Below are 56,753 nucleotides of genomic sequence, written 5' to 3'. Positions count from 1 at the left end.
CACGCACTCCCCCGGCGAGGCGGCGTACCCGCTCGGCGAGCCGTTGTAGTCGATCTGCGCGCCGCTCTGCTCGGCGCCGGTGTGGGTGGTGAAGCGGTACGTGGCCAGCGCCCCCGACAGCCCCACCTTGATCCGGTCGTGCACGGCGAGCGGGGTGGTCGAGCCGAGCCCCGTGGCGAAGCCCTGCACCGTGGGGTCGTCGCCGAACGAACCGCCGCCGCGGACCGCGTCACGCAGCCGGTCGTCGAACGTGCCGATGCCGGTGCCGGCCATGTTGACCTGGGTGGCCTGGGCGAAGCGGGCGTCGTACGCGACCTCGCCGAAGTTCCAGCCCTCGCCGTACAGGTAGATGTCGCGGCCGCCGTCGAGGTGGTCGAGCGTCACCCGGGTCTCGAGGATGTTGGCGCGCGGGTGGTGGCCCATGAGGTCGAAGCGGAAGCCGTCCACCCGGTAGTGCCGCGCCCAGGTGACGACGGAGTCGACGACGAGCCGGCCCATCATCATGTGCTCGGGCGCGGTGTTGGAGCAGCACGTCGACTCGGCGACCGTGCCGTCGTCGAGCATCCGGTGGTAGTAGCCGGGCACGACCCGGTCGAGCACGCTGAACGGCGCCAGCCCGTCGGCCATCGTGTGGTTGTAGACCACGTCCATGATCACGCGGAGCCCGGCGGCGTGCAGGCCGGCGACCATGCGGCGGAACTCGAGGACGCGCGCGCTCCCGCACGGGTCGGTCGAATAGCTGCCGTCGGGGGCGGTGTAGTGCAGCGGGTCGTAGCCCCAGTTGAAGCCGTCCTCGTCGGCGACGGCCATGACGGCGCGCTGCTGCTCGGGTGAGTCGGGCGGGAAGGACGCGAGCTCGCACCGCGGCAGGGCCTGGTCGGCGCGCCGGTCCGGCACGGTGGCGAAGTCGAACGCGGGCAGCAGGTGCACGTGGGTCAGCCCGGCGTCGGCGAGCATCCGCAGGTGCCGCATGCCGGCCGTGTCCTCGGCGGCGAAAGCGAGGTAGGTGCCGCGGTGCTCGGGCGGCACGGTCTCGTCGGCGATGGAGAAGTCGCGGACGTGCACCTCGGCGATCTGCATGCGGGCCGGCGGGACGGCTGCCGGGCGCGCGAGCGTGTCCCAACCGGGCGGCTTCAGCTCGGGGTCGTCGAGATCGACGATCTGACTGTGGGTCGAGTCGGCCGACAGCGACAGCGAATAGGGATCGGTGACGCTGGTGGTCACGACGCGCTGCGCGGCGGGATGCCACACCTCGACACGGTAACGGTAGTAGCGCCCGATCCATTTGCGCTTGCCCGCGATGTTCCAGACACCGGTCACCGGGTCCCGGTCCATCGGCAGGATCTTGGGCTCGTCGTCGCCCGGCGTGCGCGACAGCTCCAGCGACACGGCCCGCGCCGTCGGCGCCCACACCGCGAGCGCCGGCCTCTCCTCGTCCATGATCACGCCGAGCTCGACGTCGGCGGCGTCCGCGTACAGGTCGTCGAGCACGCCCGGCAGCTGCACGGCCGTGACCACCGCGACGTGCCCGGCGTGGTCGCGGCCGACCAGCAGCAGCTGCCCGCGCAGCAGGTGCCCCAGCGCCGCGTCGCCCAGCTCCGGCACGGCGAACGCGCGGTAGGCCCGCAGGTGCGGGAAGCGCCGGCTCTGCGCCTGGAAGAGGCCGCCGGGCCGCGCGGTCAGCGGCAGCGTGGTGCGCTCGCCGGCCAGCTCGTCACCGTCGCGGCGCAGCCCGCCGTCCGGCGCGCCGACCAGCGCGAACGACCCGGCCAGGTCGGCCAGCCGGCCGGGAAGGGCGATGGTGGTGCGGTCGACGAAGACCGCCAGCGCCCGCGCCGGGTCCAGCTCCGGACCCAAAGACCGAAGATCCGGATGTACGGGCGCAGTGTTACCGGAAATGATCCACACTTCGCGGGCCCACGTGAGATCGAGGCGCTGATCCTCGGGCAGGTCCTTGTGGTCGCCGTGGTGGATCACGAAGCGCACGCCCGCGGCGTCGGGCCGGACGGGAACCCGGAACACGGCGCCGAACGAGTCCCACGCCGCCGGAAGCAGAGGCGTACCCCACTGCGGTTTGTGCGGGGTGCCCTCCCAGGCGTGCATGCCCCACCCGCTGTAGTCACCGCCGGGTCGGTGGTAGTGGATGACGGCATGGCCGTCGTCCACGGCCACCGGCTCGGGCAAGCCCGCGGCCTCGGCCGACGGGTAGATCTCGGTGTCGCCGGGCCGCAGCCAGACCTCGGGGGTGAGCGCGGGGTCGACGTGCCGGTCCTCGGCCACGTCCTTGACGCCGGCGCAGTCGACGACGAGGAAGCCGACCCGGCGCGCGGAGCCGTCGAGCCGGACCCAGGCGAAGCGCCCGTACGCATCCTCGCCGGCGAACGGGTGACCGCCGGGGAAGCCCCGCTCGGCGGACGGATCGATGTCACCCCACGCGTGCAGGAACCAGTCGTCGTAGCGGCTGTCGTCGCGCCGGTAGTGCACCACGAGCCACTGCGGCCGGCACAGCGTGGTCGGGGCCTCGGCAGGCCGGGTGATCTCGATCGTGCTCACCTGGACACTATGGCACCGGGGTGCGTCAATTTCCGGGCGTGGCGATCACCGTGGTGATCCGCGGGCCCTCCGCGTCGGCCCGGATCAGGTAGCGGTAGCGCTCGCCCGGGACGGCGTTGCCGCAGCTGTCGAGGTATTCCCACTCGACGGCGACCATGGCGAGCACCTCGCTGAGCCGCTGCACGTCGCGGATCTGCGCGTGGGCGGCCACGATCTGCTGCTCCCGGTACGCCGGCGCGGCCCCGAGGAACGACAACGCGACGGCCGCGGGCGAGGCGAACGTGAAGCTGTACGAGTCGGCGACCACCATGCCCGGCAACGCGTAGCAGCCGGCCACTCCCGCCACGTCGCCCCTGGTCAGCGCGGAGCCGTAGCGGTCGAAGAAGTCGGTGAGGTTCTCGAGGTCCGTGGGCGCCTTCACGGGACGCAGCGTTCCCGGCGCTCCCCGTTCGTAAACCTCGCCCCGGCTTGCACGCTATAGCAAGACGGACGTACGGTTTACGGAAGACGCGGACCGTGGGTTAGGTGTGCCTAACCGACGGGTGGCCGTCGCCGGTGCGACAGACTGCTGAGGACTACTCACGGTCGCTGGGTGTGAAGGAGATGACGTGGCCAGCCTCGACACCTTTGGTGCGAAGAGCGAGCTGCGCGTCGATGACGCGAGCTACGAGATTTTCACGATCGACAAGGTGGAGGGGCACGAGCGGCTCCCCTACAGCCTGAAGATCCTCCTGGAGAACCTGCTCCGCACGGAGGACGGCGCGAACATCACCGCCGACCACATCCGCGCCCTCGGCGGCTGGGACCCCACCGCCGACCCGAGCGTGGAGATCCAGTTCACCCCGGCCCGGGTCCTCATGCAGGACTTCACCGGTGTGCCCTGCGTGGTCGACCTGGCCACCATGCGCGAGGCCGTCAACGACCTCGGCGGCGACCCGACGAAGGTCAACCCGCTCGCCCCGGCCGAGCTGGTCATCGACCACTCGGTCATCGCCGACCTGTTCGGCCGCGAGGACGCCTTCGCCCGCAACGTCGAGCTGGAGTACCAGCGCAACCGCGAGCGCTACCAGTTCCTGCGCTGGGGCCAGACCGCGTTCAACGAGTTCAAGGTCGTCCCGCCCGGCACCGGCATCGTGCACCAGGTCAACATCGAGTACCTGGCCCGTACGATCATGGAGCGCAACGGGCAGGCGTACCCGGACACCGTCGTCGGCACCGACTCGCACACCACGATGGTCAACGGCCTGGGCGTGCTCGGCTGGGGCGTCGGCGGCATCGAGGCCGAGGCGGCCATGCTCGGCCAGCCGGTCAGCATGCTGATCCCGCGCGTCGTCGGCTTCAAGCTCTCCGGCGAGATGCCGGCCGGCACCACCGCCACCGACCTCGTCCTCACGATCACCGAGATGCTCCGCGAGCACGGCGTGGTCAGCAAGTTCGTCGAGTTCTACGGCCCCGGCGTCAGCGCCGTGCCGCTGGCCAACCGCGCCACCATCGGCAACATGTCGCCGGAGTACGGCTCGACCGTCGCGATCTTCCCGATCGACGACGAGACCATCAAGTACCTCAAGCTCACCGGCCGCTCCGAGGCGCAGGTCAAGCTCGTCGAGGCGTACGCGAAGCGCCAGGGCCTCTGGCTCGACCCGAACGCGGAGCCCGACTACTCCGAGCGCCTCGAGCTGGACCTGTCCACGATCGTCCCGTCGCTCGCCGGCCCGAAGCGCCCGCAGGACCGCGTGCCGCTGAACGCCGCCAAGACGATGTTCCGCGAGGCGCTCACCAACTACGTGCAGGCCGAGGGCCACGCCGACGAGGCCAGCGCCGAGTCGTTCCCGGCCAGCGACCCGCCGGCGAACGCGGTCGAGGACGAGGCGGACAAGCCGCACATCTTCAGCGCGGCGACCGGCGCGAACGGCCGCCCGTCGAAGCCCACCCGGGTGGTCGGCGAGGACGGCACGGAGTTCGAGCTGGACCACGGCTTCGTCGGCATCGCGGCCATCACGTCCTGCACCAACACCTCGAACCCGCAGGTCATGATCGGCGCGGCGCTGCTGGCCAAGAACGCCGTCGAGCGCGGCCTCACCCGCAAGCCGTGGGTCAAGACCACGCTGGCGCCGGGCTCCAAGGTCGTCATGGACTACTACGACCGGGCCGGCCTCACGCCGTACCTGGACAAGATCGGCTTCAACCTGGTCGGCTACGGCTGCACCACCTGCATCGGCAACTCCGGCCCGCTGCCCGAGGCGGTCTCCGCCGCGGTCAACGAGGCCGACCTCACCGCCGTCTCGGTGCTCTCCGGCAACCGCAACTTCGAGGGCCGGATCAACCCCGACATCAAGATGAACTACCTGGCCTCCCCGCCGCTCGTCGTCGCGTACGCGCTGGCCGGCACGATGGACCTGGACATCACGACCGAGCCGCTCGGCACCGGCTCGGACGGCAAGCCGGTCTACCTCGCCGACATCTGGCCGAGCGCCAAGGAGATCGACGACGTCATCGCCTCCGCGATCGGCGCCGAGGGCTTCAGCGCGGCGTACGCGGACGTCTTCGCCGGCGACGAGCAGTGGCAGTCGCTGCCGACCCCGACCGGAGACACGTTCGCCTGGGCCGAGGAGTCGACCTACGTGCGCAAGCCCCCGTACTTCGAGGGCATGGCGGCCACCCCGGCGCCGGTCGTGGACATCACCGGCGCGCGGGTGCTGGCGAAGCTCGGCGACTCGGTCACCACCGACCACATCTCGCCGGCCAGCTCCATCAAGCCGGACTCCCCCGCCGGCAAGTACCTCGCCGAGCACGGCGTCCCCCGGCACGAGTTCAACTCGTACGGCTCGCGCCGCGGCAACCACGAGGTCATGATCCGCGGCACGTTCGCCAACATCCGGCTGCGCAACCAGCTCGTGCCGGGCGTCGAGGGCGGCTTCACGGTCAACCACCTCACCGGCGAGCAGACCACGATCTACGACGCGTCGGAGGCCTACAAGGAGGCCGGCGTCCCGCTGGTCATCCTGGCCGGCAAGGAGTACGGCTCCGGCTCGTCCCGCGACTGGGCGGCCAAGGGCACGATGCTCCTCGGCGTCCGCGCGGTCATCGCCGAGTCGTACGAGCGCATCCACCGCTCCAACCTCATCGGCATGGGCGTCCTCCCGCTGCAGTTCCCGGCGAAGACCAACGCGGAGTCGCTCGGCCTGACCGGCACGGAGACCTTCACCATCACGGGCGTCACGGCGCTCAACGAGGGCGGCATCCCGTCCACGGTCAAGGTCCGCACGGACACGGGCGTGGAGTTCGACGCGGACGTCCGCATCGACACCCCCGGCGAGGCGGACTACTACCGCCACGGCGGCATCCTCCAGTACGTCCTGCGCAAGATGCTCAACAGCTGACGGTACGCAGCCCGCGAACGCCCCGTCGTCCCGTAAGGGCGGCGGGGCGTCCGTCTGTCCAGCCACCGCCCGCGAGCAGCGGCGAACCGCTGCATCCGGCTGCCCGGCCACCGCCCGCGAGCAGCGGCGAGGCGTCCGGTGTCAGACCACGGAGAAGCCGGGCGCCAGGCTCGCCCGCCCGGTCAGTGCCCGCAGCACCAGCGTGACGTCCCCGCCGAGGGCCGCGACCCCGGCCGCCTGGATCGTCGCCGCGGCGACCACCTCCGTCGCGTACTCGACCGGGACGCCGGCCGCGGCGGCGACGTCGAGACCGTGGACGACCAGCTCGAAGGTGCGGGTGGGAATCCAGTCGCGGACCCGCATCCCGCCGACCGGCGTCGCGATCACGTCGGCGTCCCCCACAGCCGACAACGCGCGCGTCGCCTGCCTCGCGTGCTCCGTCACCGTCTCGGCCGGGTGTTCGCCGAGCGCGGTGCCGGCGCTCCGGGCATCCTCGGTGGACGCGACCCGGGCCGCCGCGACGAGCTCGGGCGGCGCGGACCGGGCGAAGGCCCAGTAGCCCTCCGGCGAGTCGACGGTCACCCCGGCGCCCGGGCTGCCGAGCACCGCCGGCACCTGCCGCAGCGCCGAGCTCGTCACGTGCCCCACCAGGTCGCGCAGGGACCACTCCCCCAGCCCCGGACCGTCCCAGCCGTCGGCCGGCAGCCGATGGACCAGATCGGAGAACACGGCGGCGGCCGACTTGTACGCCCAGCGGAAGTCCATGCCCGAGCTTCCCATCCCCGGGTCATCGCCAGTGAGCCAGCTCCTCCTCGAACTCCTCGTCATCGTCGTCGGGTGGCAACGGCCCCGTACGCCACATGTCGAAGAGGAACTGCTCCTCGCCCCACGCGCGCTCGGCGGCCGCGTCGTCCAAGCCGATCTCGACCGCTTCGCGGCCCCGCCATGACGCGCGGAGCCCGTAGACTCCCGGCTCGCCGAGGTCGATGACCTCCGGGCTGCCGCCGGTGATCTCGTCGGCGACCATCTCGCCGGTCGGGCAGTGCAGCTCCATCTCGTGGGCGCCGTCCCAACCGGCTTCGTGCGGGGGCGGCCCGGGCCAGAGCCGGACGGTGAGCCGGGCACGGCGCGAGAGGGCCTGCGCCGCGACGCGGTAGGTGGACGCTCCCACCACGGTCCGCAGGGACGCCGTGATGGACTCGCCACCGTCGTCCGCGTCGCACCAGCGGTCGCGGAATCCGAACATGCCGTAGAAGATCCAGACGAGAAGGTCGTTGCGGGCGAGGGGTTCGGCCATGACCGGGATCCTGCCGCGGGGGTACGACGCTTCCGCCGCCGGCCGGCCAAGCGGAGGAGCCCGCCCCGCTACACCGCCCGAGGCTAGGCTCGGCGCATGAATGACAAAGAGGTGCTGGGCCGGATCAGCGGCCTGGTCGACGAGGAGCACGAGCTGCGCCAGCAGCTGAGCCGGGGAAAGCTCACCGCCGAGGAGGAGCACACCCGCCTGAAGGAGGTCGAGGAGGCCCTCGACCAGTGCTGGGACCTGCTGCGCCGGCGCCGGGCCGCGCGGGAATCCGGCAACGACCCGGACGCGGAGCAGGCTCACAGCACCAGCGAGGTCGAGAACTACCTGCAGTGAGACGGACCGGGCCCGGGCGCGCTGAGCGGGTCCGGGCCCGGCCTCCTCAGCGCAGCCCGGCTTCGTACGAGAGCCGTTCGATCAGGTCGTCGGCGTTCACGGTGAGCCCGCGGGAGGTGAACCAGGCGGCGACGTTGCGGACGTCGCGCGCGAGGAACTCCGCGCCCCGGGGGTTGGCGATCACGTCCACGACCTGCGGCAGGTCGATGAGCACCAGCCGGCCGTCGTGCACCAGCGTGTTGTACGGCGACAGGTCGCCGTGCGCGAGCTGGGCCCGGGCCAGCACGCTGAGCGCGTCCACCATCTGCCGCCACAGGTCCTCGAGGTCCTCGCGGCCGGGCCGCACCTGGGCGAGCCGGGGCGCCGCCTCGCCGGTCTCCCAGTCGCCGATGAACTCGAGCATGAGCTCGGTGCCGATGAGCTGCGCCGGGTACGGCACCGAGATCGTGCCGCCCTCCTGCCCGACCTGCCAGAGCCGGGTGAGCGCGCCGAACTCGGCCGCCGCCCACTGCCCGGCGATGAGTTCCTTGCCGAACGAGGTGCGGTTGGTCATCGCCCGCATCTCGCGGGACCGGCGGACCCGGCGTCCCTCGAGGTAGCCGGCGTCGCGGTGGAAGAGGCGGTGGTCGCCGTCGCGGTAACGCTTGGCCGCGAGCAGGCTGACCTCGCCGGTGTCCGGTACGGACCGGCGGACGAGGTGGACGTCGGCTTCCTTGCCGGTCTTGAGCATGCCCAGCTCGACGTCCACGGCACGGTGTTCGGTGCGGACCCAGCCGGGACGGGGTTCGGGTCCGTGCAGGGCGCCGTCCCAGGTGGACCAGCGGTCGCCGGTCTCGGGCAGGTCGGGGTCCTCGGACAGCTGCGGCTCGAGGCGGCCGCGTTTTACGAAGTCGGGTTCGTCGTCGTCGAACTTGCGACGGCCGCGGCGCATGGTTGCGGGGCCGGAAGAGTCGTGCTCGCGCACTGGAGGGTCTCCTCGGAGAAGGAAGGGAGTTTCTGAACCTGGGCACGGCGAAGAACAGCGACAGCCATGAGGTCCACCCCCTTCTCTCGAGAAACCTGCGGAGCACGTACGGGTGCACTCTTCCGGAGGATCCCCGGAGCGCGCAACCTATTTTCCGGTCGCCATGATGGCCGACAGGCCTTGGATGACGTTGCCGACGACGCGGGTGGGCGCGAACCGGTTGTCGAGCCACTCCCGGCCCCGGTGCAGCCACACGCTCGGTAGCCCCATGGCCGCAGCGCCGCCGATGTCGGCCTCGGGGCTGTCGCCGACGATCCAGGCGCCGGCGAGGCGCATCCGGACCCGCTGGGCGGCGAGCGCGAAGATGCGCGGGTTGGGCTTGCTGACCCCGGCCTGCTCGGAGATCACCCAGTCGGCGATGTAGCGGTCCAGGCCCGTACGCCGGATCCGGGTCTCCTGCTGCTCGTGCGGCCCGTTGGTGACCACGACGGGCACCCACCCGGCGTCGCCGGCGATCTGCAGCGCGCAGGCGACGAGCGGGTCGAGCCGCTCGTACGCGAGCGGCCCCTCGAGCAGCTCCTCACGCAGGTCGATCGACGGCACGTCGAGCTGGTAGCGGTCGCGGATGAGATCGGCGAGGTCCCACCGGGACGTCAGGCCGTCGGCATCGACGGAGAGTAACCAGTCGAGATCTTCCTGTGGTGCCTCGATCTCGTCGAGGAAGCCCTTCGCCCACAACTTGAACGCACCGCTGCGGTCGAGCAGGGTGTCGTCCAGGGCGAGGAAGACAAGAGGCACCCGGGCACTGTACGTGAGTGAATACGGGAGCCAACAGCCCAACAGTGTTAACAACGGTCGGCCCCGGAGCCGAACCCTGCCAAGCCGTACGTACGGATTGCAAGCGCCGGAACGGTCATGACACCATCGTGGCGTGCCCAGGGTAAGCCAGGACCAGCTAGAGGCCCGCCGCCACGAGATCCTCGGGGCCGCGCGCGGCTGCTTCGCGCGGTACGGCTACGAGGGCGCCACCGTCCGCCGCCTCGAGGAGGCGACCGGATTGTCGCGAGGCGCGATTTTCCATCATTTTCGCGACAAGGACTCCCTCTTCCTCGCCGTGGCCGAGGACGACGCCGCCGCCATGGTCGAGACGGTCGCCCGCAACGGCCTGGTCCAGGTGATGCGCGATCTGCTCGAGCGCGCCGGCGGCAGCGGTGACACGGCCGGGTGGCTCGGCAGCCAGCTGGAGGTGTCCCGGCGGCTGCGTACCGACCCCGAGTTCGCCAAGCGCTGGGCGGAACGCTCCGCCGCGATCGCCTCGGCCACCCGCGACCGGCTGCAGCGCCAGCGCGACGCCGGGGTGCTGCGCGACGACGTACCCGTTGACGTGCTGACCCAGTTCCTGGAGCTCGCGTACGACGGCCTGGTGCTGCACCTGGCGACCGGTCGGCCGGCCGGCGAGCTGAGCCGGGTGCTCGACGTGGTCGAGGGAGCCGTTCGGCGGTCGTGACGGCGTTGCGCCTACCTGCACAATGAGGCCAGCAACCCTGCTATCACGGGAGGTCACATGGCTATCGCGGCCCAAGGCGACACCTGGGGCATCCCCGGCATGACCTTCCTCGGTCTCTACCTCGCCGCGCTGGCGACGGTGGCGGTGGTGGCCGCCGTCCACCGCAGCATCCTGTTCGCCGGGACGCGCGGCGCCCACGTCGACAAGCTGGGCCCCCAGCAGATCGCTTACCTCAACGGCGGTGACCGGCTCGCCGTCTACGCCGCGCTCGGCGGGCTGCGCGGCGCCGGCGCGATCAGCAGCGCCCCGGACAAGACCCTGTGCCAGAGCGGCCCGATGCCCAGCGGCGTCACCCCGCTGGACACGGCGGTCTACAACGCCGCCGGCAAGCGCATCCGGGCCCGCGAGGTCCTCACCGACGCCTGGGTCCGCTCCGCCCTCGACCAACTGCGCGCCGGTCTGGAAGCGAACGGCCTCGCGGTGACTCCGGCCGCACGTCGCACCGCGCGGCTGTGGGCCTTCGCCGGCCTCGCGCTGCTCGTCGTCGGCCTCGCGCGGCTGTTCGCCGGTCTCGCCGGCGGCAAGCCGGTGCTGTTCCTCTTCTTCGCGCTCGCCGTCACCGGCATCGTCACCCTCAAGCTGAGCCAGGGTGCGCAGCACGCGACGAACGCGGCCCGCAAGAGCATGGCCCAAGTACGCCGCCAGTACGACTACCTGTCCCCGCGCCAGTCCCCGTCGTACGCGACATACGGCGCGACCGGCGCGGCGATGGGCGTGGCTCTGTTCGGCGCGGCATCGCTGTACTCGATGGACCCGGCCTTCGCCGCGGAGGCGGAGATCCACCGCGGGACCAGCGGGATGAGCAGCTTCGACAGCGGCAGCAGCTCGAGCTGCGGCAGCAGCAGCTCCTGCTCCGGCGGCAGTTCGTGCGGTGGCGGCGGGGGTTGCGGCGGCGGAGGCGGGTGCGGCGGATGACCACCGGCGCCGGCCCGACCGACCACGCCGCCGGCAAGCCGGCCGGCCGGACCAACGACGGCCCGCCCGGCAGGACCGCCGGCGGCCCGGCACCGGCGTCCTACGGCGTCGGCATCGGCTGGCGCCCCGAGATCTCCGGCTTCGTCACCGGGCTGCCGGGGCTGCGCTTCGCCGAGGTGGTCGCCGAGTCGGTGCACGCCCACGGCGACCTGCCGCTGGGCCTCACCCAGCTGCGCGAACGCGGCGTCGCCGTGGTGCCGCACGGCGTGAAGCTCTCCCTGGGCGGCGCCGAGCCCGTCGATCCGGCCCGGGTGACGCACCTGGCCACGGTCGCGCAACGCCTCGGCGCGCCGATGGTCAGCGAGCACATCGCGTTCGTCCGGGCGGGCGGCGTCGAGGCCGGGCACCTGCTGCCCGTCCCGCGCAGCCGGGAGGCGGTGGACGCGGTCGTCGCGAACGTGCGGCGTACGCAGGCCGAGCTGGACGTGCCCATCGCCCTCGAGCCCATCGCCGCGCTGTTCGACTGGCCCGGCGACGAGCTCGACGAGGGCGCGTTCCTCACCGAGATCCTGGAGCGTACGGACGCCCTCCTCCTGCTGGACGTGGCCAACGTGTACGCCAACGCCGTCAACCGCGGCACCGACCCGGCGGCGCTGTTCGACCGGGTGCCGCTGGAGCGGATCGCGTACTGCCACGTGGCCGGCGGCTCGGCGCACGACGGCGTCTACCACGACACGCACACCGACGCGGTGCCGCCGGAGGTGCTGAAGCTGGTCGCCGAGCTGTGCGCCCGGCACCGGCCTCCCGCGCTCATGCTGGAGCGCGACGGCGACTATCCGCCCGCCGGCGAGCTGCGCGCCGAACTGGACGCGATCGCCGCGGCCTCCGGCTATCCCGCGGTCACATGAGCTCGCTGGGCGAGCGGCAGGCGGCTCTCGTGGCGGCGTTGACGTCCGGGGCCCCCGTACCGCCGGGTTTCGACGACCGTCTGGTCGGGATCGCGCGGGTCGCGCTGCTGCGCAAGCGTGCCGGGGAGGTCGCGCGGCAGTGGCCCGGCCTGGCGGCCGCGTTCGGCACGCGATGGCTGGCGGAATGGTCCGCGTGGGCGGCGTCGCGGCCCACGCAGGGCTCGCTGCGCGACGGCTGGGACCTGGCACGCGAGCTGGCCGCCCGGGACGCCCTGCCGCGCGCGGCCGGCGCGGAGCTGGCCGCCCGGGAGGCGACGATGCGCTACGACGGCCGGTCCGCGCCGCGTCCCCGCCGGCTTCCCGCGATGGGTACGGCGGCCGGATCGGTCGCGGTCCAGGCCGGAGGACGGGTACGCATCCTGCGCCGCGGCTGACGGCCGGCTCATCCAGCCGTGGAGAGCCCGTCCCGGAGCACCTCGTCGTTGATGACGATGTCGTCGTCGATCCCGGCGGCCTGGATCCGCTCGTCGCGGCGCACGAGCGCGGCGATCTCGGCGGTCGCGCCCATCTCCCGCAGCAGCCGCGTCGCCGCCGTCACCCGGCTGCCACGATCGATCGCGCCGAGCACCACCGGCACGAGCTCCGCGGCCGGCACCCCGAGCCGCCACAGCGCGCCGACCGCCTCGACATCGGCGCGCGGGTCGTCCAGCAGTGCCCGCAGCTCGGGCTCCCAGGTGACGAGCTCGCCGCGGAGGCGGACGGCCGACCCCTGCTCGACGAGTTCGGCGACCACGCTCGCCGCGAGGGCCGCCCGGGAGCCGCCGGTGCGCAGGATCGCCAGAACGGTCCGCAGCGCGGCCGTCGTGTCGCCGGTCGCGGCCATCACGACCTGCGCCGCCAGCAACTGGCCGGCGCACTGCGGCTGGGTCGCCGCGGCCTCACCGGTGAGCAGCAGCTCGAAGCCGGGCACGACCGGCTGGGCGAGCGGGCCGAGCACGCTCACGATGCCGGCCGGGATCGGCGGGCGGGCGCCGAGCAGGGCCCGCAACGCCGGCGCGGGATCGCCGGTGAGCCGGAACAACGCCGCCGCGGCGGGCAGGCCACCGGGCTCGGCGGCGAGCGTACGCAGGCCCGCGGTCATCTCGCCGCCCAGGTGGCCGGTCGCGAGCAGGGCCCGGGTGACCGCGGCCGGCGCATCCGGCAACGCGGCGAGCAGCTCGGGCACGGCGTCGGCGGCAGCGCCCTCCCAGCGGGCGAGCACGGCGCAGAGGGCCTCCACCGCCGGGCGGGCACCGGGATCCCCGGTCAGATCGCGCAGGGCCCGGCGGACCGCCTCGAGGACCGGCGGCGGGCAGGACACCGGCATGCGGCCGTGGACCCGCGGCGGGTGCCCGTCGCGGGCGGCCCGCACCACCGGCCCCACCCAGCGCGGGTCGCCGATCAGCATCAGCGTCTCGACGGCCTGCAACTCGACGGTGATCGACCGGCTCCCGGCGCTGCCCGGGTAGCCGGCCGCGATCTCGGCGAGCACGTCGGCGAAGGTCGCGGCGGCGCGTCCGCAGCGGCGCAGCGCCCCGACCGCGGCGTCCCGGGTCCGCGGGTCGTCCAGCAGCGGCTTGAGCAGCGGAACCAGCCCCACAGGCGCCGACCGGCTGTCCTGGCAGCGCAGCGTGAGCCCCCACGCCGCGGCGACGCGTACGTCCGTGGACGGCGAGCCGAGCAGGCGGGTGAGCAAGGCGGTGCCGGGGGCCGCGCGAACCACCACGTCCAGCCATTCGCCCGCCCCGGCGTGCAACCAGGACACCTCGACGCCGGCCTCGGCCGCGGTCGCCACGGCCTCGACGACCGCCGGGTCCTGCGGAAACGCCGTGCCGCCTCGGGCCAGAGCAACCGCAGCTGCCGCCCGTACGGCCGGAGAAGCGTCGGTGATCGCCTCCGTGAGCCGCAGGGCCAGCACCAGCGACGCACGCACCCGGGCGTCCTGTTCCCGCGGCCAGCGGGCCCGCAGCAGCGCGTCCTCGGTGCCGAGCTGGGCGAGCGCATAGGCGGCCGCCGCCCGCACCTCGGGGTCGGAATGCGCGAGCAGCGGCGCCAGCCGATCCCGCTCGGCCACCACGGCGGCACGCACGAGCGCGGTCTCGCCGTCGGCCTCCCCGGGATCGGCGAGCGCGCCGACCATCCAGACGAAATCCGCCCGCCCCTCGGCGGCCAGCTCGACGAGGAACGGCACTGCCGCGGCGGTCGCGGTGTAGACGGTCCCCTGGTGAAAGATGCGCCCGTAGAGGTCGGACAGCGCCGCCTCGCGCAGCAGCTCGGGCACGTCGTGCGCAGGGCCGTACGCGTGCGTCAGCGCAGCCCAGTCCACCTCGTCGAGTCCGTCCAGCACCGGGGCACCCTACCGGGCCGCACGCGGGTACGGCCGCCGCCGCTACGGCGCCGCGAAGGTGTCGTCCGGCACGGCGACGCCGGTCTCCACCTCGACGAACCCGAGAAGGAGCCGGTCGTCCAGGGAAGGCCGGCGCCTGATCATGCCGGCGCCCGGTCGATGAAGCCCAGCACCGTCCGGATCCGCCCGTCGGCGTCGCGCTCCACCACGTCGAAGCCGACCACCACCGGCTCGGCCTGCGCCGGGCCGAGGTGCCATGTGAAGCGGCCCTGGTCGTGGTGGGCGTCCGCCGGGCCGCCCGGCGTGAACACCAGGCCCGAAAACTGCTGCTGGGCCGCGCCGATCAGCGCGTCGAGGGCCTCTCGTCCCTGTACGGAGGCGATCGGGTCGACGTAGCGGACGTCGGCGCTGAAGACCTCCTCGATCGTGGCGCGGCGTACGGCGGGGTCGGTCTCGTTCCAGGCGGCCAGGTAACGCTCCACCACGGTGTCGAAGTCGCTCATGTCTGTTCCTTTCCGTCGGCGATGCGCCCACTCTCGCCCCACGCCGGTAAGCGGGTCGATTACCTCGGAGGTCATGGGAGGCCCGCGCCGGCCTCCCTACGATCGGCGCATGGGTGACGTGGGGACGCTGCTGCGGCAGTGGCGCGGGGACCGCCGGTTGAGCCAGCTGCAACTGTCGAGCCGGGCGGGCGTCTCCGCGCGGCATCTGTCCTTCGTGGAGACCGGGCGGGCCCGGCCGACCCGGGAGATGATCCTGCGGCTGGCCGAGGAGCTGGCCGTACCGTTGCGGGCGCGGAACGCGTTGCTGCTGGCCGGCGGTTTCGCACCGGCCTTCTCCGAGACCGACCTCGGCAGCCCCGACCTGGCGGCCGTGCTGGCCTCGCTCCGCGACGTCCTGGCCGGGCACGAGCCGTATCCGGCGGTCCTGGTGGACCGGCACTGGACGATGGTCGACGCCAACGCGGCGATCGAGGTGTTCACCGCCGGCGCGGCGGCGGAGCTGCTGGAGCCGCCGGTGAACGTGCTGCGGTTGTCCCTGCACCCGGACGGCATGGCGCCGCGCATCCGGAACCTGGCGCAGTGGCGTACGCATGTCCTGCATCGCCTGGACCACCAGGCCCTCGCCTCCGGCGACCCGGCGCTGCGCGACCTGCACGAGGAGCTGCGCGCCCTGCCCGGGCCGCTCGACGACCGGGAGCCCGGCGGTCTGGTCGTGCCGTTGCGATACGACGCCGGCGGGACCGAGCTGTCGTTCTTCAGCGTCACGTCCGTGCTCGGCACGCCCCGCGACGTCACCCTGTCGGAGCTCGCCGTCGAGGCGTTCCTGCCGGCGGACGAGCAGACCGCGCGGCACCTGCGCCGCGGATAGGATCGGCGGCATGGATCTGGGCCTCGCCGACCGCGTGTACGTCCTCACCGGCGCCTCCCGCGGCCTCGGCTTCGCCACCGCGCAGGCCCTCGTCGCCGACGGCGCGAAAGTGGTCGTCTCCTCGCGTTCGCAGGCCGGTGTCGACGACGCCGTCCGCCGCCTCGGCGAGTCCGCCACCGGCGTCGCCGCCGACCTCGCCGACGCCGGCTCGCCCGGGCTGCTCGTGCGGACCGCGACCGAGCGGTTCGGCCGCTTCGACGGCGCGCTGATCTCGGTCGGCGGCCCGGGGCACGGCACGGCCGCCGCGCAGACCGACGAGCAGTGGCGCGAGGCCTTCGAGACGGTGTTCCTCGGATCCGTACGGGCCGCCCGCACGTTCGCCGGCGCCCTCGGCGACGACGGCGTGATCGGCTTCGTGCTGTCCACCTCGGCCCGCACGCCGATCCCGGGGCTGGGCCTGTCCAACGGCCTGCGGCCCGGTCTCGCCGGGGTCGCCAAGGACATGGCCGACGAGTACGGGCCCCGCGGCGTGCGCGTGCTCAGCCTGCTCCCGGGCCGGGTGCTGACCGACCGCAACCGCGAGCTGTTCGCGGCCACGGGCGACCCCGAGCGGGCGGAGGCGCAGGCCACGGCGTCCGTACCGCTCGGCCGCCTCGGCGAGCCGGAGGAGTTCGGCCGGGTCGCCGCGTTCCTGCTCTCCCCGGCGGCGAGCTACCTGACCGGGATCGCGGTGCCGGTGGACGGCGGGGCCTCGCGCACCCTCTGAGCGAGCTCGGACAGGCCCAGGCTGTTCGACGCCTTCACCAGCACGATGTCGCCGGGCCGCAGCAGGTCCCGCAGAACCTCCTCGGCGCTGTCCCTGTCGGGTGCGTACGTGCCGCCGTAACCGGCCGCGTCCCGGTTCCCCACCGCGACCACCACGTCGACACCGAGGCGTACGGCGGCCCGCCCCACCTCCGCGTGCGCGGCCGCCGACGTGTCGCCCAGCTCGTTCATCTGCCCGAGCACCGCGACCGTCCGGCGGCGTCCGCCCGCCATCGCGGTCAACGTCCGCAGCCCGGCGACCATCGACTCCGGGTTGGCGTTGTACGCGTCGTCCAGCACGGTCACCCCGCCGGGGTGCTCGGTCACCCGCATCCGCCCCGCGGACCGGGGCGTGGCGCTGCTCAGCGCGTCCGCGACCAGCCCGACGTCCCGGGTGTGGTCGAGGGCCACGGCCGCCGCGGCCAGGGCGGCCGTCACGAAATGCTCGCCGTGCAGCCGCAGCGCCACGTCCGCCGTACCGTCCGGGGTCCGCAACCGGAACCGGGCGCGCGCCGCACCGTCCAGCTCCACCTGCTCGGCGCGGATCCCGGCGAAGGGATGCCGGCCGAACGTGACCACGCGCGCCGGCGTCCGCCCCGCCATCGCCGCCACCACCGGGTCGTCGGCGTTGAGGACCGCCAGCCCGGCCGGAGGCAGCGCCTCGACCAGCTCAGCCTTGGCCCGTGCGATCGCCTCGCGGCCGCCGAATTCGCCGATGTGCGCGGTGCCGACGCCGAGCACAACCCCGGTGTGCGGACGGACGACCGGCATCAGCGCGGCGATGTCGCCGACGTGCCGCGCGCCCAGCTCGGTCACCAGGAACCGGGTCTCCGCCGTCGTCAGCAGCACGGTTTCCGGGACGCCGATCTCGTTGTTGCGGTTGCCCGGCGGCGCGACGGTCGGCCCGAGCCGGCCGAGCACCTGCCCGAGCAAGTCCTTCGCGGACGTCTTGCCGGACGAGCCGGTCACCCCGATCCGGTGGACGTGCGGCAGGCGGGTGAGGACCTCCGCGGCGAGCCTCTGGTACGCGACCCGCACGTCCTCGACGACCACGGCGGGGACGCCGACCGGCCGCGACGCCAGCACCGCGGCGGCACCGGCGGCGACGACCTGACCGGCGAAGTCGTGACCGTCGCGGCGGGTCCCGGCGAAGGCGGCGAACATCCCGCCGGGCTCCACGCGGGAGGTCTCGTAGCGGACCGGGGCGGTCACGGTCGTCGCCGGGTCACCGTCACAGACGGTTCCGCGTACGACCTCAGCGATGTCCGCGAGCGACATGGGAATCATGGCCGGGCACGATAACGAGTGGCTACAACGGCCCGTACCTGGTGTGCGCGACGCCCGTGGTGAGCGCCCAGTAACGGTCCCCGTACGACCAGTGCCACCACTCGGTCGGGTAGTTCACCAGCCCCACGGCGGTCAGCGCGTCGATCAGCACCCGCCGGTTCTCCCCCGCCGCCGCGCTGATGTTGCGGGCCCCGGTGAAGCAGGCGTCGTCACTCTCGACCGGGGTCGCGTCGACCGCCGTACCCATGTCCAGCTCGATGCCCTCGGGCGTGCACAGCGTCAGGTCGACGGCGCCGCCGGTGCTGTGCGGCGCGACCTCCACCGGGGACACGAACTTGCTCGCCTCCACGCGCAGCCGCGCCTCGCCCCACGTGGGGTGCAGCCGGCGCAACTCCTCCTGGTAACGCGTGAAGATCGCCTGCTGCGCCGCGTACGGCCGGTAACCCTCGACCACCAGCAGCCGTACCCCGTCCGGCAGCTTGCTCTGCGCATCGACCAGCCGCACCGCGACCTCCGAGCGCAACCGGGCGTAGGCGCCGGCGGCGTCGGCGGCCCGGCCGTCGAGCCGCAGCTCGGGGATGTCGCGTACGTCGACGAGGGGATCGCCGTCGTCACGGCTGGGCACGGCGGCGACCCGTGGATCGGAGAGCAGGATCATCGTCCCGTCCCTCCTTCCCCGCCCGTCATGCCGCCGCACCCCAGCGTGCCCTGTCCCGCCGCCCGCCGCCGGGTACGCCCGCCGGACCACCCACTTGATGGACCCATGCCGCGCTCCTCCTGATCTTCGAAGGGCCCGAGTGTCACAGCGGCCGTCCACGTGCGGCCTCGGCGCGGGGCCGGGTTCCGCGCGCCGGGCTCTGCGCCTTCGGCGCGGATAGGCTCGGAACATGTCGTCCCGGCCCGGCCCCGATCTGCCCCTGCGTACCGGGACATCGGCCCCTTCGTCCCCCGCAGCCCTTCCCCGGCGCCCCACGCCGGCTGAGGTGACCGCGGCGGCCGGCCGGACGATCCCGGATCTGGTCGGGCCGGGTCTGCGGGTGCTCTTCTCGGGAATCAACCCGAGCCTGTACTCGGCGGCGACCGGCCATCACTTCGCCCGCCCGGGCAACCGCTTCTGGCCGGCCCTGCACCGTTCCGGCTTCACCGACAGCCGGCTGCACCCCTCGGAGCAGTGGTCGCTCCCCGAAGCGGGGCTGGGGATCACGAACGTGGTGGCCCGCGCGACGGCCCGGGCCGACGAGCTCTCCCCCGCCGAGCTCGTCGCCGGCGGCGAGATCCTCGCGGCGCTGGTGGACCGGTGGCGGCCGCGGTTCCTGGCGGTGCTCGGCGTCACGGCGTACCGGACGGCTTTCGCCCGCCCGAAGGCGGCGATGGGCCGGCAACCGGACCGGATCGCGGACGTCCCGGTCTGGGTGCTGCCCAACCCGAGCGGCCTGAACGCGCACTACACCGTGGACACGCTCGCCGCGGCGTTCGCGGAGCTGCGCGAGGCTGCCGATGCCGGATCGAGACCTTCAGGGACAGCGGTCGATCGGCCCGGTTGTTAGCGTCCTCGCCGTGACGCAGCAGCCCCTTCCCCAGCCGTACGCCTCCCAGCCCGGCCCGTACACCGCACAGCCCTTCCCGCCCGCCCCGGGCTTCGCGCCCCCGCCGCAGCAGGCCCACCCCGGCACGAACGGCTTCGCCATCGCCTCGCTGATCTTCGGCATCCTCGGCGGCGTCCTGTTCGCCACGGTCTTCGGCATCGTCGGGCTCGTCCAGACCCGGCGGCGCCGCCAGCGCGGCAAGGGCCTGGCGATCACCGGCCTCGTGCTCGCGGGTTGCTGGGTGACGGCCATCATCGTGGGAGTCGCCATTGCCGTCGCCACCGACGACACCTCTGCCGACGCCTCCGGGCGCGCCGGGTTCACCGGCGGCGTGGCCGATGCCTTCAACCGCAAGTCGTTCACCGACCTGCAGGTCGGCGACTGTCTCGGCAGCCTGGAAGGCCGCAGCAGCGTGCCGGTGGTGTCCTGCGGCAGGCCACACAAGGGCGAGGTGTACGCGACCTTCGACCTGCCGCGCGGCGCCTATCCGGGCGAGAAGGCGGTCGAGAAGCAGGCCAACGATCGCTGCACCGAGGAACTCGACCGGTATGCCCCCGACGGGGCTGACACCCTCGACGTCTACTACCAGTACCCGGACGAGAACTCCTGGTTCCTCGACCGGGGCGTCCGGTGCATCGCGAGCGACCCGAAGGGCCCGGTGACGGGTTCCCTGCGCGACTGACTCCGGTGGCACGGGCATGGCACGGGATGGCACGCCCCCAAGGTGAACCCGGGCGACGGGGACGGCGAGGTCCCGGCCCGGCACACCGAGGGAAGGGATCCGTTCCATGGGTCGCATGTTCCGTACCATCCTGGGCGCAGCCGCCGCCGCGATGCTGATGGCGGGCCTGTCCGTGGGCGCCGGCGCGTCCCCGGCCGCCGCCGCCCAGCCCGTCTCACCGAAGATCGGCGGCAGCTTCACCTTCATCAGGAACGTCGGCAACAACCTGTGCCTGGAGCCGGCCGGCCTGTCGACCGCCGAGTTCGCGGCCATCGTGCAGAACCCCTGCGTCACCACCGGGCTCGAGAGCATCGCGCAGGGATGGGAGTCCGAGAAGGTCGGCACAAACCACTACAAGTTCCGCAACCAGCTGAGCGGCTTCTGCTTCGACGCCTTCGACGGCGCGTTCAACGGCGCGCGGCTGCTGCAGGGCACCTGCGTACCGATCAGCAACGAGGAGTTCAACACGGGCGCGTCGCTGCCCAACGTGGTGAAGATCGAGTCGCGGGTGCACTTCACCGACACGGGCTTCTGCGTCGACGTGCCGGGCGCCACCGCGCAGCCCAACACGGCCATGCAGATCTTCCGCTGCAACGGGACCCTGGCGCAGCGCTGGGTGGTCGGCTTCTGATCGAACCGTACGGCGATGCCGGTCCGGGCGCTCGGAGGGGCGTGCGGGCCGGCGTCGCCGCGTACGGTTTCAGTGGTCCGACAGCAGGGTGCCCGGCTGCATGGCCGGCTGCGTGACCGTCGTGGCCCAGCCCACCGCCCACAGCCGTCCGCCGTCCGGGGCGGCGGCGATCCCGCTCAGCGCCGAAGCGAGGTGGTCGTCGCCCGTCGGGCCGGCGGCGTCGGTGTCCGGCTGCAGGCCCGCCCCGCTCCAGTGTTCGATGTTCACGGTCTCCTCGGTGAAGGGAACCCGGTACCCGGCGAGCACGACGTCGTCGGGCGCGACGACGGCCACGTCGCTGAACTGGGTGGCCGACGGTTGCGTCGAGCGCAGCTCCTGCCAGCCCGCCGGCGTACGGCGCAGCGCCACCGCCCGCGGCCGCTCCGCCGGTCCGGTGCGTCCGGCCGCCCAGATCTCGCCCGGGCCACCCGCCGCCACCCCGAGCAGCGTGGTCCCGTCCGGGCTCGGCGCGGGACCGGCGACCCGGCTCCACGAAACGCCGTCCCAGTGCAGGACCAGGGCCTCGTCGACAGCCGGGGCGCTCGTGTCCCGGACCTGCCCGACGGCCCAGGCGTCGCCGGGCCCGACGGCCGTGACGGCGGTCAAGCCGCTGCTCAGCGTGCCGGGGCTCGGGCTGGGTACGCGCGTCCACCCGGCGCCGTCCCAGTGCGCGATCATCGTCCTCACGGGTTGACCCGGGATGGACGGCGCGGTCCGGCCGACCGCCCATCCGTCCGTGGCGGACTCGAGGTCGATGCCCTGCCAGGAGCCCGGGACAGCGGGCTCCGGCCCCGGCATCGCCTCGCCCGGTCCTCCGGCCGCCGGGTAGCGCTCGATGCGCGGCACGGTGACGCCGGCCGACCGCTCCGAGCCGACGGCGATGGCGTCGCCACCCGGCACGACGTCCACATCGGAGAGTTGCAGCTCGGTTCCCGCCGGAGCAGGGGTCGGCACGGCCTGCCAGCTCGTCCCGTTCCAGTGCTCGGCCAGGCCGGCGGTCGCCCCGGTGTCGGGATGGGTCGTCCACCCCACCGCCCACCCGTCGGCCGCCGACCGGACAGCCACCGCGTGCAGCAGCCCGGTTCCCTTCACCGGAGGCACCGCGACGAACCGCCACTGCCGGGCACCGCCGGTCAGGGCCTGCGCCGACGCCGCCCCGGGAAGAGCAGGCACGACCGCGGCCACCAGGACGGTGACGAGGAGGGCCGGCGTCATCCGCCCGCGGTGGATCCGGTCTCGGACATCGATCATCGGGTGCTCCCTCGGGGTGGAAGGGTTCTCGCGTGGTCGGCCAGCGCCGTACGGTCGGCGAGGCCGGTCTTGGCCAGCAGCCGCGTCACATGGGTCTCCACCGTGCGCGCGGACACGAACAGCCGATCGCCGATCTGCTGATTGGTCAGCCGGTCGACCAGCAGGGCCAGGACCTCGTACTCGCGGACGGTGACACCGGCCTGCCGGAGCGAGGCGGGGATCCGGTCCACGCCCCGGCGTCGCTGCGGCGCGCGTTCCCCCGCCCGGCGCAGCAACGCGCGGCAGGCATCGGCCACACTCGGCACTCCTGCCGAATGGAAGTACTGCTCGGCGAGCCGAAGCCACGGCGCGGGCCGCCCCCAGCCGTCCGCCACGGCCGCCTCCGCCGCCAGCCGCAGCCCGAGATGCCGGCCGAGCGGGTAGCGGGCGGCGATCTCGTCGAAGTCGCCCATCAGCCGGGCCGCCAGGTCGCGGTCGCCCTCGCGGCCGGCCAGCACAGCCCCTGCGACGTACATGAAGAGCCGGTTCCAGCCGGCCTGGCCGCGCGCCGACAGGGCCAGCAAGTCGTACTGCGCCCATCCGGCCTCCCCGGCGAGGACGGTCAGGAGCAGGTGCAGGCCGTGATTGAGCGACAGGTACTCCGGGGGACGATGCGACTCCAGCGCGACGGCTTCGGCGATCTCCGCGCCGGCGCGGTCGCGGTCCTCCTCCAGCAACGAGCACACGGCCAGGCCGAATCCGGTGAGCGCCGGCGTGAAGTCGCACAGCCGGCCACCCGACCGGTCGTACGCCGCCAGCAACTCCGTGACCTCGTCCCGCCGGCCCCGGTGCGCCGCCACGCAGACGCGCAGCCCCAGCGCGATGAGGCGGAGCTCGTCGAGACCGAGCCGGTGGGCGGCCTGCTCACACCGTACGGCGCCACGGGCGGCTGCTTCGTACTCGCCGCGGCACGTCTGCAGGACGGCCAGCTCCGCGTCACCGTCCAGGGCGGTGATCACGGCCCCGGCGTCCGACGCGGCGTCGCGGGCCTCGATGAGTCCGCCCGGGTCGGCGCGGCGGATCGCGGCGTGGGCGCCGAGATGGAACAGGAAGCGGATGCGCCAGAGGGTCAGGCCGTACTGCTCGGCCAGGGCCAGACCACGGGTGAACAGCGCGTCGGCCCGGTCGAGATCGTGCACGCGGGCGCAGGCGCCCAGCACGGCCAGCGCCTCGCAGGCCAGATCCGGCAGCGCGCCGGCGCCGGCCACCCGCAGCGCCCGGTCCGCGAGGTGCTCCGCCCGGTGCAGCCGGTACGCGTCGTCGTCCGCGACGGCGAGCTGGGCGGCCACCACATCGGTTCCGGCCGCCAGCGCCGAGGTGGCGTCCCTGCCGGTCAGGCTGTGCACCTTGGCGAGCTCGCGCCGGCCGGCGTCCCACCGCCCGGCCGCGACCGCGGCGCGGGCCACCCGCAGGTGGACGGCCGCGCGCTGCGCCGCGGTGGCATGCCGGTCCACCTGCACGGAAAGCTGCGCGACACGCGACACGTCCCCGGCGGCGACGAGCATCTCCAGCAGGGCCTCGACGATCCCCGCGATGCCGGGACGGTCGGTGGGACCGCCGGCTGCCAGCCGCAGGCTGCGCTCCAGCAGCTCCACGGCGGTACGCACCGCGCCCTGATCGGCCGCGCGCCGGCCGGCCCGGTGGAACAGCGCCGCCGCCCGGGACGGGTCGCCGGCGTCCTCCCACAACCGTCCCGCGAGGACGCACCATTCCTGCGGCAGCCCCGTGCAGGTCCGCTCGATGGCCTCCGCCGCCGCGCGGGACGCCGCCGTCAGGTCCTCCGGGAGGGCCGCGGCGCGCAACGCATCGGCGACCAGCGCGTGCCGGAACTGGTATCGGCCGGTACGCCCGTCCACGACCAGCAGATCGGCGTCGACCACCGCCTGCAGGGCCGTCCGCAGACCGGCCGCGTCGAGACCCGCCGCGGCACCGAGCACCGGGCCCGGACACGCTTGGCCGCAGACGGCGGCCGTCATCAGCATGCGCTGCGCGGCCGGGCTCAACCGCCGGGCACGCGCCACGACCCCGGCCCGCACCCCCGCCGGTACGGGTGACGCCGCACCGTCCGAGACGCGCCACCCGCTGTCTCCCCGGACGAGCACCGCGTCCGCGACCATGGCGGTGAGCAACTCCTCGACGAAGAACGGGACGCCGCCGCTCAACCGGAGCACCCGCTCGAACGCCTCCGGAGGCACGCCGGCCGGGGCGACACCCAGGCAGCCGGCGCTCATCTCCCGGATCGACGGCGGGTCCAGGGCGGACAGGCCCAGCACGACCGCGCTGTGCCGCTGTTCGGCGGCGTACGCCAGGTCGGCGGCACCGGGCCCGGGCCGCATCGTCCCCAGCAGCAGGACGGGCTGGTCGCCGATGTTGTCGGCGAGATAGTCGACGATCATGAGGGTGTCGGTGTCGGCGTCGTGGAGGTCTTCCAGGACCAGCAGGCACCCGCTGTCGCCGGCGACGCTGATGAGCAGCCGCAGGACCGCCTCGGCGAGCAGGACCGGGTGGCCGTCGATGTCCGGTGACCGCGGCAGCCCCCACTCCCCGACCAGCCTCGACAGCGCGAACCGGTACGGCGCCAGCTCCGCGGCGTCCGGCCCCGTCCCGCGCCGTACGGCACCGAGGAGCGCCTCGGTGAGCGGCCGGAACTGCACCGACGGCACGGCTCTTCCCCGCAGGACCACCATGCCGAGGTCGTTCGCCTGGCGCTGCGCGGCGAGAGCGAGGCGGGTCTTGCCCATTCCGGCGGATCCGGTCAGGAACACCGTCCCGCCCGTTCCTCGCCGCGCCGCCGGCACGAGGCGGCCCAGAACGTCCATCTCGGAGGCCCGCCCGACCACGGTCGGGCACAGAAGTCGCATCGGTCTCTCCCGGGCAGGGCGCGGAGCTGACGAGGTCCAAACGCTACGGAGAGGGCCCGGCCGGGCACGTCAGGTACGCAACAGCCGGAGCGACGCATATCCGACCGCCGCCCGCGTCGGCGCTGCGTGCGGCCCACCCCCGAGAGGCGGGGAAAAAGTACGGGCCGCGCCCGGATGCGCACCCCCGCCCGCCACGGGCACGGTGGCTGAGCCCATCCGGGGGTGTGGCCGAAGGAGGATCAGATGGGACAGTCGGCAGGAACGTTCACCGCGGCGGCTTTCCAGGAGGCCGTGGGGCGGATCGTCGCTCTCGTGGCCCAGGAATACGGCATTCCCCTCGGCGCCGGAGAAGCGAAGACCGCCACATGTACGCATGAAGGCGTGAGCTGGCGGGTCACCCTCGGAGAACGCAGCGCGGTGGTCCGGGAGAGCGTCGGGATGCTGCACCTCGCTGTGCTCCTGGCGAACCCCGGCGTCGAGGTCCGCGCGGTCGAGCTGGTCGCGGGCGTGGCGGGCCTCGACGGCGCGGGCCGGGATCCGGTCGCCCAGCCGATCCTCGACCGCACCGCGGTGCAGCGCTACCGGCAGCGCCTCACCGAGCTCACCAGGGAGATCGAGGACGCCGAGGCGGGCGGTCACCGGGCACGGGCGGCGCGAGCCCGCCGGGAGCGGGAGTGGCTCGTCACCCAGCTCGGCGCGGGCACCGGCCTCGGCGGCCGGGCCCGGCACTTCCCGGACGGCGCGGAGAACGCACGCATCGCGGTCGGCAAGGCCATCCGGCGGGCGATCGCGCGGGTCGCCCAGGCGGACCGGCTCGTCGGCGATCACCTGCGCCGCACGGTACGCACCGGCGTGCGATGCGTCTACATCGTGCAGTGAACACGCGGTCAGAATGTGGCGATCGGGTTGACCGGGCTGCCGGACGTACCGGCGAACCGGACCGGCGCGACGGCGAGCTGGAAGTCCCACTGACCCAGCTCGGCAGCCGTCGTCGCGCACCCCTCCAGATCGCAGTTGTCGAGCAGCCACAACCCCATCGCGACAAGGCCCACGGCATGAACCGGCATCAACACGTCGTCGTATCCCGACGGCTGAACGTCCTGAGGGGTGTCGGCGCCGATCAACGCGACGCCCCGCTCGTGCAGCCACGGCAGGCAGGACGCATGCCAGCCGGCCTGCGTGAAACCGCTCCCCGCACCGCCCTCACGCCGGACGCGGCCATGACCCGTACGCAGCAGCACGGCATCGCCGGATCGCACCCGCACACCCTGTCGACGCTCGGCCTCCTCGAGATCGTCGGGGAACACCGCCTCCCCCGGCTCCAGCCACGGCACCTCGCGGACCCCCGCGACGTCCAGCAGGACCCCACGCGTGACGATCCCGTGCGCCGCCGCCGTGACGGCCCCCCACGCCGATCCCGTCGCGGCGTCGACCAGCGTGTGCGACCGCCCGTTGTACATCGCGCCGTCCCAGAAGATGTGGCACGGCGAGTCGACGTGCGTGACGGTGTTCCCGTGGAACGAGAGCCCGAGCCGCTCGGACGAGAAGCCCCACCGCCGGTCGGCGTGAAAAGCGGCCACCGGCATGTTCTCGGCGCCCGGCATGTCGGCGGCACAAGGGCAGATCGTCGTCGACCGCTCCATCTCGTCCGGTACGGCAACCTCCCACGCACAGGACACGCTCCTGCCGTGCCGCACGGCCCGCGCCGCCGCCAGCCGCACGTCGTCGGTGATGTGGTTCAACGTGCCGAGCTCGTCGTCGTCGCCCCACCGCCCCCAGTTCGACAGCGTGCGGAAATACCCGAGCACGTCGTCCTGCGTGGGCATCGGTCGCCCTGCGGTCATCCCAGCATCGACTCCTCCGGTCACGCGGTCCGGCCCACCGCGGGCAGGGTATCCCGCCCCGGCAGCCCGACCCTCCATCGCTCCGGGCGGCCCCACCGGGGACCGCCGCCTCCGGCAGCGACACCTTTCACCGCTGCGGGTGGCCCGACGGGGACCGCCGCGGTCAGGGCTCGACAGGGGTCGGGACCGGCACGATCACCGGCTCCGGGTCCGACGGCACCAGCGGCGCGCTGTCGGCGAACTGGGTCCGGTACAGCTCCGCGTACAGCCCGCCCGCCGCGACCAGGTCCAGGTGGCGGCCGCGCTCGACGATGCGGCCCTCGTCGAGGACCAGGATCTGGTCGGCCTCGCGGACCGTCGACAGGCGGTGGGCGATCACCAGCGCCGTACGGCCCTCCAGCGCCGCGGTCAGCGCCCGCTGCACGGCCGCCTCGGACTCGCTGTCGAGGTGGGCGGTCGCCTCGTCGAGGATGACGATCGACGGGTGCTTGAGCAGAAGCCGCGCGATGGCGATGCGCTGCTTCTCGCCACCGGAGAACCGGTAGCCGCGCTCCCCCACCACGGTCTCCAGGCCGTCGGGCAGCGACCGTACGAGATCAGCGACCTGAGCCCCGCGCAGCGCCTCCCACATCTCCTCCTCGGTGGCGCCGGGCCGCGCGTAGCGCAGATTCTCGGCGATGGTCTCGTGGAACAGGTGCGAGTCCTGGGTGACGACGCCGATGGTGTCGCGCAGGGAGTCCAGCGTCGCGTCGCGCACGTCGACACCGCCGACGAGCACCGCCCCCTCGGTCACGTCGTACACGCGGGAGACCAGCATGGACGTCGTCGACTTGCCGGCGCCGGACGGCCCGACGAGCGCGACCATCTGGCCCGGCTCGACGGTGAAGTCGACGCCGCGCAGCACGGGAGCGTTCTCCGTGCGGTCCAGCGCCGCCACGTCCTCCAGCGTCGCCAGCGACACCTCGTCGGCGCTGGGGTAGCGGAAGTGCACGTCGCGGAACTCGAGGCGACCCGCACCGGCCGGGATGGCAACCGCGTCGGGCTTCTCCTCGATGCCGGGCCGCAGGTCGAGCACCTCGAACACCCGGTCGAAAGAGACCAGTGCGCTCATCACGTCGACGCGGACGTTGCTCAGCGCGGTGAGCGGGCCGTACAGCCGGGTGAGCAGCAGCGCCAGGGTCACCACGGTGCCGGCGGTGACGCTGCCCGTGACGGCGAGCCAGCCGCCCAGCCCGTACGTCAATGCCTGGGCGAGCGACGCGACCAGCAGCATCGCGACGAAGAAGGTGCGCGAGAACATGGCCTGCTGCACGCCGATGTCGCGGACCCGCTGCGCGCGCTCGCCGAAGCGGGCGGCCTCGGCTTCCGGCCGGCCGAAGAGCTTGACCAGGAGCGCGCCGGACACGTTGAACCGCTCGGTCATCGTCGCGTTCATCTTGGCGTCGAGGTTGTACGACTCACGCGTGATCTCGGCGAGCCGCTTGCCCACCCGGCGAGCCGGGATCACGAAGATCGGCAGCAGGATCAGCGACAGGACGGTGATCTGCCAGGAGAGGCTGAACATCACGGCGGCGGTCAGCACGAGCTGGATCACGTTGCTGACGACCCCGGACAGCGTGGAGGTGAACGCCCGCTGGGCGCCGGTGACGTCGTTGTTGAGGCGGCTGACGAGCGCGCCGGTCTGCGTACGCGTGAAGAACTGCAGCGGCATCCGCTGGACGTGGTCGTACACCCGGGTGCGCAGGTCGAGGATGATGCCCTCGCCGATGCGGGCCGAATACCACCGCTGGGCGAGGGACAGGAAGGCGTCGGCCACGGCGAGCCCGGCGATGGTCAGGGCCAGCTTGACGACCGTCGACGCGGCCTCGGACCCGCCGGTGGTGATCGCGTTGACGACGTGGCCGGCGAGCACCGGGGTGGCGACGCCGATGCCCGCGGCGAACACCACGGTGACGAGGAACACCGCGATGTCCCGCCGGTACGGCCGGGCGAACCGCAGGATGCGCCGGGTCGTGCCGCGGCTGAGTCGGTGCTGGGTGACGCGCTCGGAATTCTGGATCGAGCGCAGCATGGTCCAGCTGGAGCCGCCGGACATGGGTCCCATGCGTCACCTCCGGGCGTCGGTACGTTCGGCAGGCACAGTCTGCCCGCTGGGTACGACAACCTCGCAGGTAACCGGGATGTTCCGATCCGCTCCTTACTCCAGGCCGGCCATGTCGCGCAGGCGCCGGGTCTGGGCCTCCCGCTCGGCACGGTCTTGTTCCTCGTACGACCGCAGCTGCGCGCCCGCCAGCAGCCCCTTGATCTCCGCGACCGCGCCCGCGTCGGCCGCGAGCACCGCCGCGGCGAGATCGCTCACCGCCGCGTCCAGCTGATCCCGGGGCACCACCGCTGTCGCCAGGCCGATCCGCTCAGCCTCGTCGGCCGCCAGCCGACGGCCGGTGATGCAGATCTCCAGGGCCCGCGACGGCCCGACCAGCTCGGTGAGCCGTTTGGTGCCGCCAAGATCGGGTACGAGTCCGAGCGTCACCTCGGCCATCGAGAACCGGGCGTCGTCGGCGAGCACACGCATGTCGCAGTTGAGAGCGAGCTGAAAACCGGCTCCGATGGCGTGGCCCTGCACCGCCGCGATGGTGACCAGGGACGGGCGCCGCAACCATGTGAACGCTTCCTGGAACCCGGCAATCCGTTCCGCGCACTCGGATGGTGACAACCGCGCGAGGACGGGCAGCGAAGAATCGCCGTCTCCGCGCGCGACCGACAAGTCGAGTCCGGCGGAAAAAGCACGCCCTTCACCGCGGACAATGACGACTCGCACGTCCCCCGGCATTTTCCGGGAAATGTCGCCGAGTTCCGACCACATGGCCGGCGTCTGCGCATTGAGCACATCGGGCCGGCACAACGTCACCGTTGCGACCGGCCCGTCCTGCGCGTAGCGGACGCCGGCCTCGGAACCGGAGCCTGCGCTGGTCGTCACGCCTTCTTGCGACGGCGGGCGCCGCCCCGCTGACGCAGCTGCACGCCGGACTCGGTGAGCACGCGGTGCACGAATCCGTACGACCGTCCGGTGGATGCGGCCAGCGCCCGAATGCTCTCTCCGGAGGTGTAGCGCTTCACCAGGTCCTTCGCGAGCGTCTGGCGCTCGCTACCCACGATTCGACGACCCTTCTCAGTGCTGGTGGCTGTGCCCGTGGCTGCCATGTTGAATCCTCACGTCCCAGACTGTGCGGTTCGATACGGTCCCACCTATTAGACCGCCTCCAACGATCATGCGCTAGGTATCTCGGCTTAGCCAGCGTGCCCATTTATCACTGTCAGGAACCCGACGATGACCACCGGCATCAATGTCAGACACTTGCCTGACGGACGACGCCGGCCACGCGCCACGCGCTGGTGAAACGTTTTGCCGGAGCCGCCGCGGCACTCCCGGACGGCGGATCGACCCCCCGATCAAGGGCCGATGAGCTGCGCAAACATCATCTAGCCTGGGACCGGACAACGATGTCACTGTGTGTCTACCCGCCGTTCACCCTGGGACGTGATCCACAGGGCCCGCGGGCGCGTGGGCAGGCATCGGAGGCAGCGGGAGAGGCCGGTGGGAGCACCGCTGAATCCTCAGATGTCGCACTGTCTGTGTGGGCACCAGTTGACAACCGACGATGCCCTTGATCCTCGATCTAGCCCACCGGGCCGGCACGCGGGTCGAACCCGGCCCGCAGCCCGCCGGTCACCGCCGCCCGCCGCCGGCCCCGCGGGTCACCCCCCGCCCGGCGGCCCCGCGGGTCACCCCCCGCCCGGCGGCCCCGCGAGTCACCGCCGCCCGGCCCGGCCCGGCGCCCGCCCGGAGCAGGACCACCCCCGGCGGATCAGGCCAGCTCGACCAGCTCCAGCAGGTCGTCGCTCCAGGCGTCCTCGTCCCCGTCCGGCAGCAGGATCGCCCGGTCCGGCTTGAGCGCCTGCACGGCCCCCGCATCGTGGGTGACCAGCACGATCGCGCCCGGGTAGTTGGCGATGGCGTCGAGCACCTGCTCGCGGCTCACCGGGTCGAGGTTGTTGGTCGGCTCGTCGAGCAGCAGCACGTTCGCGCCCGAGCAGACCAGCGTGGCCAGCGCCAGCCGGGTCTTCTCGCCACCGGAGAGCACCCCGGCCGGCTTCTCGACGTCGTCGCCGGAGAACAGGAACGCGCCCAGGATCTTCCGCAGCTCCGTGTCGGTCTGCTCTGCGGCGGCGCTGCGCATGTGCTCGAGGATCGTGCGGTCCACGTCCAGGGTCTCGTGCTCCTGGGCGTAGTAGCCGAGCCGCAGGCCGTGCCCCGGGCGCACCTCTCCGGTGTCGGGCGTCAGCAGACCGCCCAGAATGCGCAGCAGCGTGGTCTTGCCCGCGCCGTTGAGGCCGAGGATCGCCACCCGGGAGCCGCGGTCAACCGCCACGTCCACGTCGGTGAAGATCTCGAGGGAGCCGTACGACTTCGACAGCCCCGACGCGGTCAGCGGGGTCTTGCCGCAGGGCGCCGGGCTCGGGAACCGCACCTTCGCGACCTTGTCGGAGACGCGTACCTCTTCGAGGCCGCCGAGCAGCTTCTCCGCGCGGCGGGCCATGTTCTGCGCGGCGACGGTCTTCGTCGCCTTGGCCCGCATCTTGTCGGCCTGCGCCATCAGGGCGCCGGCCTTCTTCTCCGCGTTGGCGCGCTCGCGGCGGCGCCGGCGCTCGTCGGTCTCGCGCTGTTCGAGGTAGGTCTTCCAGCCCACGTTGTAGACGTCGGCGACGGCCCGGTTGGCGTCGAGGTACCAGACCTTGTTGACGGCCGCCTCGAGCAGCGACACGTCGTGGCTGATCACGACGAGGCCGCCCTTGTGCTGGGCCATGTACCCGCGCAGCCACGCGATCGAGTCGGCGTCGAGGTGGTTGGTCGGCTCGTCGAGGAGCAGGATGCCCTTGCCGTTCTGCCCGGAGTTGGCGAACAGGATGCGGGCCAGCTCGATCCGGCGGCGCTGACCGCCGGAGAGCGTGCCGATCGTCTGGGCGAGCGCCCGGTCGGGCAGCCCCAGGTTGGCGCAGATCCGGGCGGCCTCAGCCTCGGCCGCGTACCCGCCGAGGCTGGCGAACTGGTCCTCCAGCTGGCCGTACCGGCGGATGAGCTTCTCGTCGGAGCTCTCCTCGAGCTTGACCTCGAGCTTCTGCATCTCGGCGAGGATCGTGTCGAGCCCGCGGGCGGAGAGCACCCGGTCGCGCGCGGTGACGTTCAGGTCGCCCGTCCGGGGATCCTGGGGCAGATAGCCGACCTCACTCGTCCGGCTGACCTCACCCGCATACGGCTGGCCCTCGCCGGCCAGAACCTTGAGCGTCGTGGTCTTCCCCGCGCCGTTACGGCCGACCAGGCCGATCCGGTCGCCGGGCTGCACGCGCAGCGTGGTCGGGGACAGCAGGATCCGGGCGCCGGCGCGAAGTTCGAGTCCGGTGGCGGTGATCATGAAGAAGCTCGCTCTCGGGAAGAAGGCTGGCTCAGGGCACACGGAAGCGCCGGCCGGTGAGTGACGCGGTCGGCGCGGGGCAGGTCAGCCTTCGCAGAGCAGCACCGGGCAAGTGTACCGGGCGCCCCGGGCGGGTTCCCAACCCGATTAAGGCGCAAGATCATCGGGTACACGGGCGGCACGCCGAGCGCGCGGGCCTCGGGCCGGGAGGACGAGAATGGAACTCAACGAGAACGCCAGGATCGACACGAGCCAGATCGACGACCAGCGTTCCGCAGGTGGCGGCGGTGGCGGCATCGGAGGCCTCCCCATCGGCGGCGGCGGCCTGACCGGCATCATCGTGACCGTGCTGATCGCTTTGGTGGGCGGCTACTTCGGCATCAACAACCTCAGCGGCGGTGGCGGCGAACCGCAGGCCGGCGACAACACGAAGCTGCGGCAGGAATGCTCGCAGTCCGACGCGATCAAGCAACTGGACTGCCGCAACGCGCTGTTCGTCAACTCGATCCAGGACTACTGGGCCGACGCGTTCCCGCAGAACTTCGGCGACCCGTACAAACCGTCGAAGACGGTCTTCTTCTCCAACCGGGTCCGCACCGGCTGCGGCGCCGCGGACTCCGGCACCGGCCCGTTCTACTGCCCGGCCGACGACCGCGTCTACATCGACCTCACGTTCTACCGCCTGCTGGCCGACCAGCTCGGCGCCCCGGGCGAGTTCGCCCAGCCGTACGTGCTCGCGCACGAATACGGCCACCACATCCAGGACCTGGCGGGCACCGAAGCCGCGATGCGCCGCGAGCAGGAACGCAACCCGTCCGACGCGAACAAGCTGTCGGTCAAGCTGGAACTGCAGGCCGACTGCTACGCGGGCGTCTGGGCCAAGAACGCCACCGGCACCGACGCCGGCGGCGTGAAGCTGATCAAGAGCATCACCGACCAGGACATCCAGGAGGGCCTCGACACCGCCAGCAAGATCGGCGACGACACCCTCCAGCAGCGCAGCGGCGGCTCGGTCAACCCGGCCGAATTCACCCACGGCACGAGCGCGCAGCGCCAGCAATGGTTCCGCCAGGGCTACGAGAGCGGCTCGCCGAAGGACTGCGACACGTTCGCCGCCGGCGCGGTTTCCTAGATCACGATCAAAAGCCGTCTGTCGTATCTCGGTGGGTGGTGCTGACCGCAACTCCCGTCGAGGCCGGGGCCGGGGCCCAGCATGCGCCGGCCCTGGCCCCTTCATTCTGCGTGAGTGGAAAAACCCGTTGTCCACTGTCGCGGCCGGGCCCACCATGAGCGCGTGACTGCCGCGAAGCTGCCGAAGACCCCTGCCGCCGCCGCGCCCACCCGGGCCGCGCGACAGCAGCGTGTCCCCGGCGGCCGGGCGGTCCCCACACCCGCGTCATGAGCGCCCTCCCGGCCGGCCGGGTACGGCGTCGCCGTGCCGATGTCGTGAGCCCCTTCCCGCCCGGCGTGATCGCCGGTTCGGGCGTCGCGTCACTCGGGCCGACGCCGCTCGGGCCGACGCCGCTCGGGCCGACGCCGCTCGGGCCGACGCCGCTCGGGCCGAAGCCGCTCGGGCCGAACGCGCTCAAGCGGACCGCGGCACTCGAGCCAAACCGGATGCTCAGGCCAACCGCAGCGCTCAGCCCAGACCGGGCGCTGGGGCCAGACCGGGCGCTGGGGCCAGACCGGGCGCTCAAGTCAGAGCGGCCACTCGGGACAGACCGGGCGCTGGGGCCAGACCGGGCGCTCAAGTCAGAGCGGCCACTCGGGACAGACGAGGCGCTCGAACCCAACGCGGCACCCCGCCCCAACGCGGCCCTCCACCGCAACGCGGCCCTCCACCCCAACGCGGCGCTGGAACCCAACGCAGCCCTTCGCCCGAACGCGGGGCTCGGACCAAACGCGGCGCTCGGGTCATGAGCGCCTTCCTGGCCGGCGTGATCGCCGGTTATGGCGTCGCCGTGCCCGTCGGTGCGATCGCGGTGCTCATCGCGGGCCTCAGCGCCCGCGCCTCGCTGCGGGTCGGCGCCGCGGCCGGCCTGGGCGCGGCCACCGCCGACGGCATCTACGCCTCGGTCGCGGTCCTCGGCGGCGCCGCCCTCACCGGCGCGATCACCCCGATAGCCACCCCCCTCCGCTGGGCCGCAGCCGCCGTCCTTCTGCTGTTGGCGGCCCATACCACCTGGTCGGCGCTGACGAGACCGGCCACCACCCGCGAAACGGACCGCACCACACCGGCGGCGGCGTACCTCGGCATCCTCGGCCTCACCCTCCTCAACCCGGCCACGGTCGTGTACTTCGCCGCCCTGGTCCTGGGCCGCGGCGGACAGGGTGGTGGAGCCTGGTTCGTCGCGGGCGCGTTCCTGGCGTCGGCCAGCTGGCAACTGCTGATCGCGGGAAGCGGATCGCTGATCGGCCGCTTCCTGACGAGCGACCGCTCCAGACTGATCACGGCCCTGGTGTCCAGCGCGGTGATCGCGGCCCTGGCCGTCGCCCTGCTGGTGTGAGCCGGCCGCCTTGCTCCCGCGTCCCGCCCCGTACCCGTCCGGGCAGATCGGCCCGAGGCCGGCGCAGGTCGTCCGCCGGCCGAATCCAGGTCCGGCCTGGTCGCCCGTGGAATCGTTCCTCGGTTTATGGTGGTCGGCGCTTCACAGCGCCTCGCCCCGCCTGACGACGATCCGGTCCCCCTCCGGGACGGACCGGTCAGGCGGGGAGGTGGTCGACGGCGTTGTAGCGGTCGAGGACGAGCCGGCCGGAGGTGCCCTCGAAGCGGGTGATCGAGGCGTTCAGGACGCGGCCCTCGCGCTCGACCGCGGCCAGGGCGTCCCAGTCGAGGCCCTCGATCACGTATCGCATCATCAGCACGACCGCGTCGTGGGCCACCACCGCCACCCGCAGGCCGGCGTGGTCGCGGTTGAGGTCGGTGAGGAATGCGTCGAGGCGCTCCGCGATGTCGCCGAACGACTCGCCGTTCGGCGGCCGGTAGTGGTAAGCGCCGGCCTGCTCGGAACGGCCGTGCTCGTCCGGATAGCGTTCCGTGATCGCGGTCCGGGTCATCATCTCCAGGTCGCCCATGAGCCGGTCCACCAGCCGGTCGTCGGTGGCCGGTTCGGGCAGGCCCAGCCCGGAGACTTCCGCCGCGATCCGCCACGTCTGCCGCGCCCGCCTGTACGGCGATGTGACGACCACCTCGGGCACCCGGCCGGGGGAAAGAGCGGCGAGCCACCCGCCGACCGCCTCGGCCTGTTTGACGCCCAGGTCGGTCAGCTCGACGTCCGCGTCGCGCCCGGTGAGACCCGAGTCGGCTCGGCCTGCGGCGTCGGCCTCGGGGAAGGCCACATTCGAGGTGCTCTGCCCGTGCCGGATGAGGATCAGCTCCGCAACGATGTCCACGCCAGAACCCTATCCGCGGGTTCGGAGGGCTCCCCGACTTATCCACAGGAGCGGCGTCCGGGTGACGCGCCGCTGGTCAGCCCGCCGCGGGCGCCGGGTCCCGCACGAGGATGCGTACGGCCCGGGCCAGCGCGACCGCCTCGTCGAGCACGGCGCGACGCGGCTCGGGCACGTCGAGGAAACGCTCGTGGCGCAGCGGCGCCAGCACGGCCAGCCGAGGGGCCGCGAGGATCGCGTCCACCGCCGTACGGTCGCCACCGGTGACCAGGGCCGCCAGCGCCCGCACCTCCGGGAGGAGGAGGCGCTCGACGATGGCCGCGCCGTCCGCGGCGGCCGCCTTGGCCTGGTTGTCCCGCCGCCGCGCGAAGCGCTGCTGGGACCAACCACCCGCGGCGGTACGGCCCTGCACATAGTGAGTGTCCACCTTGGACGTCACCACCTCGGGGCCCTCGGCGACCCCTACCGCCACGGCTCCCTTGCGGGCGAGCAGCAACCCGAGACGGCGCGGCTGCTGCACGGCCTGCCGCAGGCCGGCCAGGTCCGTGACCGGCGGCGCGCCCGGAGGCGGGGACAACTCGGCCGTGGCCCCGTCCGTACCGGTCAGCGTCAGCCCTTCGGAGACGCAGCCGCCGTGCCGGGAGGCGAAGTTCTCCAGCCAACGCTCGAGCCGCTCCGGGGGCACGTCGACCCACCGTCCTCCCCCGGCTGCCGGTCGTGCGCTCATGACGCATCAGCGTACGGCGACCGGCCTCGACGCGCGGGCAACCACCCCGAGACCGAAGGGCGAGGCGTTCACGTCGGCATTTCGTCGTACGGCGATGGCATGATCCCGGGCATGAGCGGACCGCTGGCCGACGAGGTGATGGACCGGCTGGTCCCGCTGTACGAGGGCGCCCGCGATCCTGAACGGGCCGTGCAGGCCGCCGCGTACATGCGGAACCAATTCTCGTTCCTCGGCTTCCCGGCGCCCACCCAGCGTGCGCTCGCCCGAACCGTGGTGGCCGGGCTGCCGAAGCCGGGTGAGGACGACCTCCGGGCGGTGGCGCTGGCGTGCTGGGACCGGGACGAACGGGAGTACCAGTACTTCGCCTGCGACTGGCTGCGCGCCAACGTGCGCGTTCCCGGCCCCGGGTTTCTGGACACGGCCAGGACGCTGATCACGACGAAGTCCTGGTGGGACACCGTGGACCCGCTCGCCACCCGCTTCGTGGGCGGCCTGGTCCGGCGGCATCCGCAGCTCGGCGCGGAGATGGACGCTTGGGCGGAGGATGACAACCTCTGGCTCGTCCGTACGGCGTTGCTCCATCAGTTGCACTACGGCGGGGAGACGGACACCGAGCGGCTGTTCGGGTATTGCGCACGGCAGGCAGAGCATCCCGACTTCTTCGTCCGGAAGGCCATCGGCTGGGCGCTGCGTCACTACGCCCGCACCGATCCGGACGCGGTGCGCGAGTTCGTGTCGGGCAATCGCGGCATTTTGTCGCCCTTGTCCGTGCGGGAGGCCACCAAGCACCTGTGACGGTCCGGGATTCCCGCGACGAGCGCCTTCCGCCCATCGCGGCGACGGTGTGGACGACAAGCCGGCCCGCCGCAGCAACAGCCGGACGACAGGCCAGGTCGCGGCGACGGCCCGAACGGCGGGCTCGCTCAGGGCGACCGCGGCAGTGACCGCACGGGGACGGTGAAACCGCTCCGGACGATCACGCCGCGAGACCGCGCCCGGCCACCGCCGGACCGCGCCGGACCACCGCTCCCGCAGGATCGCGCCGGACCACCGCTCCTTGAGGATCGCGCCGGATTATCGGCCCTGCAGGATCGCGCCGGATTATCGGCGGCCGGGACCATCGTGTTGAGCATCTGGGCCCCGGCAAGGCCGGGCCGGAACCACTGCGGCGGCCTGGACGGCCGGCTTCGGGTCGTCGGAGCGAGGTTCGGTCAGGCGTTGTCGATCCACGACAGCAGCTCGTCGACCGCCGTACGGTCGCCCGCGATCGTCGCCGACTCCGGGCCGATCCGCTTGAACAGCACGAGCAGCAGGTCGCTGGCCGACGCCTGGACGGTGGCCACCGGGTCACCGCTGGGGGCGGGGTCGGCCGTGGCGCCCTGCGGGGTGAGGTCGAGGAGCCAGGTGGGGCCCTCCACCGCCGAGAAGGCGATCCGGGCGGGGCGGTTCGGCCACGGGCCGAGGCTGCCGAGGCTGACCTCGAGGAATTCCGGCACCGCGTCGACGGCGATGGCGGCCGGGAGGGGCTCGGGCCTGCCGGCGGCCTCCTGGGCGTCGTACGCGTGGACCGCCGCCTCCTGGACCTGGTGCCGCGCCACCGCCTTGACCGTCATCGGCGCGTCCGAGGCGCCCCACCAGGTCCAGCAGCCCTCGTCCGGGTCGGCGGCGCGGAGGGCGTCCAGCAGCATCCGGGCCGACTCCGCGGACCAGGTGAGCAGGTCGCCCTGGGGTGTCCGGTCGCCGATCGTCTCGGCGGACGGTGGGTCGTCGGACGGACCCGCCGCGACCGTCGCCGCCCAGAAGCGGTGCACCTCGCCAAGGTGGGCGACCAGGTCACGGACGGTCCAGTCGGGGCAGCCCGGCACCCGGGTTCCGAGGTCGGTCACGGCGACGGCCTCGCGGAAGGCGGTCGCCCGCTCGTCGATGAGCTCCAGCAGGTCGGCGTACGGCAGCGTCCGTGTCATGCCCGTTGTCTACCACCCGGCCCCGACAGGAACGGCCCGAAGTGGCCGGGCGGGACGCGAAAGCCGCCAGGTCCGGGACCCGGCGGCTTTCGGCACGTACGGTGATCAGACGTTGAAGCCCAGCGCCCGCAGCTGCTCGCGGCCGTCGTCGGTGATCTTGTCCGGGCCCCACGGCGGGAGCCAGACCCAGTTGATCCGGAAGTCCTTGACCAGGCCGCCGCCCGGGCCGGTGGTCAGGGCCTGGCGGGTCTGGTCCTCGATCACGTCGGTCAGCGGGCAGGCCGCCGAGGTGAGCGTCATGTCGAGGGTGGCCACGTTGTCGTCGTCGACGTGGGTGTCGTAGACGAGACCGAGGTCGACCACGTTGATGCCGAGCTCGGGGTCGACGACGTCCTTCATCGCCTCCTCGACGTCGGCGACGCTCGCCTTGGAGACAGCGCCACCGGTCGGGGCCGGGGCTGCGTCGGTCGCCGCCTCCGGCGCCGCGACGGCGGAGGATTCCGGCGACGTCGCGTCGTCGGGACCGGCCGTATCGGCCGCGTCCGAAGCGATCTCTTCGATGGTCCTGTCGGTCATGCTCGTCCCTCCTTGGGCATGCCCTCCCGGCCCTCACCGTCACGGCCGTCGGCCGCATACGGCGGACGCGGTTCGGTGCAGTCGGTCATGCCTTCACCTCCGGGCTGACGCCCACACCCGCGCGAGCCGCGGCGTCCTTGAATGCCATCCAGGGCAGCAGTGCGCACTTCACCCGTGCCGGGTACTTGGCCACGCCCGCGAACGCGATGCCGTCGCCGAGCACGTCCTCGTCCGGTTCGACCTGGCCGCGGCCCTGCATGAGCTCGAGGAAGGCCTCGTGGATGCGGAAGGCCTCCGGGGCCGGACGGCCCTTGAGGAGCTCGTGCAGCACCGACGCCGACGCCTGGCTGATGGAGCAGCCGATCCCGTCGTACGAGATGTCGGAGAGGTCCGAGGTCACCCGGACGGTGATCTCGTCGCCGCAGGTCGGGTTGACGTGGTGGGCCTCGCCCTGGAACGGGTCGCGCAGGCCACGGCCGTGCGGGTGCTTGTAGTGGTCCAGGATGATGTCCTGGTAGAGCTGGTCGATCATCAGGCGAAGACCCTCCGCACGTGCTCCAGGCCGCGCGCCAGCGCGTCGATCTCGTCGGTGGTCGTGTAGAGGTAGAACGAGGCGCGGGTCATCGCCGGCACCCCGAAGCGGGTGCAGACCGGGCGCGCGCAGTGGTGTCCCACGCGTACCTCAACACCGAGGTCGTCGAGGATCTGCCCGACGTCGTGCGGGTGCACCCCCTCGACCTCGAACGACACCGTGCCGCCGCGGCCTTCCGGCGTGGCGGGGCCGAAGATGCGCACGCCGGGCACGTCCGCGAGGGCCTTCAACGCGTACGCGGTGAGCTCCTGCTCGTGCCGGTGGACGTTCTCCATGCCCAGCGCGGTCAGGTAGTCGACCGCGGCGCCGAGCCCGATCGCCTCGGTGATCGGCGGGGTGCCGCCCTCGAAGCGCGCGGGCGGCGGGGCGAACGTGGTGCCACCCATCGTGACCGTCTCGATGGTCGAGCCGCCCGCCAGGAACGGCGGCATCGTCTCGAGGACGGACATGCGGCCCCACAGGACGCCGATGCCGGTCGGGCCGAGCATCTTGTGGCCGGTGAACGCGATGAAGTCCGCGCCGAGCGCCGCGACGTCGACCGGCAGGTGCGGCACCGACTGGGAGCAGTCGAGCAGCACCAGCGCGCCGACCTCGTGGGCCCGGGCGACGATCCGCGACGGGTCGTTGATCGTGCCGAGGATGTTGGACATGTGCACGATCGACACGAGCTTGGTGCGCTCGTTGACCAGCTCGGCGAGCGACGACTCGTCGAGGCGGCCCTCGTCGGTCACGCCGAACCAGCGCAGCGTCGCCCCGGTGCGCTGACACAGCAGCTGCCAGGGCACCAGGTTGGAGTGGTGCTCCATCTCGGAGACGACGATCTCGTCGCCGGGGCCCAGCGAGAGGAACTCGCCGGCCGTCCACGCCACGAGGTTGATGGCCTCGGTGGAGTTCTTCGTGAACACCACCTCGTCCGGCGTGGCCGCCCCGATGAAGGCGGCGACCTTCGCGCGGGCGGCCTCGTACGCGGTCGTGGACTCGGTGCCCAGGGTGTGCACCGAGCGCGACACGTTGCCGTTGTGCCGTTCCTGGTGGTCACGCATGGCGTCGATCACCTGGCGCGGCTTCTGCGAGGTGTTGGCGCTGTCCAGGTAGACCAGCGGGTGCCCGTTGATCTCCCGGCCCAGGATCGGGAAGTCGGCTCGAACCCGGGCCACGTCGAAGGTCATCTCGGTCTCCAAGAAGGGTCAGGCGCGGGCGCCGGCCACGTACCGCTCGTAGCCCTCGGCCTCGAGCTGCTCGGCGAGCTCCGGGCCACCCTCCTGAACGATCTTGCCGGCCACGAAGACGTGCACGAAGTCCGGCTTGATGTAGCGCAGGATACGGGTGTAGTGGGTGATCAGCAGCAGGCCAGTGTCGCCGGTCTCGCGGACCCGGTTGACGCCCTCGCTGACGATGCGTAGCGCGTCGATGTCGAGGCCGGAGTCGGTCTCGTCGAGGATCGCCACCTTCGGCTTGAGCAGCTCCAGCTGCATGATCTCGTGGCGCTTCTTCTCCCCGCCGGAGAAGCCCTCGTTCACGTTGCGCTGGGCGAACGACGGGTCCATCTGCAGCTTCTCCATGGCGCCGCGCAGCTCGCCGGCCCAGGTGCGCAGCTTCGGCGCCTCGCCGTCGATCGCGGTCTTCGCCGTACGCAGGAAGTTGGCCACGGACACGCCGGGCACCTCGACCGGGTACTGCATGGCGAGGAAGAGGCCGGCACGGGCGCGCTCGTCGACGCTCATCGCGAGGACGTCCTCGCCGTCGAGCAGGACCTGGCCGCCGGTGATCTCGTACTTCGGGTGGCCCGCGATGGAGTACGCCAGCGTGGACTTGCCGGAGCCGTTGGGGCCCATGATGGCGTGGGTCTCGCCCGCTTTCACGGTGAGGTCGACCCCGGCCAGGATCGGCTTCAGCTCGCCATCGGGCAGCTTGACCGACACCTGCAGGTCGCGGATCTCCAGGGTGCTCACGGCTCTACTCCATTACTCGGTGTCGTCGAAACGTAGATGTCGCCGTCGCGGATCTCGACGGGGAAGGTCGCCACCGGTTCGGTGGCGGGCAGGCCGGTTGGTTCACCGGTACGCAGGTCGAAGCGGGAACCGTGCAGCCAGCACTCGAGCGTGCAGCCCTCGACCTCGCCCTCGGAGAGCGCGACCGACTGGTGGCTGCACTCGTCGCGTACGGCGTAGTAGTTGTCGTCGTCCGCGTGCACGACCGCGACGTCGATCCCGTCGACCTCCACGGAGATCACGGTGCCCTTCGCCACGTCGGCGGCGGACCCGACAAGCTCGAAGCCCATGGGTCAGGACCCCGCCTTCGCCAGCCGGGTCTCGATCGCGGCGCCGAGCCGCTCGCGCAGCTCCTCGACCGGGATCTTGTTGATCAGCTCGGCGAAGAAGCCGCGGACGACCAGCTTGCGGGCCTCGAACTCGGGGATGCCGCGGGCCATCAGGTAGAACAGCTGCTCGTCGTCGAAGCGGCCGGTGGCGCTGGCGTGCCCGGCGCCGGCGACCTCGCCGGTCTCGATCTCCAGGTTGGGCACGGAGTCGGCCCGGGCGCCGTCGGTGAGCACCAGGTTGCGGTTGATCTCGTACGTCTCCGTGCCGGTCGCCGCCGCGCGGATGAGCACGTCGCCGACCCACACGGTGTGCGCGGAGGCGCCCTGCAGCGCGCCGCGGTAGCCGACGTAGCTGCGGCAGTCCGGCACGCTGTGGTCGACGAGCTGGCGGTGCTCGAGGTGCTGGCCGGCGTCGGCGAAGTACAGGCCCCAGAGCTCGGCGTCGCCGCCACGGCCCGCGTACTCGACGGAAGTGAACTGCCGGACCACGTCGCCGCCGAGGGCGACCTGGACGTGCTGCACCCGGGAGTCCTTGCCGATCTTGAACTTGACGTGCTGGGCCTGCACCGAGCCCGCGTCCCACTCGGCGAGCGTGACGAAGGTGAGCTGGGCGCTGTCGCCGAGGACGACCTCGACGTTGTCGGCGAGAGTCGCCGTGCCGGTCTGCTCCAGGATGATCGTGACCTTGGCGAAGTTGCCGACCCGGACGTACGTGCGCGCCGCGGCGGCCTCGCTGCCCTGCCCGACGACCCGGATGACGGCCGCGGTGTCCGAGACCGTCTCCGGTGCGACGTCGATGAGCGTGACACCGGCCGCGGAGCCGTACGCCAGCGCGCTGATCCGGTCGAACGGCGTCAGCACCGGCTCGGCCTTGCCCGCGTCGACCTGCGCCACCGAGATGCCGGCCGGCAGATCGCCGGGGGCGTAGCCGGGCGCGGCGCCGGTGAGGGCGGTCGCCGTGATCAGCGAGCCGAGCCGCTTGATCGGGGTGAAGCGCCACTCCTCCTCCAGGCCGTTCACGGCCGGGAAGTCGGTCACGTCGAAGGAACGCAGCACCTGCGACTTGGTGCTCGGCGGTGCCATGGCCTCGGTAGTCATCTCGTCCTAGTTCTCAGTCGTTGCGAGGGCCGGAAAAGGGGGTGGCGCCGGCGGTCAGCCGACGGCCCCTTCCATCTGGAGTTCGATGAGGCGGTTCAGCTCGAGGGCGTACTCCATCGGGAGCTCCTTGGCGATCGGCTCGATGAAGCCGCGCACGATCATCGCCATCGCCTCGTCCTCGGTCAGGCCCCGGCTCATCAGGTAGAAGAGCTGGTCCTCGCTGACCTTGGAGACGGTCGCCTCGTGGCCCATGTTGACGTCGTCCTCGCGGATGTCGACGTACGGGTACGTGTCCGAGCGCGAGATCGTGTCGACCAGCAGCGCGTCGCACTTGACCGTGCTGGCGCTGTGGTGCGAGCCGTCGAGCACCTGCACGAGGCCGCGGTACGAGGTCCGGCCGCCACCGCGCGCGATGGACTTGCTGACGATCGTGCTGGACGTGTACGGCGCCGCGTGCACCATCTTCGCGCCGGCGTCCTGGTGCTGGCCCTCGCCGGCCATCGCGACGCTCAGAACCTCGCCCTTGGCGTGCGGGCCGGTCATGTAGACGGCCGGGTACTTCATCGTCACCTTGGAGCCGATGTTGCCGTCGATCCACTCCATGGTCGCGCCCTCCTCGCAGGTGGCGCGCTTGGTGACCAGGTTGTAGACGTTGTTCGACCAGTTCTGGATGGTCGTGTACCGGCAGCGGGCGTTCTTCTTGACGATGATCTCGACGACCGCACTGTGCAGCGAGTCGGACGAGTAGATCGGCGCGGTGCAGCCCTCGACGTAGTGCACGTACGCGCCCTCGTCGACGATGATCAGGGTCCGCTCGAACTGGCCCATGTTCTCGGTGTTGATCCGGAAGTACGCCTGCAGCGGGATCTCCACGTGCACGCCCTTCGGCACGTAGATGAACGAGCCGCCGGACCACACGGAGGTGTTCAGCGCGGCGAACTTGTTGTCGCCGACCGGGATCACCGTGCCGAAGTACTCCTTGAAGATGTCCTCGTGCTCCTTGAGGGCCGTGTCGGTGTCGAGGAAGACGACGCCCTGCTCCTCGAGGTCCTCACGGATCTTGTGGTACACGACCTCGGACTCGTACTGCGCCGCGACGCCGGCGACGAGGCGCTGCTTCTCCGCCTCGGGGATGCCCAGCCGGTCGTACGTCGCCTTGATGTCCTCGGGCAGGTCCTCCCAGCTGGCGGCCTGCTTCTCGGTGGAGCGCACGAAGTACTTGATGTTCTGGAAGTCGATGCCGGTGAGGTCGGCGCCCCAGTTCGGCATGGGCTTGCGGTCGAACAGGCGCAGGCCCTTGAGACGCAGGTCGAGCATCCACTGCGGCTCGTTCTTCTTCGCGGAGATGTCACGCACCACGGCCTCGGACAGACCGCGCTGGGCGGCGGCGCCCGCGACGTCGGCGTCGGCCCAGCCGTACTCGTACTTGCCAAGAGCGGCCAGGTGCTCTTCCTGAGTGACGATCTGGTCGGTCATTATCCGTTCCTAACCGTGGTCGGCATCTGCGGTGAGGGGACGCACTGCGGGGCGGGGATGTGCGTGGTGCACACCCCGTCGCCGTGCGCGATGGTGGCGAGGCGCTGCACGTGGGTGCCGACGAGCCGCGAGATGACCGCGGTCTCGGCGTCGCACAGCTGGGGGAACTCGGCGGCCACGTGGGCCACCGGGCAGTGGTGCTGGCACAGCTGCCCGCCGGACGCGATCGTGGTCGCGTTGGCAGCGTAGCCCTCGGCGGTCAGGGCCTCGGCGAGCGCCTCCGCCCGGGCCACCGGATCGTCGCCGGCCTCGAGCAGAGCGGCGTGGCAGCGCTCCTCGAGCGCCGAGACCTGGGCGGTGGCGAACGCGTCGACGGCCTGCGGGCCGCCGTGCTCGGCGATCCAGCGCAGGGCCGCGGTGGCGATGCCGTCGTAGAAGTGCGGGAAGCTCTCGCGGGCGGCGGCGGTGAGCACGAACGCCTTGGCGGGCCGGCCGCGGCCGCGCGGGCCGCGCCGCGGGGTCTCGCGGACCTCGACGAGCCGGTCGGCGAGCATCGCGTCCAGGTGCTTGCGGATCGCCGCGGGGCTGAGCCCGAGCTGGGCGCCGAGCTCCGCGGCGGTGGCGGCGCCCCGCTCGAGCAGGAGCTGGGCGACGCGGTCGCGGGTGCGCCCGTCGGAGGCCGAGGTGGCGGCGCGCGACCCGGCGGCCGCACCGGCCACCTGGCTGCTCCGCGTCAGCACCTCGTTTTTCACTACGCCAACGTTACGTATTTCGTTTCGACCCTGCAAACCGGCCCCCCGGTGATCCAGGACACCACCGCGTGGAGGGGTCCGGATCCAAGATCGATTTCGGGCGTACGATGACCGAGGTGAGCAAGCCCACCCTGGTCCGGCATCTGGCCCTCGCCTCGCTGATCGCCAACATCGCCCTGGTCGTGACCGGCGCGGCGGTCCGCCTGACCGGCTCCGGCCTGGGGTGCCCGACGTGGCCGCGGTGCACCGACCAGTCGTACACGACCACCCAGGAGATGGGCGTCCACGGCGTCATCGAGTTCGGCAACCGGCTGCTCGGCATCGCGCTCGGCCTGATCGCGCTCGCGACCTTCGTGGCGGCCCTGCTGCACAAGCCGCGCCGCCGGTCACTGATCCTGCTGTCGCTGGCCGCCGGGCTCGGCATCCCGGGCCAGGGCGTGATCGGCGGCATCACGGTGCTGACGGACCTCAACCCGTGGGTGGTGGGGCTGCACTTCCTGCTCTCGATGGCGCTCATCGCCGTCACGTACGCGCTCTGGCAGCGGACCAAGGAGGGCGACGCGCCCACCCGCCCGCTGGTCGCCGGGCCGCTGCGTCACCTCGCCGCGCTCATGACGGTGGTCAGCGCCGCCGTGATCGTGGTCGGCGTGATCGTGACCGGCAGCGGCCCGCACGCCGGCGACGAGGACGCCAAGCGCACAGGATTGGACCCCGCCGAGATCTCGCAGGCCCACGCGGACCTCGTCTTCTTGCTGATCGGCCTCTCGGTGGCCCTCTGGTTCGCCCTGCGCGCGGTGAACGCGCCCCCCGCGGCGGTACGGGCGGCCGCCGTGTTCGTGGCGGTCGAGCTGGCTCAGGGGCTGATCGGCTTCGTCCAGTACTTCACGCACCTGCCGGTGCTGCTGGTCGGTGCCCACATGCTCGGCGCCTGCCTGGTCTGGGTGGCGACCCTGAACGTCCTGTGGCGCCTGCGCGACCGCCCGGCCCCGGTCTCCGCCGGCCCGGCGCCGTCGGCGGACGCGGCCGCCGAGCCCGTACCGCAATCCCCCGCCCCGGTCGCCTGACGCCCGGGGTTCTTCCACTCACGCAGAATGAAGGGGCCAGGGCCGGCGCATGCTGGGCCCCGGCCCCGGCCTCGACGGGAGTTGCGGTCAGCACCACCCACCGAGCTACGACATCAAGCTCTTGATCTTGCTGTTGCGGCCGCCGCATGCGAAAGCGGCCCGGAGGAAGCTCCGGGCCGCGCCGACAAAGGTCTGTATGTGCCTACCGCGCCATGCTGCGGCGCGACATCGACCGCCAGAGGTCGTTGCTGGGGCGCATCTGCTCCATGAGCTCGCGCTCCCACTCGTTCTCCACCTGCACGCCCGCTGTCTCGCAGGCCTTGCGCGCCACGTCCGTGCCGCCCGCGGCGAACTGGTCGGTCCACTCGCCGTCCTCGCCCACCAGGACGATGCGTGCGCCACGCTTACCGACGTACTCGATGACCGCCTTCGCGCCGCCGTGGCCGACGGCGAAGGACTTGATCCCAGCGGTCAGTGTCGTATCGGAACCTTCTGCCATGAGTCGCAGCCTAGGCAGACTTTCCCCGCGGGCAAGTCATGACAGGTGGGTTTTGTGATGCCAATTACCTGCGGGTTTAGCCGTCAGGGCTATTGGTATCGCCCGATATTGTCCGAATTATCCGCGGCTACGCTGTCCATCGAATGAGTGACCGAGAGTCACCGATAGAGCGGGCGAAACAGACATCTCGGATAAGGAGTTCTCCGGGCGTCACCGACCGCATCGGATCAGATGAGGGCGTCGACCGCTACGGCGATGAAGAGGATCGTCAGGTACGTGATCGACCAGTGGAACAGGCGCATCGCCTTGCGTGGCTCCCCGCGGCGCGAGCGGCTGACCATGCGGACGGCCTCCGCGAGGAACAGCGCCCCCGAGACGACCGCCGTGACGCCGTAGATCGGCCCCATGCCCAGCGGCCACGCGGCCAGCGAGGACGCGACCGTGAGCACGGTGAAGAGCAGGATCTCGGTGTCGACCCGGCGGGCCGAGCGGACGACGGGCAGCATCGGAATGCCGGCGCGGGCGTAGTCGTCCTTGTATTTGATGGCGAGTGGATAGAAGTGCGGCATCTGCCAAAAGAACACAACCGCAAAAAGCGCCCATCCGATCGCGCCCACGGTCCCCGTGACCGCGGCCCAGGCGATGAGCACCGGCGCCGCCCCGCAGATGCCGCCCCAGAACGTGTTCTGCGGGGTGCGCCGCTTGAGCCACAACGTGTAGACGACGTCGTAGTAGACGATCGCCGCCGCGGTGAGCGCGGTCGCCAGCCAGTTGGTGAAGGCCGCCATCAGCACCAGTGACACGGCCGCGAGGCTCAGCCCGAAGACGAGCACCGAGCGCGGCGTGAGGCTGTGAGTCGCCAGCGGACGGCGCTTGGTGCGACGCATGAGCTGGTCGATGTCGCGGTCGATGTAGCAGTTCAGCGCGCTCGCCGCGCCTGCGGCCAGCGAGCCGCCGACCAGCACGACCGCCATGAGACCCAGGTCGGGCCAGCCACCGGCGGCGAACATCATCGCCGGGATGGTGGTGACCAGCAGGAGCTCGACGATCTGCGGCTTGGTGAGCGACACGTACGCCCTCAGCACGGCGCGGACGTCGCGGCGGGTCCCGGTGTCGGTTCCCGTCCGCGGAGCCGCCTCCCGGAGGCCCGGCGACCGCCCCTGAACGGGACGCTCGGTGATCATGCTCACGGACAGCCACCTTCCGGCATCGGCGCGGGCGTAATACAGAGCCGTTGCCGGGTGCGGACCGGCGGGCACGTTCGGACAGCCTACGCGCAGCCCGGGGCCGTGCTCGGTCGACCCGTCGCGGGTGCACAGCGTCACAACCGGCACCCCTGCCTGTCCGCTCTCAGCGTATGGGCCTGCGGCGTTCCCAGGGCGGGGGTTTACGGGGACTGGATAGGGTCAACCACAAAAGGGTTCACACATCATGCTCGAGGAGCACATTCGACGTGGCTGCCAAAGACGATCTCAATTGGTCCGACCTCGACCGCCGCGCGGTCGACACGGTCCGGGTACTGGCCATGGACGCCGTCGAGAAGGCCGGCAACGGCCACCCCGGCACCGCCATGAGCCTGGCGCCAGCCGCCTACCTGCTGTTCAACAAGGTGATGCGGCACGACCCGACGGACCCGCTGTGGGCGGGCCGGGACCGCTTCGTGCTCTCGTGCGGCCACTCCAGCCTCACCCTGTACATCCAGCTGTACCTCGCCGGCTTCGGCCTGGAGCTTGACGACCTGGCTGCGCTGCGGCAGTGGGGCTCGCTCACTCCGGGTCACCCCGAGTACGGGCACACCCCCGGCGTCGAGGTCACGACCGGCCCGCTGGGCCAGGGCATCGGCAACGCGGTCGGCATGGCGATGGCGGCCCGCCGCGAGCGCGGCCTGCTCGACCCGGACGCCGCCGACGGCGCCTCGATCTTCGACCATCACGTGTACGCGCTCTGCTCCGACGGTGACATCGAGGAGGGCGTCAGCCACGAGTCCAGCGCCGTCGCGGCGGTGCAGAAGCTCGGCAACCTCACGGTGATCTACGACGACAACGAGATCTCCATCGAGGACGACACCCGCATCGCCAAGAACGAGGACGTCGGCGCGCGGTACGCGGCGTACGGCTGGCACGTGCAGACCGTCGACTGGCGCCAGGGCGACCCGGAGAAGGGCGACTACCACGAGGACGTCGAGGCGCTCTGGGCGGCGATCCAGGAGGCCAAGGCGGTCACCGACAAGCCGTCGTTCATCGTGCTGCGCACCATCATCGGCTGGCCCGCGCCCAACAAGCAGAACACCGGCAAGATCCACGGCTCGGCCCTGGGCGCCGACGAGGTCAAGGCCACCAAGGAGATCCTCGGTTTCGACCCGAACCGGTCGTTCGACGTCGCCGCCGAGGTCATCGAGCACACCCGGCAGACCGCCGCCCGCGGCCGCGAGCTGCACGCCGAGTGGGACAAGGCGTTCGAGGCCTGGGCGGCCGGTAACGAGGAAGGCCGGAAGCTCTTCGACCGGCTGTCGACCCGTACGCTGCCCGAGGGCTGGACCTCCGCGCTGCCGGAGTTCCCCGCCGACGAGAAGGGCCTCGCCACCCGGGCCGCGTCCGGCAAGGTGCTCGACGCGCTCGCGCCGGTGCTGCCGGAGCTGTGGGGCGGCTCGGCCGACCTCGCCGAGAGCAACAACACCACCATGAAGGGCGAGCCCTCGTTCATCCCGGCCGAGTACGCCACCAAGGCGTTCCCGGGCCACGAGTACGGCCGTACGCTGCACTTCGGCATCCGTGAGCACGGCATGGGCTCGATCCTCAACGGCATCGCGGCGAACGGGCTCACCCGCCCGTACGGCGGCACGTTCCTGGTGTTCAGCGACTACATGCGCGGCGCCGTGCGGCTCTCCGCGCTGATGAAGCTCCCGGTCACGTACGTGTGGACGCACGACTCGATCGGCCTGGGCGAGGACGGGCCGACGCACCAGCCGATCGAGACGCTGACCGCCCTGCGCGCCATCGTCGGCCTCGATGTGGTCCGCCCGGCCGACGCCAACGAGACGGCGTGGGCGTGGCGCGGTGCGCTCGAGCACACCGACCGGCCGACCGCCCTCGCGCTGTCCCGGCAGAACCTGCCCACCATCGACCGCAGCAAGTACGCGTCGGCCGAGGGCGTCCTCAAGGGCGGCTACATCCTCTCCGAGGCGTCGAACGGCGAGCCCAAGGTCATCCTCATCGGCACCGGCTCCGAGGTGTCCATCTGCCTCGCCGCGCAGGAGCGCCTCGAGGCCGAGGGCACCCCGACCCGGGTCGTGTCGATGCCCTGCCAGGAGTGGTTCTTCGAGCAGGACACCGCGTACCAGCAGAAGGTCCTGCCGCGCGGCGTCAAGGCCCGCGTCTCGGTCGAGGCCGGCGTCCGGATGAGCTGGGACCGCCTGATCGGCGACGCCGGTGAGGCCGTCAGCATCGAGCACTACGGCGCCAGCGCCCCCGCGAAGATCCTGTTCGAGCAGTTCGGCTTCACCGCGGACAACGTGGTGGCCAAGGCCAACGCCGCCCTCGCCAAGGTCGGCGAAATCACCGGTCACACGACCGGCAACTGAGCTGACCAGGCGGCTCCGCCGCAAGGCGAGCTCGAGAATGAAGGAGTTGCGATGACCGACAGGCTGAAGGAGCTGTCCGCCACAGGCGTGGCGGTATGGCTCGACGATCTCTCCCGCGTACGGCTGCAGAGCGGCTCGCTGGACAAGATGCGCCGCGAGCAGCACGTGGTGGGCGTGACCACGAACCCGACGATCTTCGCCAAGGCGCTCGCCGACGCCGACGCGTACGACGACCAGCTCAAGGACCTGGCCGCGCAGGGTGTCACCGTCGAGGAGGCGGTGCGGCTGCTCACCTCGTACGACGTGCGCTGGGCGTGCGACGTCATGAAGCCGGCGTACGACGCGTCGAACGGTGTGGACGGCCGGGTGTCCATCGAGGTGGACCCGCGCAGCGCACACCTGACCGAGAAGACCGCGTCCGAGGCCAAGACGCTGTGGTGGCTCGTCGACCGCCCGAACCTCTTCATCAAGATCCCGGCGACGCAGGCCGGCCTGCCGGCGATCACGGCGACGCTGGCCGCGGGCATCAGCGTGAACGTGACGCTGATCTTCTCGCTGGAGCGCTACAAGGCCGTTATGCAAGCGTTCCTCGACGGCATGGAGCAGGCCAAGGCGAACGGCCACGACCTCAGCAAGATCGGCTCGGTCGCCTCGTTCTTCGTGTCCCGGGTGGACACCGAGGTCGACAAGCGGCTCGAGAAGATCGGCACGGACGAGGCCAAGGCTCTGCGGGGCAAGGCCGCGGTCGCCAACGCGCAGCTGGCCTACCAGGCGTACGCCGAGGTCTTTGGCTCCGACCGCTGGAAGGCGCTGGCCGACGCGGGTGCCCTCCCGCAGCGGCCGCTGTGGGCGTCCACCGGCACGAAGAACCCCGACTACAAGGACACCGTCTACGTCGAGGAGCTCATCGCGCCCGGCACGGTCAACACCATGCCGGAGGCGGTGATCAAGGCGTACGAGGACCACGGCGACACCCGCGGCGACACCGTGACCGGCTCGTACGCGGACGCCCAGAAGGTGATGGACGACGTGGCCGCGGCCGGCGTCGACCTCGACGACGTGTTCCGCGTCCTGGAGGACGAGGGCGTCGAGAACTTCGAGGCCAGCTGGGCCGAGCTGCTCGAGGACGTGAAGAAGAGCCTCGACGCGGCCGCGCAGGGCTCGGGCAACCCGAGCGACGCCGCCCGAGGGTAACGAGTGACGATCGACCCGCTCACGGCCGTGGAGGCGGCCGCCGGACTCGCCGTTTTCGGCGCCCCGGCGACCGCCTCCCGCCGCGGGCGGGTCGACGCGCGTCTGGCCGGCCTCGACGCCGGCCCGGACCCGCTCGCGCTCGACCCCGGGCTGCTGCCTCAGCTCGCCGAGCTGCACGAGGAGCTGGGCGACCTCGATCACGTCGTGCTGGCCGGCCCGGGGCGCGCGGCACGGGCGATCGCCCGTACGCTCGGCCGCCGGCTGACCGTGCTCGACGACCCGGACCCGCGGCAGGTGCTCGCGCTGACCCGGGATCGCGGCCTGATGTCCCGCAGCGTGACGGTGTTCGCCGAGGACGCCGGTGATCTGCGCCGGGTGCTGCTGCGGGCCTATCTCGACCTGGGGCTGACCGAGGCGGAGGCGGCCCGCCATCTGCTTTCGCTGAGCGGTCCCGAGGCGCTGCTGGAGGCTCCCGGCCAGGAGACTCTCGTCGCCGCCACCCTCGCCGGGATCGACGCGGACGAGCTGACCGGCCAGGCCGCTGCGTTCGCGCCCTCCCTGCGCGCCGACCACGACAATCCCGCTCTGGCGCTGGGCCTCGCCCTGGCGGGCGCCGACGCGGTGGCGCTGGTCGCCGACGGCTCGGGCCTGGAGGGCCTGGGCGAATGGGCCGCTCCCCTGCTCGCCGGTGCCGGGCTGGTACCCGTCGTGGCCGAGGCGCCGGACAGCCCCGGTGTGCACGGCGACGACGTGCTGACCATCTCGTACGGCGGCAGCCTGCGCGCGGGATCCGTCCCGGGCGGGGGCACCCGACCCGGCGTGGCCGTCACCGGGCCGCTGGGCGCGCAGTTCACGGCGTGGCGCTGGGCCGCCGCGATCGCCGGGCGGCTGCGCGGCGCGCAACCGGTCGTATCCCCTGCGGACGCCGGCGACGGAGCGGACGAGACACCGTCCTGGGCCGACGGTGCCGTGGAGATCTTCACCACTCGAGGCCGCGCCGACCTGTCCACCGTCCTGCGTGAGTTCGGCTCGGACGTCCATGATCATCTGTCCGTGGTGGCAGTGCTCGACCCCGGGACCGACGCCGAGGTGGCCGCGCTGCGCCCGCTGCTCGCCGCCGCCACCGGGCGTCCGGTCACCTTCGACTGGGACGCCGGGCCCGCCGGCGACCTGCGCAACGGCTCGTTTCTGCAGATCACGGGCGCCGACGCCGAGGACGTGGACGTGCCGGGCCGGCCGTACACCCTGGGCGGTTCGCGGTCCCGCCGCGCCGCAGCCGCTCGGCGGACCCTGACCGAGCACCGGCGGCCGCTGCTGCGGCTGCACCTGACCGACCGGCAGCGCGGCCTCCGGCAGCTGCTCGGCGCAGCCAGGATGTTGCAGGCCTGACCCTTGCGGGTAACCCTGCGGGACGATGAAAAGCTGGCAGGATGGCAAACGTGGGTAATCCGCTGCGCACAGCACAGGACCGACGGCTGCCCAGGATCCCGGAGCCCTGCGCTCTGGTGATCTTCGGTGTCACGGGTGACCTGTCCCGAAAGAAATTGATCCCGGCCGTCTACGACCTCGCCAACCGGGGTCTGCTGCCGCCCGGCTTCGTGGTCCTGGGGTTCGCCCGGCGCGACTGGGGCGACGGCGACTTCGAGTCGCTGGCGTACGAGGCGGCGAAGAAGGGCGCCCGGACCCCGTGGCGGGAGGACGTCTGGCAGCGGCTCGCGAGCCAGTTCCAGTTCGTGCCCGGCTCGTTCGACGACGACGCCGCGTTCGACAGCCTGGCGAGCACCCTGGACGAGCTGCGCGAGCGCAACGGCATCGCCGGCAACGCCGCGTTCTACTTCTCGATCCCGCCGGCCGCGTTCCCGGTCGTGCTGAACCAGCTCAACCGCACCGGGATGGCCGACAACGCCAAGTCCGGCGGCTGGCGCCGGGTCGTGGTCGAGAAGCCGTTCGGCAACGACCTGAAGACGGCCATGGCGCTCAACCAGCTCGTCGACGAGGTGTTCACCCCCGAGGACGTCTTCCGCATCGACCACTACCTCGGCAAGGAGACGGTCCAGAACATCCTGGCCCTGCGCTTCGCCAACAGCCTGTTCGAGCCGGTGTGGAATTCCAAGTACGTCGACTCCGTACAGATCACGATGGCCGAGGACGTCGGCATCGGCACCCGGGCCGCGTTCTACGACTCCGCCGGCGCCGCGCGCGACGTGCTGCAGAACCACCTGCTGCAGCTGCTCGCGCTGGTCGGCATGGAGGAGCCGACGAGCTTCGACCCCAACGAGATCCGCGCCGAGAAACTGAAGGTGCTCAAGGCCATCAGCCTGCCCCAGAACATCACCGAAGGTTCGGTACGCGGCCAGTACCTGCCCGGCTGGGTCGCCGGTGAGCGGGCGGTCGGCTACCTGGAGGAGAAGGGGGTGCCGGAGGACTCCACCACGGAGACGTACGTGGCGGTCCGGCTCGGCATCCAGAACCGCCGCTGGGCGGGCGTACCGTTCTTCGTCCGCGTGGGCAAGCGGATGCCGCGCCGCGTGACCGAGATCGCCGTGCTCTTCAAGCGCGCGCCGCACCTGCCGTTCGACCCGGCCGACGTGGAGATGCTCGGCAACAACCAGCTGGTCATCCGGGTCCAGCCGGACGAGGGCGTGGTGCTCAAGTTCGGCTCCAAGGTGCCCGGCACCACGATGGAGGTCCGCGACATCGCGATGGACTTCCAGTACGGCGAGGCGTTCACCGAGTCGAGCCCGGAGGCGTACGAGCGACTCGTGCTCGACGTGCTGGTCGGCGACCGTACGCTCTTCCCGGACGCGGCCGAGGTGGAGCAGAGCTGGCGCGTCATCGACCCGCTCGAGGAGGCCTGGGTCGGCACGAAGCCGGAGCCCTACCGGGCCGGCGAGTGGGGCCCGCGCGCCTCGGACGAGATGCTGGCCCGCGAGGGCCGTGCTTGGCGGCGGGCATGACGGCCGCCGAGGTTGGTCCGGCCCGGCAGGGCCGCTTCGCCGGCGCTTCGAACAGTCTGCCGGCCCGCCCGGGCCGCTCTGTCGGCGCCTCGAACAGTTTGCCGGCCCGCCCGGGCCGTGCGGGGAGGCGAGCATGATCGGCTTGTGGGACACCACCGGCAACGAGGTCGTCAAGGCGCTCGCGGCCGAACGGCGCAGCGCCGGCGGCGTGGCCTCCGGCCTGGCCCTGACGCTGGTCGCCGTGGTGGAGGAGAAGAAGGTCCGCGAGGCCGAGGCCGCGGCGACCATCGCCGCCGCCGCGCACCCGTGCCGGTTGCTCATCGTGGTCCGCTCCGACCTGGAGGGCCGCAGCCGCCTCGACGCGGAGATCGTCGTGGGCGGCCGGCTCGGGCCGGCCGAGGCCGTCGTGATGCGCATGTACGGCCGCCTGGCGCTGCACGCCGAATCGGTCGTCATGCCGCTGCTGGCCCCGGACGTCCCGGTGGTCACGTGGTGGCACGGCTCGCCGCCGGAGGTCATCGCGAACGACTTCCTCGGCGTCGTGGCGGACCGGCGCATCACCGACAGCAAGCTCGCCGACGACCCCGTGGCGGCTCTCAAGCAGCGCGCCGCCGACTACGCGCCCGGCGACACCGACCTCACCTGGACCCGCATCACGCTGTGGCGCACGCTGGTGGCCGGCGCGTTCGACACCACCGAGGAACGCGTCACCGGCGCGACCGTGGTGGCGCCCCCGAACGACCCGACCGCGGCGCTGATGTGCGGCTGGCTCAAGTCCCGCCTGCACATCGAGCCGGTGTGGGAGCACACCGACCGGGCGCCGCGCATGCACTCGGTGCAGCTCGAGTGCGCCAACGGCGACTGCGTGACGGTCACCCGCGAGGAGGGTACGGCGCTGTTCAGCCGTACCGGCCAGGAGCCGCGCTACATGCCGCTGCCCAAGCGCCCGGTCGGCGACGAGCTGGCCGAGGAGCTGCGCCGGCTCGACCCGGACCAGATCTACGGCGAGGCGCTCGGCGCGATGGCGGGTGTACCCGACCTGGACAGCCGGCCGCCGATGCGCGTACACGTCTGGAAGGACCCGGCGCAGGCGGCCCGCGCGGGCGACGAGTCCGGCGCGATGGCGGGACCGGGCGGCTCGGCCGCCTGACCGGTCCGCGCCGCCGGCCCGCCGCGTCGGCTCCCGACGCTGGTCCCGGCTTGCAGCGCTGGTCCCGGCCCGCCCGGCCGTCGCCCCCGGGGCCGGGCCGGCTCCGCGGCGGCGGATGGCGGTTGTGCCGGCCGGGGCAAGGTCTCTCTAAGATCAACGGGGCCGTTCCGCCGAGCGCGGGGCGGCCCCGAGCTGTGGAAGCGACGCCGAAGGGACGAGGGGTTCGATGAGCGAGACCGTTGTGGTGGTGGTTCCCGACGCCGACATCCTGGCGTCGGCCGTGGCGGCCCGCCTGGTCGTCAAGATCATCGACGCGCAGGCCACCCGGGGGCGCGCCGACGTGGTGCTGACCGGGGGCCGGGTGGCCGCCAAGGTGCTGCGCGCCGTCAAGGAGCTGCCGGCCTCCGGCGCCGTCGACTGGTCCCGCGTCGACCTGTGGTGGGGCGACGAGCGCTTCCTGCCGTCCGGCGACCCGGACCGCAACGAGACCCAGGCCCGCGAGGCCCTGCTCGATGCCCTGCCGCTCGACCCGGCCCGCGTCCACGCGATGCCCGCCTCCGACGGCCCCGACGGCGACGACGCCGGGGCGGCCGCCTCCCGGTACGCCCGTGACCTCGCCAACGCGGCCACCGGCACCTCCCCCGCTCACACCGCTGCCACCTCGGCTGCGGGCGGCGCCCCGGTCGTCGACGGCCCCGAGGCGGAGGTCGAGGCCGGGTTGCCGTACTTCGACGTGCTCATGCTGGGCGTCGGCGAGGACGGCCATGTGGCGTCGCTGTTCCCGGGCCACCCCGACGCGACCGCCACCGGCACGGCCACCGCGGTGCACGACAGCCCGAAGCCGCCGCCCACCCGCATCTCGCTGACGATGAGCGCCATCCAGTCGGCGGAAGAGGTGTGGCTGGTCGCGGCGGGCCCGGACAAGGCCGGATCGGTGGGCGCGGCGCTCGGCGGGGACACGGAGCTGCCCGCAGCCCGGGCGCGCGGCACCCGGCGTACGCTCTGGCTCCTCGACACGGCCGCAGCCGCCAAGCGATAGCTCGACCAGAAGAAGCCGCCCCTCGCGCATTGCGCGAGGGGCGGCTTTCAAGCTTTGACGGAGAGCTCAGCCGAGCAAGGTCGGGATCTTCTCGAACAACTGCTGCGTGTACGTCACCATCTCGTGCAACATCCAGTTCCCGCTGAACAGGATCGCCG

51 protein-coding genes and 1 pseudogene (1 of these 52 running past the window's edge) are annotated in these 56,753 nt (G+C 72.3%); 22 read left to right on the top strand and 30 right to left on the bottom strand.

Going from position 1 to position 56,753, the window contains the following annotated elements; genetic code table 11:
* Positions 1-2,493 (bottom strand): annotated as a pseudogene (gene pulA, locus AB0K03_RS38045) (pullulanase-type alpha-1,6-glucosidase); its annotated part reaches 738 nt to the left of the window's first position; the annotation flags it as partial.
* 85 nt (positions 2,494-2,578) lie between these two features.
* On the bottom strand, positions 2,579-2,974 hold the full coding sequence (locus tag AB0K03_RS38040) for a hypothetical protein (protein ID WP_364695957.1): 396 nt from the start codon (positions 2,972-2,974) through the stop codon (positions 2,579-2,581).
* A gap of 187 nt (positions 2,975-3,161) precedes the next feature.
* On the opposite strand from AB0K03_RS38040, the gene acnA reads away from it, so the two are divergent.
* Positions 3,162-5,933, top strand: coding sequence for an aconitate hydratase AcnA (gene acnA / locus AB0K03_RS38035; protein WP_364695954.1), 2,772 nt, complete (start codon positions 3,162-3,164; stop codon positions 5,931-5,933).
* 141 nt (positions 5,934-6,074) lie between these two features.
* Here the strand turns inward: acnA and AB0K03_RS38030 are convergent, their stop codons facing one another.
* On the bottom strand, positions 6,075-6,698 hold the full coding sequence (locus AB0K03_RS38030) for a maleylpyruvate isomerase N-terminal domain-containing protein (RefSeq protein ID WP_364695951.1): 624 nt from the start codon (positions 6,696-6,698) through the stop codon (positions 6,075-6,077).
* Positions 6,699-6,720: 22 nt separating this feature from the next.
* Positions 6,721-7,230 carry a hypothetical protein gene (locus AB0K03_RS38025; RefSeq protein ID WP_364695948.1) on the bottom strand — a complete coding sequence of 170 codons (510 nt, stop codon included), beginning with the start codon at positions 7,228-7,230 and terminating at the stop codon, positions 6,721-6,723.
* A gap of 96 nt (positions 7,231-7,326) precedes the next feature.
* Between AB0K03_RS38025 and AB0K03_RS38020 the strand changes: the two genes are divergently transcribed.
* Positions 7,327-7,572 (top strand): DUF2630 family protein, encoded by a 246-nt coding sequence (locus tag AB0K03_RS38020; RefSeq protein WP_364695945.1) that lies wholly within the window; start codon positions 7,327-7,329, stop codon positions 7,570-7,572.
* 46 nt (positions 7,573-7,618) lie between these two features.
* On the opposite strand, the gene AB0K03_RS38015 is transcribed toward AB0K03_RS38020, so the two are convergent.
* Together AB0K03_RS38015 and AB0K03_RS38010 are read right to left on the bottom strand one after the other, a co-directional pair.
* Positions 7,619-8,503: an RIO1 family regulatory kinase/ATPase gene (locus AB0K03_RS38015; RefSeq protein WP_364695995.1), complete on the bottom strand. Its 885-nt coding sequence runs from the start codon at positions 8,501-8,503 to the stop codon at positions 7,619-7,621.
* Positions 8,504-8,683: 180 nt separating this feature from the next.
* Positions 8,684-9,334 carry an HAD family hydrolase gene (locus AB0K03_RS38010; RefSeq protein WP_364695942.1) on the bottom strand — a complete coding sequence of 217 codons (651 nt, stop codon included), beginning with the start codon at positions 9,332-9,334 and terminating at the stop codon, positions 8,684-8,686.
* A 133-nt stretch (positions 9,335-9,467) separates the two neighbouring features.
* Here AB0K03_RS38010 and AB0K03_RS38005 point away from each other — a divergent pair, with 133 nt between their 5' ends.
* The 4 genes from AB0K03_RS38005 to AB0K03_RS37990 are packed head-to-tail and all read left to right on the top strand — an operon-like array spanning position 9,468 to position 12,360.
* A complete protein-coding gene (locus AB0K03_RS38005) occupies positions 9,468-10,043 on the top strand; it encodes a helix-turn-helix domain-containing protein (protein ID WP_364695939.1) in 576 nt (191 codons plus the stop codon).
* 57 nt (positions 10,044-10,100) lie between these two features.
* Positions 10,101-11,018: a TIGR04222 domain-containing membrane protein gene (locus tag AB0K03_RS38000; protein WP_364695937.1), complete on the top strand. Its 918-nt coding sequence runs from the start codon at positions 10,101-10,103 to the stop codon at positions 11,016-11,018.
* Positions 11,015-11,926, top strand: a complete 912-nt coding sequence (locus AB0K03_RS37995) for a DUF692 domain-containing protein (protein WP_364695934.1) — start codon at positions 11,015-11,017, stop codon at positions 11,924-11,926. Before AB0K03_RS38000 ends, AB0K03_RS37995 begins: the two co-directional genes overlap by 4 nt.
* Entirely contained in the window at positions 11,923-12,360 is a 438-nt protein-coding gene (locus AB0K03_RS37990; protein WP_364695931.1) for a hypothetical protein, read from the top strand. Before AB0K03_RS37995 ends, AB0K03_RS37990 begins: the two co-directional genes overlap by 4 nt.
* An 8-nt stretch (positions 12,361-12,368) precedes the next feature.
* Here the strand turns inward: AB0K03_RS37990 and AB0K03_RS37985 are convergent, their stop codons facing one another.
* Positions 12,369-14,312, bottom strand: a complete 1,944-nt coding sequence (locus tag AB0K03_RS37985) for a hypothetical protein (protein ID WP_364695928.1) — start codon at positions 14,310-14,312, stop codon at positions 12,369-12,371.
* Between the two features lie 140 nt (positions 14,313-14,452).
* Positions 14,453-14,815: a nuclear transport factor 2 family protein gene (locus AB0K03_RS37980; protein ID WP_364695925.1), complete on the bottom strand. Its 363-nt coding sequence runs from the start codon at positions 14,813-14,815 to the stop codon at positions 14,453-14,455.
* Between the two features lie 109 nt (positions 14,816-14,924).
* Between AB0K03_RS37980 and AB0K03_RS37975 the strand changes: the two genes are divergently transcribed.
* Together AB0K03_RS37975 and AB0K03_RS37970 are read left to right on the top strand one after the other, a co-directional pair.
* Positions 14,925-15,683, top strand: a complete 759-nt coding sequence (locus AB0K03_RS37975; RefSeq protein WP_364695923.1) for a helix-turn-helix transcriptional regulator — start codon at positions 14,925-14,927, stop codon at positions 15,681-15,683.
* 10 nt (positions 15,684-15,693) lie between these two features.
* Positions 15,694-16,449, top strand: a complete 756-nt coding sequence (locus tag AB0K03_RS37970; RefSeq protein WP_364695920.1) for an SDR family oxidoreductase — start codon at positions 15,694-15,696, stop codon at positions 16,447-16,449.
* Here AB0K03_RS37970 and murF read toward each other — a convergent pair.
* Both murF and AB0K03_RS37960 read right to left on the bottom strand, forming a co-directional pair.
* Positions 16,395-17,774, bottom strand: a complete 1,380-nt coding sequence (murF, locus tag AB0K03_RS37965) for a UDP-N-acetylmuramoyl-tripeptide--D-alanyl-D-alanine ligase (protein ID WP_364695917.1) — start codon at positions 17,772-17,774, stop codon at positions 16,395-16,397. The two genes, AB0K03_RS37970 and murF, sit on opposite strands and share 55 nt — an antisense overlap.
* 22 nt (positions 17,775-17,796) lie before the next feature.
* Positions 17,797-18,432 carry a M15 family metallopeptidase gene (locus tag AB0K03_RS37960; RefSeq protein ID WP_364695914.1) on the bottom strand — a complete coding sequence of 212 codons (636 nt, stop codon included), beginning with the start codon at positions 18,430-18,432 and terminating at the stop codon, positions 17,797-17,799.
* Between the two features lie 229 nt (positions 18,433-18,661).
* On the opposite strand from AB0K03_RS37960, the gene mug reads away from it, so the two are divergent.
* From mug to AB0K03_RS37945, 3 genes are all read left to right on the top strand, one after another.
* A complete protein-coding gene (mug, locus tag AB0K03_RS37955) occupies positions 18,662-19,321 on the top strand; it encodes a G/U mismatch-specific DNA glycosylase (protein ID WP_364695911.1) in 660 nt (219 codons plus the stop codon).
* A 10-nt stretch (positions 19,322-19,331) separates the two neighbouring features.
* Positions 19,332-20,042, top strand: coding sequence for a septum formation family protein (locus AB0K03_RS37950; protein WP_364695908.1), 711 nt, complete (start codon positions 19,332-19,334; stop codon positions 20,040-20,042).
* Between the two features lie 115 nt (positions 20,043-20,157).
* Positions 20,158-20,712 (top strand): RICIN domain-containing protein, encoded by a 555-nt coding sequence (locus AB0K03_RS37945; protein WP_364695905.1) that lies wholly within the window; start codon positions 20,158-20,160, stop codon positions 20,710-20,712.
* A gap of 69 nt (positions 20,713-20,781) precedes the next feature.
* On the opposite strand, the gene AB0K03_RS37940 is transcribed toward AB0K03_RS37945, so the two are convergent.
* Together AB0K03_RS37940 and AB0K03_RS37935 are read right to left on the bottom strand one after the other, a co-directional pair.
* A complete protein-coding gene (locus AB0K03_RS37940; protein WP_364695902.1) occupies positions 20,782-22,002 on the bottom strand; it encodes a hypothetical protein in 1,221 nt (406 codons plus the stop codon).
* Complete coding sequence (locus tag AB0K03_RS37935) at positions 21,999-24,902, bottom strand: AAA family ATPase (RefSeq protein WP_364695899.1); 2,904 nt, start codon at positions 24,900-24,902, stop codon at positions 21,999-22,001. The genes AB0K03_RS37940 and AB0K03_RS37935 overlap by 4 nt, the downstream gene beginning before the upstream one ends.
* A gap of 243 nt (positions 24,903-25,145) precedes the next feature.
* Between AB0K03_RS37935 and AB0K03_RS37930 the strand changes: the two genes are divergently transcribed.
* Positions 25,146-25,781 (top strand): hypothetical protein, encoded by a 636-nt coding sequence (locus AB0K03_RS37930; RefSeq protein WP_364695896.1) that lies wholly within the window; start codon positions 25,146-25,148, stop codon positions 25,779-25,781.
* A gap of 8 nt (positions 25,782-25,789) precedes the next feature.
* Here AB0K03_RS37930 and AB0K03_RS37925 read toward each other — a convergent pair whose 3' ends face one another.
* The 5 genes from AB0K03_RS37925 to AB0K03_RS37905 form a co-directional block, all read right to left on the bottom strand.
* A complete protein-coding gene (locus tag AB0K03_RS37925; protein WP_364695894.1) occupies positions 25,790-26,746 on the bottom strand; it encodes a cyclase family protein in 957 nt (318 codons plus the stop codon).
* A gap of 163 nt (positions 26,747-26,909) precedes the next feature.
* Entirely contained in the window at positions 26,910-28,841 is a 1,932-nt protein-coding gene (locus tag AB0K03_RS37920; RefSeq protein WP_364695992.1) for an ABC transporter ATP-binding protein, read from the bottom strand.
* Between the two features lie 102 nt (positions 28,842-28,943).
* Positions 28,944-29,723: an enoyl-CoA hydratase/isomerase family protein gene (locus tag AB0K03_RS37915; RefSeq protein WP_364695891.1), complete on the bottom strand. Its 780-nt coding sequence runs from the start codon at positions 29,721-29,723 to the stop codon at positions 28,944-28,946.
* Positions 29,720-29,947 (bottom strand): helix-turn-helix domain-containing protein, encoded by a 228-nt coding sequence (locus AB0K03_RS37910; protein ID WP_015620263.1) that lies wholly within the window; start codon positions 29,945-29,947, stop codon positions 29,720-29,722. Before AB0K03_RS37910 ends, AB0K03_RS37915 begins: the two co-directional genes overlap by 4 nt.
* 665 nt (positions 29,948-30,612) lie before the next feature.
* A complete protein-coding gene (locus AB0K03_RS37905; protein WP_364695888.1) occupies positions 30,613-32,217 on the bottom strand; it encodes an ABC-F family ATP-binding cassette domain-containing protein in 1,605 nt (534 codons plus the stop codon).
* A gap of 217 nt (positions 32,218-32,434) precedes the next feature.
* Here AB0K03_RS37905 and AB0K03_RS37900 point away from each other — a divergent pair, with 217 nt between their 5' ends.
* Both AB0K03_RS37900 and AB0K03_RS37895 read left to right on the top strand, forming a co-directional pair.
* Complete coding sequence (locus AB0K03_RS37900) at positions 32,435-33,349, top strand: neutral zinc metallopeptidase (RefSeq protein ID WP_364695885.1); 915 nt, start codon at positions 32,435-32,437, stop codon at positions 33,347-33,349.
* 784 nt (positions 33,350-34,133) lie between these two features.
* The gene (locus AB0K03_RS37895; protein WP_364695883.1) at positions 34,134-34,724 is read left to right on the top strand and encodes a LysE family transporter; all 591 of its coding nucleotides are present in this window, start codon (positions 34,134-34,136) and stop codon (positions 34,722-34,724) included.
* 196 nt (positions 34,725-34,920) lie between these two features.
* Here AB0K03_RS37895 and AB0K03_RS37890 read toward each other — a convergent pair whose 3' ends face one another.
* Positions 34,921-35,610, bottom strand: a complete 690-nt coding sequence (locus AB0K03_RS37890; RefSeq protein ID WP_364695880.1) for a histidine phosphatase family protein — start codon at positions 35,608-35,610, stop codon at positions 34,921-34,923.
* A gap of 76 nt (positions 35,611-35,686) precedes the next feature.
* Positions 35,687-36,334: an acVLRF1 family peptidyl-tRNA hydrolase gene (locus AB0K03_RS37885; protein WP_364695877.1), complete on the bottom strand. Its 648-nt coding sequence runs from the start codon at positions 36,332-36,334 to the stop codon at positions 35,687-35,689.
* Positions 36,335-36,445: 111 nt separating this feature from the next.
* Between AB0K03_RS37885 and AB0K03_RS37880 the strand changes: the two genes are divergently transcribed.
* Positions 36,446-37,129: a DNA alkylation repair protein gene (locus AB0K03_RS37880; protein ID WP_364695874.1), complete on the top strand. Its 684-nt coding sequence runs from the start codon at positions 36,446-36,448 to the stop codon at positions 37,127-37,129.
* Between the two features lie 416 nt (positions 37,130-37,545).
* Here the strand turns inward: AB0K03_RS37880 and AB0K03_RS37875 are convergent, their stop codons facing one another.
* From AB0K03_RS37875 to AB0K03_RS37835, 9 genes are all read right to left on the bottom strand, one after another.
* Positions 37,546-38,298, bottom strand: a complete 753-nt coding sequence (locus AB0K03_RS37875; RefSeq protein WP_364695871.1) for a maleylpyruvate isomerase family mycothiol-dependent enzyme — start codon at positions 38,296-38,298, stop codon at positions 37,546-37,548.
* A 105-nt stretch (positions 38,299-38,403) separates the two neighbouring features.
* The gene (locus AB0K03_RS37870) at positions 38,404-38,874 is read right to left on the bottom strand and encodes a metal-sulfur cluster assembly factor (protein WP_364695869.1); all 471 of its coding nucleotides are present in this window, start codon (positions 38,872-38,874) and stop codon (positions 38,404-38,406) included.
* An 85-nt stretch (positions 38,875-38,959) separates the two neighbouring features.
* Positions 38,960-39,409: a Fe-S cluster assembly sulfur transfer protein SufU gene (sufU, locus tag AB0K03_RS37865; RefSeq protein ID WP_364695989.1), complete on the bottom strand. Its 450-nt coding sequence runs from the start codon at positions 39,407-39,409 to the stop codon at positions 38,960-38,962.
* The gene (locus AB0K03_RS37860) at positions 39,406-40,635 is read right to left on the bottom strand and encodes a cysteine desulfurase (RefSeq protein ID WP_364695866.1); all 1,230 of its coding nucleotides are present in this window, start codon (positions 40,633-40,635) and stop codon (positions 39,406-39,408) included. The genes sufU and AB0K03_RS37860 overlap by 4 nt, the downstream gene beginning before the upstream one ends.
* Before the next feature lie 18 nt (positions 40,636-40,653).
* A complete protein-coding gene (gene sufC / locus AB0K03_RS37855) occupies positions 40,654-41,418 on the bottom strand; it encodes a Fe-S cluster assembly ATPase SufC (RefSeq protein ID WP_364695863.1) in 765 nt (254 codons plus the stop codon).
* A complete protein-coding gene (locus AB0K03_RS37850; protein ID WP_364695860.1) occupies positions 41,415-41,747 on the bottom strand; it encodes a non-heme iron oxygenase ferredoxin subunit in 333 nt (110 codons plus the stop codon). The genes sufC and AB0K03_RS37850 overlap by 4 nt, the downstream gene beginning before the upstream one ends.
* 3 nt (positions 41,748-41,750) lie before the next feature.
* Positions 41,751-42,884, bottom strand: a complete 1,134-nt coding sequence (gene sufD, locus AB0K03_RS37845) for a Fe-S cluster assembly protein SufD (protein ID WP_364695858.1) — start codon at positions 42,882-42,884, stop codon at positions 41,751-41,753.
* Between the two features lie 54 nt (positions 42,885-42,938).
* Positions 42,939-44,360, bottom strand: a complete 1,422-nt coding sequence (gene sufB, locus AB0K03_RS37840; RefSeq protein WP_364695855.1) for a Fe-S cluster assembly protein SufB — start codon at positions 44,358-44,360, stop codon at positions 42,939-42,941.
* Positions 44,360-45,097, bottom strand: a complete 738-nt coding sequence (locus tag AB0K03_RS37835) for an ArsR family transcriptional regulator (protein WP_364695986.1) — start codon at positions 45,095-45,097, stop codon at positions 44,360-44,362. The genes sufB and AB0K03_RS37835 overlap by 1 nt, the downstream gene beginning before the upstream one ends.
* A gap of 122 nt (positions 45,098-45,219) precedes the next feature.
* Between AB0K03_RS37835 and AB0K03_RS37830 the strand changes: the two genes are divergently transcribed.
* Positions 45,220-46,176 (top strand): COX15/CtaA family protein, encoded by a 957-nt coding sequence (locus AB0K03_RS37830; protein ID WP_364695983.1) that lies wholly within the window; start codon positions 45,220-45,222, stop codon positions 46,174-46,176.
* A gap of 202 nt (positions 46,177-46,378) precedes the next feature.
* Here the strand turns inward: AB0K03_RS37830 and AB0K03_RS37825 are convergent, their stop codons facing one another.
* Complete coding sequence (locus AB0K03_RS37825; protein WP_364695852.1) at positions 46,379-46,675, bottom strand: hypothetical protein; 297 nt, start codon at positions 46,673-46,675, stop codon at positions 46,379-46,381.
* A 227-nt stretch (positions 46,676-46,902) separates the two neighbouring features.
* Positions 46,903-47,859 (bottom strand): heme o synthase, encoded by a 957-nt coding sequence (locus AB0K03_RS37820; protein ID WP_364695980.1) that lies wholly within the window; start codon positions 47,857-47,859, stop codon positions 46,903-46,905.
* Positions 47,860-48,128: 269 nt separating this feature from the next.
* On the opposite strand from AB0K03_RS37820, the gene tkt reads away from it, so the two are divergent.
* The 6 genes from tkt (at position 48,129) to AB0K03_RS37790 (ending at position 56,595) form a co-directional block, all read left to right on the top strand.
* Positions 48,129-50,255: a transketolase gene (gene tkt / locus AB0K03_RS37815; RefSeq protein ID WP_364695849.1), complete on the top strand. Its 2,127-nt coding sequence runs from the start codon at positions 48,129-48,131 to the stop codon at positions 50,253-50,255.
* Between the two features lie 51 nt (positions 50,256-50,306).
* Positions 50,307-51,449 (top strand): transaldolase, encoded by a 1,143-nt coding sequence (gene tal, locus AB0K03_RS37810; RefSeq protein WP_364695846.1) that lies wholly within the window; start codon positions 50,307-50,309, stop codon positions 51,447-51,449.
* A 3-nt stretch (positions 51,450-51,452) separates the two neighbouring features.
* Entirely contained in the window at positions 51,453-52,838 is a 1,386-nt protein-coding gene (locus tag AB0K03_RS37805; RefSeq protein ID WP_364695844.1) for a glucose-6-phosphate isomerase, read from the top strand.
* 50 nt (positions 52,839-52,888) lie between these two features.
* A complete protein-coding gene (gene zwf, locus AB0K03_RS37800) occupies positions 52,889-54,406 on the top strand; it encodes a glucose-6-phosphate dehydrogenase (RefSeq protein ID WP_364695977.1) in 1,518 nt (505 codons plus the stop codon).
* 133 nt (positions 54,407-54,539) lie between these two features.
* Positions 54,540-55,556, top strand: coding sequence for a glucose-6-phosphate dehydrogenase assembly protein OpcA (locus tag AB0K03_RS37795; RefSeq protein ID WP_364695842.1), 1,017 nt, complete (start codon positions 54,540-54,542; stop codon positions 55,554-55,556).
* A gap of 226 nt (positions 55,557-55,782) precedes the next feature.
* Positions 55,783-56,595, top strand: coding sequence for a 6-phosphogluconolactonase (locus AB0K03_RS37790; RefSeq protein ID WP_364695839.1), 813 nt, complete (start codon positions 55,783-55,785; stop codon positions 56,593-56,595).
* Positions 56,596-56,753: the final 158 nt, after the last annotated feature.

It is taken from the genome of Actinoplanes sp. NPDC049316 (assembly GCF_040677315.1).
In the GTDB taxonomy this organism is placed as follows: domain Bacteria; phylum Actinomycetota; class Actinomycetes; order Mycobacteriales; family Micromonosporaceae; genus Actinoplanes.
Note: the sequence above shows the minus strand (reverse complement) of the source record. Positions and strands in the feature narration are given on the sequence as shown.

Bases quoted from the DNA above. Each gene is read 5' to 3' on its own strand.
- AB0K03_RS37960 (WP_364695914.1), bottom strand. From the start codon at position 18,432: ATGATCCTGCTCTCCGATCCACGGGTCGCCGCCGTGCCCAGCCGTGAC.
- AB0K03_RS37830 (WP_364695983.1), top strand. From the start codon at position 45,220: ATGACCGAGGTGAGCAAGCCCACCCTGGTCCGGCATCTGGCCCTCGCC.
- sufB (WP_364695855.1), bottom strand. From the start codon at position 44,360: ATGACCGACCAGATCGTCACTCAGGAAGAGCACCTGGCCGCTCTTGGC.
- AB0K03_RS37980 (WP_364695925.1), bottom strand. From the start codon at position 14,815: ATGAGCGACTTCGACACCGTGGTGGAGCGTTACCTGGCCGCCTGGAAC.
- AB0K03_RS37790 (WP_364695839.1), top strand. From the start codon at position 55,783: ATGAGCGAGACCGTTGTGGTGGTGGTTCCCGACGCCGACATCCTGGCG.
- AB0K03_RS38025 (WP_364695948.1), bottom strand. From the start codon at position 7,230: ATGGCCGAACCCCTCGCCCGCAACGACCTTCTCGTCTGGATCTTCTAC.
- AB0K03_RS37940 (WP_364695902.1), bottom strand. From the start codon at position 22,002: ATGATCGATGTCCGAGACCGGATCCACCGCGGGCGGATGACGCCGGCC.
- AB0K03_RS37920 (WP_364695992.1), bottom strand. From the start codon at position 28,841: ATGTCCGGCGGCTCCAGCTGGACCATGCTGCGCTCGATCCAGAATTCC.
- AB0K03_RS37975 (WP_364695923.1), top strand. From the start codon at position 14,925: ATGGGTGACGTGGGGACGCTGCTGCGGCAGTGGCGCGGGGACCGCCGG.
- AB0K03_RS37910 (WP_015620263.1), bottom strand. From the start codon at position 29,947: ATGGCAGCCACGGGCACAGCCACCAGCACTGAGAAGGGTCGTCGAATC.
- AB0K03_RS37870 (WP_364695869.1), bottom strand. From the start codon at position 38,874: ATGACCGACAGGACCATCGAAGAGATCGCTTCGGACGCGGCCGATACG.
- AB0K03_RS38020 (WP_364695945.1), top strand. From the start codon at position 7,327: ATGAATGACAAAGAGGTGCTGGGCCGGATCAGCGGCCTGGTCGACGAG.
- AB0K03_RS37925 (WP_364695894.1), bottom strand. From the start codon at position 26,746: ATGACCGCAGGGCGACCGATGCCCACGCAGGACGACGTGCTCGGGTAT.
- AB0K03_RS37970 (WP_364695920.1), top strand. From the start codon at position 15,694: ATGGATCTGGGCCTCGCCGACCGCGTGTACGTCCTCACCGGCGCCTCC.
- AB0K03_RS37990 (WP_364695931.1), top strand. From the start codon at position 11,923: ATGAGCTCGCTGGGCGAGCGGCAGGCGGCTCTCGTGGCGGCGTTGACG.
- AB0K03_RS37850 (WP_364695860.1), bottom strand. From the start codon at position 41,747: ATGGGCTTCGAGCTTGTCGGGTCCGCCGCCGACGTGGCGAAGGGCACC.
- AB0K03_RS38015 (WP_364695995.1), bottom strand. From the start codon at position 8,503: ATGCGCCGCGGCCGTCGCAAGTTCGACGACGACGAACCCGACTTCGTA.
- AB0K03_RS37795 (WP_364695842.1), top strand. From the start codon at position 54,540: ATGATCGGCTTGTGGGACACCACCGGCAACGAGGTCGTCAAGGCGCTC.
- AB0K03_RS37875 (WP_364695871.1), bottom strand. From the start codon at position 38,298: ATGACACGGACGCTGCCGTACGCCGACCTGCTGGAGCTCATCGACGAG.
- mug (WP_364695911.1), top strand. From the start codon at position 18,662: ATGTCGTCCCGGCCCGGCCCCGATCTGCCCCTGCGTACCGGGACATCG.
- AB0K03_RS38030 (WP_364695951.1), bottom strand. From the start codon at position 6,698: ATGGACTTCCGCTGGGCGTACAAGTCGGCCGCCGCCGTGTTCTCCGAT.
- AB0K03_RS37880 (WP_364695874.1), top strand. From the start codon at position 36,446: ATGAGCGGACCGCTGGCCGACGAGGTGATGGACCGGCTGGTCCCGCTG.
- AB0K03_RS37825 (WP_364695852.1), bottom strand. From the start codon at position 46,675: ATGGCAGAAGGTTCCGATACGACACTGACCGCTGGGATCAAGTCCTTC.
- AB0K03_RS37935 (WP_364695899.1), bottom strand. From the start codon at position 24,902: ATGCGACTTCTGTGCCCGACCGTGGTCGGGCGGGCCTCCGAGATGGAC.
- murF (WP_364695917.1), bottom strand. From the start codon at position 17,774: ATGATTCCCATGTCGCTCGCGGACATCGCTGAGGTCGTACGCGGAACC.
- AB0K03_RS37860 (WP_364695866.1), bottom strand. From the start codon at position 40,635: ATGACCTTCGACGTGGCCCGGGTTCGAGCCGACTTCCCGATCCTGGGC.
- AB0K03_RS37930 (WP_364695896.1), top strand. From the start codon at position 25,146: ATGGGACAGTCGGCAGGAACGTTCACCGCGGCGGCTTTCCAGGAGGCC.
- AB0K03_RS37900 (WP_364695885.1), top strand. From the start codon at position 32,435: ATGGAACTCAACGAGAACGCCAGGATCGACACGAGCCAGATCGACGAC.
- AB0K03_RS38000 (WP_364695937.1), top strand. From the start codon at position 10,101: ATGGCTATCGCGGCCCAAGGCGACACCTGGGGCATCCCCGGCATGACC.
- AB0K03_RS37905 (WP_364695888.1), bottom strand. From the start codon at position 32,217: ATGATCACCGCCACCGGACTCGAACTTCGCGCCGGCGCCCGGATCCTG.
- tal (WP_364695846.1), top strand. From the start codon at position 50,307: ATGACCGACAGGCTGAAGGAGCTGTCCGCCACAGGCGTGGCGGTATGG.
- AB0K03_RS37885 (WP_364695877.1), bottom strand. From the start codon at position 36,334: ATGAGCGCACGACCGGCAGCCGGGGGAGGACGGTGGGTCGACGTGCCC.
- AB0K03_RS37945 (WP_364695905.1), top strand. From the start codon at position 20,158: ATGTTCCGTACCATCCTGGGCGCAGCCGCCGCCGCGATGCTGATGGCG.
- AB0K03_RS37820 (WP_364695980.1), bottom strand. From the start codon at position 47,859: ATGATCACCGAGCGTCCCGTTCAGGGGCGGTCGCCGGGCCTCCGGGAG.
- sufD (WP_364695858.1), bottom strand. From the start codon at position 42,884: ATGACTACCGAGGCCATGGCACCGCCGAGCACCAAGTCGCAGGTGCTG.
- AB0K03_RS37995 (WP_364695934.1), top strand. From the start codon at position 11,015: ATGACCACCGGCGCCGGCCCGACCGACCACGCCGCCGGCAAGCCGGCC.
- AB0K03_RS37895 (WP_364695883.1), top strand. From the start codon at position 34,134: ATGAGCGCCTTCCTGGCCGGCGTGATCGCCGGTTATGGCGTCGCCGTG.